Genomic DNA, 56,266 nt, shown 5'->3' on the forward strand with positions numbered 1-56,266 from the left:
AGTTCGCGGACCACCTGCCGTTCTACCGCCAAGGCCAGATCCTGGCGCGCTCCGGCATCCAAGTCGACCGCAGCACCCTGGCGGACTGGGCAGGCACCGCCGCCTTCCACCTCGGCCCCGTGGTCGACCGGCTGGCGGAACACATCAAGTCCTCCGGAAAGCTGTTCATGGATGAGACCACGGCTCCGGTCCTCGACCCCGGACGCGGCCGAACCAAGACCGGCTACCTCTGGGCCCTGGCCCGCGATGATCGCGGATGGGGCGGAGAAGACCCGCCCGGTGTCGTCTTCACCTACCAGCCCAGCCGCGCCGGCGCCCACGCGGAACAGATCCTTCAGGGCTTCGACGGTATCCTGCAGCTCGACGGCTACACCGGTTATGACCGGCTGACGCGCCCGTCCCGCAAGGGCGGCGCGCCGATCACGGTGGCCCACTGCTGGGCGCATGCGCGGCGCAAGCTGAAGGAGGTCTTCGACCGCGACGGCTCGGAAATCGCCGCCGAGGGCCTGCGCCGGATCGCTGAGCTCTACCGCATCGAGGCCGAGATCCGGGGCATGGGCCCGGGCCAACGTCTGTCGGCCCGTCAGGCCCGCAGCGCGCCCCTCGTGGCCGAGTTCGGTGATTGGCTGCAGGCACAGCGTCTGCGTATCTCGGCCAAGTCGCGCCTCGGCGAGAAGCTGACCTACATCCACCGCCAGTGGGGCGGCCTGCAGACCTTCCTCCACGACGGCCGCGTCGAGATGGACTCCAACGCCGTCGAAAACCTGATCCGCCCGATCGCCCTGACAAGAAAGAACGCACTCTTCGCCGGCCACGACGAGGGCGGCCGCACCTGGGCCCGCATCGCCTCCCTGATAGCCACCGCGAAGATCAACGGCGTCGCGCCCTTTGCCTATTTGAAGGCGACCCTGGAAGCCATCGCCGCCGGTCACCCGGCCAGCAGGATCGACGAGCTGCTACCTTGGAACTTCACCCCGTAAAGCTGAACAGGCGTGGGGTGGCGACAGCGCTTACTCAGCAATGGAAAACGCAGGATAACGTCGGGATGACGCTTACGTGCTTGCCAGTTCCCAAGCACCCAAAGAACAAACATAGAGAAGACGTTCCTTAAAGAGCCGCTGTCGCACCATGTCGGCGGAGCAGCGAGGAAGGGACCTGAAGGTGAGGTAGTCTTCGGCCAGAGACGGGTGGGTCCGCCGGATTTCATTAAGGCCTTGAAAGTTCTGCGATACCTACACCTCAACTCCGAGAACTGCGCGCGCAGCTAGCCGCATAACAGTCTTCAGCTGATGCGCTCTCTCATCGACGATAATGAAGCTACCGCAGTCGAGCAGTGTTGGCGCCAGAATGATCCAGCCATTGTTCGATATGCTTGCCTGAGTGGTGTTCAAACAGGATGGGCGTGGCATTGGCGGGGCGTGTGCCGACGCTGGTTTGTTGCGCGAGAAGGCGTGTTGCGCGGATCACGCCGGAATGGCAGACCAGCACCGGCAATGCGCCCTGAGACTGCGTGCAACACCAGGTTATGGCGGCGTGCACCCGCAGGATCATGTCGCGCCACCCCTCGCCTTGGGGCGGGGTGCTGTCCCGGGGCGGCAGCTCCGAGAGGGGGCGCCCTTCAAATACCCCCCAATCGCGTTCACGCAGGTTTGGAACCACCTGGGCGGTGGTGTCGGGGAATGCAAGCGATGCGGTCTTGATTGCGCGATCCATCGGGCTGCAAAATAGCGTGATGGGCTCCGGGAAAGAGATCTCTTTGAGCAGGCTCGCCTGTTGCCGCCCCAGATCCGTCAGCGCGACATCGAGCCGCCCCGCGATGATTTCATCGCGGTTTGCGGTCGTCTCACCATGTCGGATCAGACAGAAGCTGCGGGCGGGCAGGGCAGGAAATGAGGCCATTAGAGCTCCACGGTTTCGTGTAAAAAGACCTGCGCATCAAAACCTTCTTCGACCAGATAGTCCTCGGGCATGGTGCAGAAGGCGGGTGCGTAGCGCTTGGCGCCGAGGCGGCGGATCATGGCGATCTGGTCCGAAAGCGGGGGATGAACGTTCCAGCGGCGAAAGTACCCGCCCTGGACAGCCTCGATGCCGCGGGCATGGGCGGTCATATGACCTGTGAAGATCACATGAGCATCCCGCCCCAAACGGCCACTTTCGCGCCACGCGCGCACATAGGCCCAGGCGGCGCCGCCGTCGGCGTTTGGGGTGTCGCAGATCAGAAACCGGGCCTCATCGAGCGGGCCACGCTCCAGCAGAGGCGCAATTTCTTGCGCGCGCGGCGCGACACCGCCAGACCTGAGGGCGGCGCGCAGGCTGTCGCAGCATTCGGGGTCGAGCAGAACCGCTTCGGGGCCAAAGCGGTGCATCAGGTGCAACGCCAGCTCGCCCGCGCGGCCAGAGGGCGGCACCGGAAAGAGGATCTGGCCACCAAGGTCGTCAATCAGCGCGTCGAGGTCCTGAAGTCGCTGGCTTTGGGGGACGTTGCTCAGGTGATAGGAGCAGTCGATAATCGCAGTGGCCGCTTCTGGTGGCTCGTCAAAAGCAAACCATTGGCTCTCTTCAGACCAATCGCCGGAGTAGAACAATCCCGCGCCGAGATCAAAATGCATCCACACGCCACCAAGAGCATGGCCATTGCGACCGGTGGTAAGGCAAATTCCGTCAAGGTGCGTCTCTCCCTGTTCAGGGAGCGCGATCACCTGTGCCGAGGGTGGCAGTGCTTGCGCGGTGCGACGGGTGGCATAGATCGGCAAGCCCGCCTCCACGGCGTAGGCCGCGCCGCCGATGTGGTCGATATGGTCGTGGGTCACAAAGACCGCGTCGACCCCGATCAGCCAGTCGGGATCAAAGGTGGCGTTGGCCTCCGGGCCAAAGCCGCAATCTAGAAGCCAGCGGTGGCGTCCGGTATCAAGGCGCATGGCGGCGGGGCCTTTATCGCCGATACCAGAGAGAACGGTGATGGTGCTCATGAGATCCTCCTAGGCGGCAAAGGCCCATGGGGCGGATAGGGTCAGGCCGATTTGTTCGCCGGGGGCAAAGCGGGTTGCGGATTGGGTCACCAGGCTGTCGCCACTCGCGGCGGTCAGTTCGAGCCGGTAGCGTCCCCCGAGATACGTCACCCGATCCACCCGCGCGCGAATGTTGCCGGCGTCCGAAATGTGCAGGTTTTCAGGTCTGAGGCAGGCAAGCGCCGGGGTTTGAGTGTCGGTTTCAATGGGGTAGCGCGCCCCGAGCAAGGTCGCCTCTGCGCCTCTGTCGTGATGGGTCGCGCCGATCAGGGGCACCACAGCGCCTTCGCCCACGAATTCGGCGACAAAGCGGCTGCGGGGGCGGGCATAAAGGGCCTCGGGCGTGTCGAGCTGTACGATCTCACCCTGGTTCATGACCGCGATGCGATCCGCCATGGCCATCGCCTCGGCCTGGTCGTGAGTGACATAGACCATGGTGGCCTGAGTGCGTTGGTGAAAGTCGCTAAAGACCTGTTGCATCGACGCGCGCAAGGCCACGTCCAGATTTGCGAGCGGCTCATCCAGCAAAACCGCCGTAGGATCAGAGACCAGACAGCGCGCAAGCGCCACCCGCTGCCGTTGCCCACCCGAAAGCTCCGCGGGCATCCGCGCGCCATAGGGTTCAAGGGCGGTCGCCTGCAGCGCCGCATCAATCCGGGCGTCTTGCTCTGCCCGGGGCAGGCGGCGGATTTCCAGCGGATAGCCCACATTGCGCCGCACGTTCATATGCGGCCAGAGCGCATAGGACTGGAACACAAAGCCGATGTTGCGTTCTTCGGGCGGCAGGTTCAGGCGTCTTTCTGCATTGGCGACCTCGCGCGTTCCAATGGAAATGCGCCCCTCGCTGGGGGTCTCGAATCCGGCCAGCAGTCGCAGAAGCGTGGACTTCCCGCAGCCCGAAGGACCCAGAAGGGCGAGGAACTCTCCATCGCGCACAGTGGTCGAGATGGAGCGCAAAGCAGGCGCGTCGCCAAAGTGTTTGGTGATGTCGGACAGGGTCAGCTCTGCCATGGCACAACTCCTTTGGGCAGGTGGCGGGATGTGGCTTGGATCACCGCCATCAGGATCATGACGACAAAGACGATGGTCATGGCGACGGCGGAGGCCATCACCGTCTCGCCGCTGTCGTCGAGGTTAAAGATCACTACGCCAAGCGTCTCTGTTCCCGAGGACCACAAAAGCGCGGATACGGTGAGCTCGTTGAATGCGGTCAGGAACACAAGGATCGCGCCAGCCGCGGCCGAAGGGGCAGAGAGCGGCAGGATGATGTCACGCAGTCGACGCCACAGCGGTGCGCCCACCGCTTGTGCGGCCTCGTCCATCGCGGGGTCCAGCTGACGCAGGCTTGATTGCACCGGGCGAAACATCACTGCAAAGAACCGCGCGAGATACGCGAGAAAGATGATCCAGATGGTGCCGTAGAGCGTGACGTCGGTGAAGGGCAGGTTGATCAGCAGCAGGATCATCGCAATCGCGAGTACAACGCCGGGCAGCGCATAGGGCAGGTCCAGAAGGCTGTCAAAGACGCGACCAAGCCGGGTTTTGTGACGCTCCATCAGCCAGGCAAGCGGCAGGCAAAGCGCCATCAAGAGCGCAGCTGCCCCAAGCGAGAGTCCGAACGAGTTCACAAAGGCGCGCTGGGTGACCGGTTGGCGAAACAGCGCCTCATGCCAGCCCTCGAAAGAGAGCGTATCCAGCCGCAACGGCACACCGTAGGCGGGCACAAGGGATGTGGCCAAAAGCCCGGCCATGGGAAGGACGAGGATGGTGGCGATGACGCTCCAGAGGGCGATCTCGATCGGCAGACGAGCTTTGCCCAAAGGAATTGAGAGCGCGCGCCCGGAGCCGCCGACCAGATGCACGCGCTGTCGGCTCTGGCAGAAGCGCTGCAACAGGATGCCTGCAATCGCAACCACGCCGATGAGGGTGGCGAGAACCGCAACCTCGGCCAAAACCGTGGTGCCCATGCCGGCAAGTCGTTGATAAATCAACGTAGGTAGGGTGGCATAGCCTGCGGGAATACCGAGCATCGCGGGAATGCCAAAATTCCCAAGTGCGGTCACAAAGGTGATCGCGACCCCGGCCAGAAGGCTTGGCAAGGTGAGGGGCAACACAACTTGCGCCCAGATGCGAAAGCCCTTCGCACCCGAAACCCGCGCTGCCTCGACCACATCCTGGGGGATCGCTCGAAGGCCGGCGCGCAGGGTCAAAAAGATGATCGATGTATGCTGAATGCCCAACAGCAGAATAATCCCTGCAGGCGAATAAAGAGGCTGAGGCGCGCCGAGCGGCGGTGCGAGACCAAGAGTTTTGAGAAATACCGATGATGGCCCCATGATCTGCGTCCACGACAGGGCGGTGATCTGAGGTGGGATCATCATCGGGATCATCAGGCAAAACACCAGCGCGCCCTTGCGGCGCAGATCGGTGAGCGCGACCAGAAAGGCAAAACACCCCCCGATCAGCAATGAAAGGGCAGTGCCCAGTCCAGCCGTCACCAGAGAATGTTTGAGCGCCGAGAGCGTGGCGGGTTTTTGCAAGACTTCGGCAAAGAATCCGAAATTCAACTGATCGCCAGCGGTGAGACCCTCAACAAACAGGCGCACGACCGGTGCAAGGGTGAGTACAACCGCCAGCACCAGAATGAGCGACAGCAGCCGGCCCTCCGACCGGCTGCTGCTGGAATATGCGGCGAGCGAACTCATTCCGCGGCAAAGAGCTCTGCGAACTTGGCTTTGTTGGCATCGGCATCCGTGAGTGCCTGCGCCGGATCAAAGGACATCAGCTTGATCTCTTCGCGTGCGGGGAACCCGGCAGGTACCCCCATGTCGTTGCGGGCAGGGATGTAGCCCATGTCAAGCACCAGGTCCTGACCCTGCTGTGACAGCACGAAGTCGACAAACTTCTGCGCCGCGTCGACGTTCTTGGCGCTCTCGAGGATCGCCACCGGCTCGGTCACATAAGAGACGCCTTCCTCAGGGAAGACGAATTCAACCGGCGAGCCATCGGCCTTGTTGCGGATCGCGAGAAAGTCGACCACGACGCCATAGGGTTTTTCACCCGACGCAACCGCCTTGAACGTGCCGCCGTTGCCGCCCTGTGCGCGGGCGTCATTGCTGGCGAGGTCGCCGTAGTAGTCCCAGCCGAGATCCTTGTCGCCGGTAAGCGTGGCAAGGTGAATGAGCGCCGCACCCGAGTAGAGTGGCGAGGGCATTGCGATTTGACCCTTGAGGGCAGGATCTGCGAGATCGGCCCAGGAGGTCGGCAGTGTCGCCGCGCCGGTGTTGTAGACGATGCCCGTCGTGATCAGCTTGGTGGAGTGGTAATAACCCTCCGCCGAATAAAGAGCGGGGTCATAGGCCGCGGCTTCCGGGGACTGGTACGCCTTGAGCTGGCCGTTTTGCGCCATGCCTTCGAGGGTTACGGTATCCGCGATCAGCAGCACGTCGGGCTGGGGGTTGCCGGCCTCGATTTCTGCCATCAGGCGGGCCATCAGTTTCGTAGTGCCATCGCGAACCCACTCGACTTCGATTTCGGGGTTGGCTTTCATAAAGGCATCGACGGTCATCTGCGCATCCGCGTTGGGCTGCGACGTGTAGAGCGTCAGGGTCTCGGCCATCGAGGCTGAGGCGGTAAAGGCAAGAAGGGCGGCAGACAGAAGGGGCTTCATCCGAGATCTCCGTGTGGCTTTCGTTCGAAAGTTAAGATGCCGCCCGTATCCCCTGAGTCTGAAACGATCATGTGACAGTTTCGCAAATCTATTATTATCTTGCCCGGAGGGCGCTGCTCTTGTTAGGACGCCCGCACGGATTTTCACTTTCAAAGGAAAGCGAATGCGACGGGGGGAACTCAACGAGCGCCGGGATGCGATTATTCGGTTGTTGTGCGCACAAGACGAGTTGTCCGCGCAGGATTTGGCCGCGCGGCTGAATGTGTCTGTCCAGACCATTCGCACCGATTTGCGAGAACTCGATGAGGCGGCCCTGGTGCAACGTCGCCACGGCAGGGTCCGGCTTCGGCAGCCCTCGGAGAACATCGGCTACGCCCCGCGGATGAGTGTCGCGCGCAACGAAAAGCAACAGATCGCGATGGCGGTAAAACCGATGATAGAAGATGGTAGCCGTGTTGCTTTGGGCACGGGGACCACGGTCGAGGCCTGCGCGCGTCAGCTGGCCGCCAGCCATAGGGACCTCTTTGTTGCCACCAACAACATTCACGCGGTGATTGCGCTGCAAGGGGCAAGCGGGGTCTCGGTATCGCTTGCCGGGGGGGCGGTGCGGCTGCGCGATCTGGATTTTATCGGTGCTGCGAGTCGCGCCTTTTTTGCCGACTACATGGTCGACATCGCGATTTTCAGTTGCGGCGGTCTTTCCCTTTTCGGGGATGTTTTGGACTACAACACGGATGAGATCGCCGCGCGTGAGGCGATTTCAACCTGCGCCGCGCGCCGGGTTCTGGTCGTGGATCGAGAAAAATTCGGGCGTGCTCTGCCGTGCCGGAAACACATGATCTGGGACTATGACGTGGTGGTCACGGGGGCTGATTTTCCTCGGGAAATCATGCGCAAATGCCAAGACGCCGGTTGCGAGGTTGTGCGTGTCGCCACAGATGAATCCCCGCTGCGCGCCTGATGCGGCCGGCAGGTTGAGGCGGTTAATCGTTCAAATTTGAATCGATGTTTTTGAAAATAATATAATCTTTTCAGAATGTTGTGGGGGTTTTTGTTAGGGGTTCGTAAAGGGGTTTGACCCACGGTTTAGAGGAGCTTCGGGCGGCGATGTCGTGGCAGTCGAGGCGTTTCTGTTCAGTAGGATGGTCCCATGATACCTGTATCACTCAAGGCTGCCACAGCAGCCGCGTTTGCGATTTTCCTTTCGGCCTGCGGTGGCAATCCGCGAACCGACTTCAACGAATTCAGCAGCGTGAGCACGCGGTTTAATATCGACAGTGATCTCTCTGGTCTGACCCGAGTCGCAATCGCCCCAGAACAAGAACAAAGCATGAACGTATTCCTCACGGGATATAGTTGGTGGGACAATACCCCGCGTGGCTCCGCCATCATCGCGCGCCCGGTGATCCATCGCAGCGCAGGTGGTATTGGCACCTACGACGACCCTATCACCTTGGCGGTTGGTCACAAGAAAACCGGCGGGCGCAGCATCATGGATTACAAGCCCGGCACCCGGTTCTACATTGAGCGGCTCCAGAAATACGCCATTGTCGAGGACATGTGCGGCGATGGACCGCGGCCGCAGGATGGGCCCTGCCACACGGGCCACAAAGGTCACGACTGGATCGACATCTATGTTGGTGGGCGTCGCATGGATGAAGCCTCGGTGGATGCCTGCATGCGCCACATCACGGGCATTCAATCGGTGATCCTGAACCCGCGCCCCGGCTACCCCGTGACCCCTGGCGAGATTGCCTCCACTGGCTGCCGCACCTTTTGAGCCGACAATGGGACATGCGCGTCAGCCGGAGGTTGTCAGCTGATGCGCAATGGCCTGAAGTATCACGCTGTTGGTGTTGAGGTCGGTGTAATTGCGCGTGGCGCGACCCGATCTAACAAAGATGCTTGAGGAGTAGCCGTTATCCGTCTTTGCGTTCTCGCGCACATATGCGCGCAGCCGATCCGAATAGGAATGGGGCTGCAACGCCGACCAGAGATAGGCGGCCTTGCTGCTGACGGCGAGATACTCATCACGAAATTCCGGCGTGCGATATTCGGGCTCTTGCCCGACCGTGTCCATCGCCCACGTGCGCGTCTCGGCATCAAGTTGCAGACCCTGATAGAGAAACCAGGGGCTGGTGTCGATTGGGCCTTCAGAGACGCAGATCAGACGGCCGGTCTCGCGGAAATCTTCAAGCTGCGTTGAAAACAGAACATCCGCGAGATAGGCGCTCTCTTGCGACATGCCGAGCTCCAGCGCTTCGAGCAAGAGCGGCTCTGCCCCGATCGGGCCAATGGTTGCAACGGCCTCCAGAAGTGCCATCTGCCCATCTGGCTCCGAGCGCCCCTCGAACACCTCGTAGGGCGAGCGGACATCGTGCCCCCAGCGTCGAAACGCGCGTGCCACGTAATGCGCACTGTGCGAAACATAGGCGCTGTGCAGCTTGCCGTCGGTCACGGAATGGACTTCACCATCGATAATGACCTGGTTGAGATCATAAGACGCGACAAGCTTCAGAAGCTGGTCGCCAAAGTCGCTGTGCCTGTGCAGGTTGTCCAGAGAGGCGAGCAAACGCCCGGCGTCACTGGCGTCAAAGTTGCGGTTGCCCCAGCGGGTGCGGTCGGTGCGGATCCACCCCTGCGGCAGGCGGCGATCATCCGAGACGCGCCCCGCGATATTGGGCAGGATCTTTCGGATCGCAGTCTCAAAGCGCTGCTTGTCAATGAGGCCAATCTGTTTGGCGGCCACCAACCCGTTGATATGACTGCCAACATCCCACATTGTCACTGCTTCGTGCAGGCGCCCACCGGGAGATGAGTCAACCGTCGAAGGGCAAAGCCCCGTTTCGGGATGGGTAAATCGCTCCAGATAGCGCCATGCGACCTGCGCATCCTCCAACAGCTCTGCGCGCCGCTCTTCAGAGAGTTGAAGCTTCCGCAAAGTCAGCTCCGGCTGCGTCGCGGCCACACGTCGATAGCGCAATGGCAGTGGCCCATTTGGGATCATGCCCTGTGTCATCTTCTCCAGTGAGGTGAATTCTGTCACCGACGTGCGCTTGGCGCGGGTGAGCGCGTGTTCGAGCGCGGTCAGGGTGCTGTCGTCCGAGAAGTCATCGCTGCGCAGCACCACAACCACATCGTTGAGACCCGTGAATGCGGCCTGAAGGCTCTCGGGGGTGATCGGTGCATCCACATCGCGGCGCGGCAGCGTAAGCACGCCATCCGCACCGATACCGAGGTGGGACGCAGGGTCCGCATCAAGTCGCACCGCAATCCCTGCCGAAAGCGGGCGCGTTGTGGTCAGGAGGGGGGCACCAGTTGCAGAGACGCCGGTGAGGGTTACCGGATGCGGCTGGGGCGGGGGCTCGCCTCCGTGCGTTGGTGTTTCAGTCGGCACCCAGATTGCCAACTGACTGGCGGAAGGTCCCGCCAACGCCGGGCTTTGCAAATACGGCAGTTTCATCCGATCAAGGAGCCGAGTCAGCGCTGATGGGGCGTCGGGGGCAGGAGCGTTGAGGCTGCTCTGCACATAAACGCAGATGGAGCGTTTGAAATCATAGGCATCCCGCAGTTGCAGATCTGAGACAGGCAAAAGCGACGCCGTGCCATCGACTTCCTGTTGGGCAAGGCGCTGGGCGTACCGGTCGGTCAGGGCCTTGAGATCATCGACTTCCACCTGTGCAAAGGAGGTTGCGGACAGGTAATCGACGTTCTGCGTCGCAGCCGGTAACTCGGGTGCAGCCTCGCCCGTTTGAAACAGATCCACAAGCCGCCCCCCAAAGAGACGTGCCACGCCATTCTCCCAGGTTTGCGAGACAATAGGGGCGCTTGCCCTTGGCAGGCTCAGAATATTGAAGACCCCGGCCGAACGCACCGCCATGGGGGAGGCGGGGCGCGCCACATCGTGGCAGGCCAGGGTCGGGACTCGGATGGGGAGTCCGAGCGTTCGTTCCACCGGGCTCAGCATTTCGCGCAGCGCTGCGAGTGCGCCTTGCGCCCTGCGGGCCTGAAAATGCTGAGACAGGGTGGCTAGATCGGCTGTGAGGGGGGCAAGTTCGATACCGCTGCCGCCCAGAAGATACCCGGACAGGACGCGTGCCAGCGGATGCTGTGGCGACAGTGGCGCCCCTTCTCCATCAAAGGGCGACACCACACAGGTCACGGGAATGTTGCGCTCCCAAAAGCTGTCGAGCGCCGCGATCAGATGCGGCACCGAAGTGGTCGCATCAATGCCCGTGATTACCGGGTAGGTCTGGGGTGTCACTGCACCGATGAAATCCGTGGCGAAAGATTTCATCGGGATCAGGGCCGCGCCCGCGCCGAGCGATTTGAGGAAGCATCTGCGTTTCATGTGCCGCTCGTCGCAAGGCTGTAGTCACGCCCCAGCCGTTTCTGCGCACCCCAGCTGAACAGGCGGCCCGTGATGGCCCGCAGGATCGCACGGATCACGGAGTAATAGAGGATCGGCCGGTAGAGAACCCGCTGGACCGGGAACAGCAACAGCGACCACATGCTCTCATCCTTGTCCCGTGCGAGGGCAAAGGCGGCAATCACGAACTCGAGCGCTGGTAGGGTGAGGTAGGCGAGGAGATACTGCATGTTCTGCGCGCCAACCGCCCCGCTGTCCCAACCGCCGCTGACCATCTGGTAAAGCAGGATGGCGACAAAGAGGTCCGCAATCGGCGCCAGCAGTGGGAAGAGATAGCCAAAGATGAACATGTCAGGGATCGAAATTAGCCCCACGGAGCGCCCCTCGAGCATCGCTTTTTTGTGCTTCCATGCGCTTTGGAACATGCCAAACGACCAGCGCAGGCGCTGTTTCAAAAGCTGCCCAATGCGCTCGGGCACCTCGGTGTAGCCGCGGGCGAGCGGCTCATATGCGATCCGGTATCCTGCACGGTTGACCTCGATGGTGAGGTCGGTGTCTTCGGTCATCGTCTCGTCGCTGAAGTGCCCCGCCTTGCGCAGCGCAGCCACGCGCCATGCACCGAGGGCGCCGGGCACCACCAGCATGCCGTTGATCAGATCAAAGGCCTTGCGTTCAACGTTCTGCGCGGTGGTATATTCCAGCGCCTGCAGTCGGGTCAGAAGGTTCACCTTGTTGCCCGCGATGATCTTGCCCGCGACGGCACCGATCCTTGGGTTGTCGAAATGTCTGACCATGTGCCCAATGGCGGATTTCTCGATCTGCGTGTCTGCATCGATACAGACCACAATCTCGGCGGATGTGTTCATCAGCGCCCGGTTCAGCGCACTCCATTTGCCCTGGTTGGGCTGCGAGATCAGGCGGACCTCGCGCATGTGCGCGAAGGCAAAGATCTCGTTCAGTGTATTGTCGCTGGAGCCATCGTCGACCACGATGATTTCGAGGTTCTTGTAGTCGCTTGCCCGCACGCTCTGGATGCAGCTGCGGATGACCTTCTCCTCGTTGTGGGCCGGGATGATCACCGCCACCTTTGGGGTGGTCAGCGAGATGGTGCGATGTCCGCGCCAATTCAGGACGGCGAGCAACAAGATCGCGACAGAGCGCACTACCCCGATGCCGAGCGCCAGCCAGAACAGGATCACGATGGCGTCCTGACCCCAAGCGACCAGAGAAAAGGAAACATGGTCAAAGGTTTGATAGCCGCCCTCGGTCACGGGCATCACGGCTGCACGAGTGCTGCCGGTCAAGTCGGCCACGGTGGTGAACTCATAGCCTTTGGCAGAGAGCTCGGTGATGATCAGCCGCGTGGCCTCGACCGAAGCGGTGCGATCCTCACCGCCGTCATGCAGCAAGATGACGTTGCCTGCACCGCGTTCGACTTCCTCGATGGCAAAGTCCGCAATCTCGCGGCCGCTCCATCCGGCCCAGTCGTGGGGCACCACATCCATGCCGACCACTTGCATGCCGCGATCCCACGCAATCTCGAGCGCGGCGACGCGATCGGCCGTCACCGGGCCGCCACTGCGCTGGAAAGGTTCACGATAGAGGGTCAACTGCCGACCTGCCGCCCCGGCCACCACCTTGTCGAGCATCGCGTATTCAAGCGTCGCGCGGGTCTTGGAGACCTGATCCATCCGGGGGTGAGAGAACGTATGTGCGCCGATTTCATGTCCCTCGTCGATCATCCGGTTCAAAACCTCGGGCGCGTTCATCACGCTTTTGCCGGTCACAAAGAAGGTCGCGGGCGTCTGGGTTTCCTGCAGGATGTCGAGGATCTGCTCGGAGAACACCGGATGTGGGCCATCGTCGAAGGTCAAAACCACCTTGCGGCCGGCCGGTTTTCCATAGCGCTCCAGCGCGTAGGGGCGCGGCAGCAGGTCATAGCTCTGCGAGACTACACGCCCGGTTTCCGTATCAAACCCGATCTGGCGGATGCCGGGAGACTGCCGGCGGTGAAGGCGCAGCAACGCGCCTTCGCCGCGATAGCTCACATATGAGTCGAGCTTCACCAGAGCCAAGTCTGCACTCAGCGCGTCGTGGCTCAGGTCACGGTTTTGCAGCACGCTCCAGATACCCGGATCCTCGAGGCCAAGCGACCAGATAGCGCTATTGGGGATCTCAAGCTGCTGCAGGATGACAAGCTGGTTGATGAGGCTGGCGACGTCCTGCATCCAGATCTTGTTGAGGCGCCCTTCGGGATCGCGATAAGACGCAAGCGATCCGGAGGTCTTTTCGCTGAAGCGCAGCTCGGCGCCTGCGGCTGCAATTTTCTCCATTGCCGCCGCATAGGGCAGAACCTTGGGCAGTGGCTCACCCGAGACCCACTCCACCGCGAAGGTTCCAAGAGCGATCACCAGTTTGTCTTTGCCAATCTCCTGAAGTGCGGCCTTGGCGGTTTTCTCGAACCAGGCGTCCGTGGCCAGCGGCGAAGGCGCGGTGCCCACCCAGGGATCAAGAAAGAGCTTGAGGATCACCTTGTCAAACAGCGCTGTGGTTTCGCGCGATTGCCACGCCGTCGAGGTGCCGCTCAGGATGAGGCAGGGGCTGTGGCCTTCGCTTCTCAGGCTCGAGGTCAGGGTTTTGAAAAACGGCTGCAACACATCGAGATCAGCGGTCTCAAGCCCGGGAATGCTGATGCAGGCTCCTTGGGCATAGAGGGGGCGAAGCTGCGCAAGCACTTGAGACGTTACGCTTTGAGCGGTCTCGGGCGTGCTGAGGTTGCGCAAGAAACCTGCCTTGTCGCTTCCAGTGTCCACTTCGAGCACCGGCATCAGATCTGGGGCATGGCCCGATGTGCTGCGGTAATCCACCAGAGGCGCGCGGCTTTCTTCGGATTCGATCTTCACCACGGGCCCTTCGGGAGTGGCTTCGAGCCGGAGCCAGTCCGGCACCAAAACCCCCAGTTGGTTGCAGCTCTCATTCAGGGACAACTGTCCCCAATCCGTATCCGAAGGCACATGTCCAAAAATGGTCGCTGCAGAAGGGCTGGCCATTGCCGCAAAGAAGGGCTGGCTTGGTGCTTCGCAGGTGGGGCGGGTAGGGCGCACCGGCAGGAGGGAGGCAAGGCGCAGGTCTTCGGGGTGTTGAAGCGGGTCGTCCGAGAGGCGCAATACGTCCTCTTGTTGCGTCCATCTGCCCCGCACCTCTTGCCAAGCCGTTTGCCACGATAATGCGCCATCCAGAAACAGGTAGGCCCATGTCCCGGCCATCAGGAGCGCAATCACCAAGGCAGTGCGCAGACGGCGCAGGCGCAGTCGGCGCGGGTCGTCAAACACCTTGCGCCCACCCGCCTTCACCGCGAGCTTTTCATAGTGGAACGCAAAACGGCTCACGCAGCTGGCCTTTCACGGTCCGATCGCACCACGGCGACAGGCGACAAGCCACAGCTTGCCGCAATTACATTGAGCGCAATTGCTGACACGGTTCCCCACAACCCGACTGATCGTCCTGCATCGCCACTGGTCGCCCTGCGACAGGAGTCCCCACCCCCGTTCCGCAGCTGGTGCAAAACTGTTCATTTGATGAGGTGAGCTTCTCGCCGATCCTCGATCATGTCAAAATTCTGTTAATCTTGAGCCGAATTTAGCTCAAATTCGACCCAAATTACAGGAACAATCGCGTCATCGGGCGCGGATTGTCCTCGATGGGGAAGTGATCGGTTTTGGGCAAGGGCAGAGGGCCGGCGTTGATTCGACCTTTCAGCCTTGATGGAGCCATTGTTTTCGCGGGCGTGGTCGGGCAGTCTCAACCTCAAGAGGGCGGGGCTTCACCAGTGAACGCCGGGATGGGCCAGCGGGATGGGCTATGCACTACATCAATATTTCCGACCTCACCGACCGGAGTTGGCGTTTTCTGGAGCCATATGACACCGAGGCGCGGATGGGCTGGGAGATGCACCATGGTCTCGCGCGCAACGCCTTGGAGCGTGCGATCACGCGCCCTGCCTTGGCGCGGTACCGCGCCTGTCTTGAGGCGGTGCGCGCGGCGCGCCGCAGAGCGGATGCGGTTCTCGTGTCCCATCTGCCGAATGTCACGGTGGCCACGGCGGCGATGGCGCGCGGGCTTCGTGTCACCCGTCCGCATGTCGCTTTTGCATTTAATTACACGCAGGTGCCGACCGGGCGCCGTCTTGCGCTCTCGCGGCGTGTGCTGAGGGACATCGAAGAGTTCACGGTTTTTTCGCGTTATGAGATCGGCCTTTATGCGGAGCTCTTTGATCTACCGTCGGAGCGGTTCACTTATCTGCCATGGGCGATGGAGCCCCCCGAGGTGGCGGAAGGTATGGAGCACCCATTTGATCGCCCGTATCTCAGCGCCATCGGCGGGGAAGGGCGCGACTACCGCGTTCTTGCAGAGGCGATGGCGCAAGCGCCGGAACTCAGGCTTGCGATCGTGGCGCGTCCCGCCAGCATTGCGGGTATCGAGTTCCCCGACAATGTGAGCGTGTTCACCAATCTGCCTGCACCGGTGACCTGGGCCATCGCGCAGCAGTCTTGCGGGATGGCGATTGCGCTCAAATCCAACCACACGCCCAATGGGCATGTGACGATGGTGGGCGCGCAGAGACTGGGTATCCCGCTGGTCGTGACCGATTCCCTTGGGGTGGCTGACTATGTTGATGCCGAGACGGCGCTCATGGTCGCGCCACAAGAGGTCACGGATATGACGCGTGCCTTGCGTGCTGTGGTGGAAGACCCTGAGGCGGCCACCCAGCGCGCCGAGCGCGCAAAAGAGCGCGCCGCAACTTGCAGCGATCCGCGCGTCTGGCTTAGATATTTCGCGGGGCTCGATCTGCGTCTGAGTGGCGCGCGCTGATCACGTCTCGCGTCAGCTCGGGCGATCCGCGCTCTTGATGTCGCCCGTCGTGAGAACGGGCGCTGCGTCCATATCGTCTGCATCAAGCATTGCGGCCACGCGCTCCAGAGAGGCCAGAAGCTGCGCCTGTTCCCAGTCTCTCAGCTTCTCGAAGGCGCGCACATAGCGCTGTTGAAGGGCGTCCGGTGCCGCCTTGACCGCCTCGCGTCCGGACGGCTCCAGTACCACATTGGTTTGCCGGCGATCCGCTTCGGAGCGCATCCGTGTCGCCATCCCACGCGAAACGATCTTGTCCACCAGCGCTGTCACCGTTGCCTGCGCCACGCCCATGGTCTGCGCGAGCTCTTTTGGTGTGGCGCTGCCACCGTTGGTCGCAAGCAATTGCAACACACGCAGCTGTGCGGGGGTCAGGCCGGAGGCCTGCGCAAGATTGCGCGAGTAAAGCTCGGTCGCGCGCAGAATACGTCTGAGCGCGATCAGGCTTTCATCGGTTCGGTTTCGTGGGTGGTCACTCATAGCGCTCTAAGGTGTCACGGATGACAAAATCCTTCAATACACGAAGTATTCGAGTGATATTTCTTCAAGTTGAAGCAAGTCGCAAAGTGTATCATTCGTTGTGCGAAGAAATATAAGTAAATAAAAACAACATATTAAATGTGTGGGGAATAATATTGCTGAGGTTCTTGAAGTTTTTACATCTCTACTATATTTAGGGAGGCGAACGAAAATGGAGACGGTGAGCGATGCCCAAAGACATCCTGCAGACTGAGACTGATAGCCCCCGAACTTGCCAGCCCCGCCTGCGCAAGCCAAATGCGACGGACGGGGCCGATATCTGGGAGCTGGTCAGGGCCTGCGAGCCGCTCGATCGAAACTCCATGTATGCCAATTTGATCCAAGCGGATCACTTCCGCGACACCTGCGTGGTGGCGGAGCTTGATGGCGACATCGTCGGCTGGATTTCCGGCCACATGATCCCGGGCGAGGATGCATTCTTCGTCTGGCAGGTCGCGGTTGGTGAAGCCGCGCGCGGCATGGGATTGGGCAAGAAGATGTTGAAGGCGCTGATCGCGCGTGACGACATCCGGGATGCCTCCGTGCTGAAAACAACGATCACCAAAGACAATGCGGCTTCTTGGGGCCTCTTCCGCAGCTTCGCCCGCGACATCGGCGGCGAGCTCAGCGATGCGCCGCATTTTGAGAGAGAGGCCCATTTCGACGGCGCGCATGACACCGAGCACATGGTGACCATTACGCTCGACAATGAGGCAAAGATCCTCAAGCGCGCGGCCTAAACTCCTCCCCTCATCCAGAATTTACCTTATCCGAAAAGGATTTACCCATGCCCAAAGACATGGCAACCGACACGTCTATCTATACGCGCCGCGAAAGTAACGCGCGCTCCTACTGCCGCTCCTTCACAGCGTCGTTTGACACCGCACGCGGCTCCGAGCTGTTTACCGAAGACGGCACCCGCTACATCGACTTTCTGGCGGGCTGCTCCTCGCTCAACTACGGCCATAATGACCCCGACATGAAGGATGCGCTGGTGGCGCATATCCTGAAGGACGGCATCACCCATGGCCTCGACTTTCATACCGAAGCCAAGGAAGCCTTCCTGCACAGCTTCACCGATTTGATCCTGGCGCCCCGTGGCATGGATCATAAGGTCATGTTTACCGGCCCGACGGGCGCGAACGCTGTTGAGGCAGCGATGAAGATCGCCCGCAAGGTGACCGGCCGGACCAATGTGATTTCCTTCACCAACGGGTTTCATGGCGTGACCATGGGGGCGCTGGCCGCGACTGGTAACGGCTATCACCGCGGTGGGGCAGGCATGGACAAGGCGGGTGTGACCCGCATGCCGTATGATGCCTATGTCGATGGTGTCGACAGTGCAGCGCTTCTGGACAAGATGCTGTCTGATCCGTCGGGCGGGATCGACGCGCCTGCTGCAATCATGCTGGAACCGGTGCAGGGCGAAGGCGGCCTGAACGCCGCTTCGGCTGGTTTTGTGAAGAAAGTTCAAGAGATTGCCCATAAACACGGCGCGCTGTTGATCATCGACGACATTCAGTCCGGGTGTGGTCGCACAGGCACGTTCTTCTCTTTTGAAGACATGGGCGTTCAGCCTGATGTCGTGACCATGGCGAAATCGGTCTCGGGTTTTGGCCTGCCGATGGCGATGGTTCTGGTGCGTCCGCAGCATGACGTCTTTGGCCCTGCCGAGCACAACGGGACCTTCCGTGGCAACACCCATGCCTTTGTGACCGCCCGTGTCGCGATCGAGAAATTCTGGGCCGATGATGCGTTCCAGACTGAGCTTGCCCGCAAGTCGGAGCTGGTGACGAGCGCGCTGCAGGAAGTGGCAAGCCACATTCCAGGAGCCTACCTCAAGGGTCGTGGCCTCATGCAAGGTGTCGACGTGGGCTCTGGCGAGCTGGCCGGGGACATCTGTGCCCGTGCCTACGAGCTGGGTCTCGTGGTCGAGACCTCTGGCCCCAACGATGAGGTGGTCAAGATCCTCGCACCGCTCACCACATCCGAGCAGCTGCTTTGCGAAGGCTTCGCCATCCTGAGCACTGCGGCCCGCGAAGTGGCTGCAAAAACCAAAATTGCCGCGCAATAATCTGAAGACCGGAGACCAAGACTAATGATCGTACGCGATTTCAACGAACTGAAAAACACTGACCGCTCCGTCTCTGATGCGCGCTGGACATCCACCCGCATGTTGCTCGCTGATGATGGTATGGGCTTTTCCTTCCACATCACTGTGCTGGAAGCGGGTTCTGAACATCAGTTCCACTACAAACACCACTTCGAGAGCGTTTATTGCATGAAAGGTAAGGGCTCGATCACGGATATCGCCACCGGCGAGACACATGAGATCAAGCCTGGTGTCATGTATGCGCTGAACCTGCACGACAAACACATCCTGCGGGCAGAAGAAGAGCTGCATATGGCGTGCTGTTTCAACCCGCCAGTGACCGGCACAGAGGTCCATCGCGAAGATGGCTCCTATGCTCCGGCGGAGGAGCTGGCCTGATTCAGGCTCGAGAAACAGGTGACGTATGACACATACTGTTGAAAAAATTGGCGGGACATCCATGTCCCGCGTGAACGAGCTGGTCGGCACGCTCTTTACCGGGGGTCGCAAACCGGATGATCTCTATGGCCGTGTGTTTGTGGTCTCGGCGTTTGGTGGCATCACCAACCTGCTGCTTGAACACAAGAAAACAGGTGAGCCGGGCGTCTATGCCCGGTTCGCGGACGCCGAATCCGATCATGGCTGGCACGAGGCGCTGAGTCGCGTGGGCGACGAGATGCGCAAGGCTCATGAGGCGGTTCTGGAGAACGCGGGCGATGTGGCGCAGGCTGACGCCTTTGTCTCCGAGCGCATCGAAGGCGCGCGCAACTGTCTGATCGATCTTCAGCGCCTGTGCAGCTACGGGCACTTCCGCCTGGCAGAGCACATGCTGCAAATCCGGGAGCTGCTGTCGGGGCTGGGCGAGGCGCATTCCGCCTATGTGACCGCACTTTTGTTGCAGCGCGCGGGCGTGAATGCACGTTTTGTGGACCTCTCGGGCTGGCGCGACGAAGGTGACGTGACGCTAGAGGAACGCATCTCGAGCGCTCTAAATGACGTCGATCCGGCAACGGAAATGCCGATTGTCACAGGCTATGCACAATGCGCCGAAGGCCTGATGCGCGAGTTTGATCGCGGTTATTCCGAGGTGACGTTTTCCTGTCTGGCAGCCCTGACCGGGGCCAGCGAGGCGATCATCCACAAGGAATTCCACCTCTCCTCGGCCGATCCGAAGCTGGTGGGTGAGGGCGTGGCGCAGAAGCTCGGCCACACCAACTATGATGTTGCAGATCAGATGTCGAACATGGGCATGGAGGCCATCCACCCCAAGGCGGCCAAGACTCTACGTCAGGCCGATGTGCCGCTGCGGGTTACCAATGCGTTTGAACCCGAAGATCCAGGCACGCTCATCGACGACAAGCCGGCCGATCAGCCTGCAGTGGAGATGATTACGGGTCTCGACATCATCGCGCTTGAGCTCTTTGAGCAGGATATGGTCGGGGTGAAAGGCTATGATGCTGCCATTCTTGAGGTGCTGACACGCCACGATGTGCGCATCGTCTCCAAGACCTCGAATGCGAATACCATCACCCATTATCTCGACACTTCCTTGACGGTTTTGAAACGGGTGGAGAAAGATCTGGCAAAGATCTACCCCAACGCGGATATTTCCGCGCGGCTCCTGTCGATGGCGTCCGCAATTGGGCGCGATCTCAAGGGGTTGTCGGTTCTCACCCGTGGCTTGCAGGCCATTGCGGACGTGGGTCTCGCAAGTCTTGGCGCCTCTCAGGGGCCTCGCAACGTGGACGTTCAGTTCATCGTGGAACGCGAAGATCTGAAACCTGTGATCAGTGCTTTGCACAAGGTTCTGGTCGAGGGCAGGCCCGCAAAACAGGAAAAGCCGATCAAAGCGGCAGCCTGATATAAACATAGCCGTCGTCTGACAGGGATGATGCATCACCAAAGAAGGGGCGCCTGCGGGTGCCCCTTTGTGCGTTGCGGCTACATGTGGCTGGGAAGGCTTGTCATATCGTTTTATATTCAATGGGTTGGGGGCATAGGGAGAGGATCTCCCTATGCCCCCGGGTAACATCCCCGGCACTTAAAGAACGGTTGCAGGGGCACTCTTAACGAACGTGCAGCCATAAGGGGAATATTCATAGGAATTGCAACCTCAGATTTAGGTCTCTCCCAGATGCCTGCCTGTGTAAACAGCAGTGCCGCAGCCATATGTTGAGTGAATTGGGTACGGCAGGGGCAGGCCAAGAGCAGAGGTGCGTGGAACACATTCTGAGCACTACGCGGGCAGCGTCACCTAGAAGCGCCGCGCCTTGTGGGCAAGACTGGGGTGCTGGTTTTCGAGCGTGAAGATCGGCTCTGTGCGAGAAATGAAGACGAACCGCGCGAAGGTCAACGCGCGGTGGGAGGCTCGCCGATGCGCGTGATTGCCTGCACCTGCCGGGTTGCGAGGCGGAGTGCGGCTCCGGTGCAGGTCATCATTGCCGGCAGAACCATCCACTCAAGCGTCCACATGGCGCCCGAGCGCTCCTGTTCATGCACGGAGGCCTGATGCATCAGGGCAACCTGTCCGGCGTTGTAGCGTGAGAGCGTCACCAGCATCTCTGCGATAACCGGGTTTTGCTTGTGCGCCATGGCAGAACTGCTGCCGCCTCCGGCCTGCGCGAGCGCATCCACACCCTGTTGCACCATCAAACACACGTCTTGGCCGAATTTGCCCAGACTGCCGGTCAGCGCAGAAAGCCATCCGGCATATGTGACCAATGAGTCGCGTTCCGTGTGCCAGCAGCGTTCAGGCGCGCGGAGCCCCAGTGCCTTTCCCATGTGGTCGGCCATGGCGGCGGCATGGGGCTGGCTGCGCTGCCCGTCGCCAACCGGGCCACCAAATTGCAGGGCTTCTACCTCGGGGCGCAGTATCTCCAGCCGGGAGGTATGACGCACGAGCGGTGAGATCCAGCTTGAGATCCGATGTCCGGCGGAGATCGGCAGCGCCGCCTGCATCCGGGTGCGCCCCATCAGGCGATTGTCGCCATGGGTCTCTTCCAGATTGCGCAGCGCTTCGATCAGCGTGGTGAGGCGCGAGATATAAATTTCGTTTGCGGCGCGAAGAGCCAAGGCCTGTGCAGTGTCTATCAAGTCCTGACTGGTAGCCCCAGGATGCACGGCGGCGGCACATTCGGCGCCGACATGGGCCTTGAGTTGACGCACATATCCGGGCACCGCCATGCCGTCGGCTGAGAGATCACTCTGAAGCCCCGCAACATCGGGGGTGAAATCTAACATGGCCGCCAGCGCACGCTGCGCCAGACCGGTGTCGATCTGCCCAACCTCGGCGGCGGCATGGGTCAGGGCCATCTCATACGCCAAGAACGCGTCTGCCGTGGCCGCCCCTTCAAACAATGCCGTGATCTCTGGATCGGCAAAAAGGCCTGCAAAATAGGGGTTCGATGAGGTCAGCGGATTCACAGGTGGCACGGTCCTTCGAAGCGGAGTCAGAACAGCAGATCAGGCCCGCAATGGCACGTCAAGGATCTCTCTGGCCTGTTGCCAGGTGGCGACGGGGCGCTCATATTTTTCGCAGAGTTCGGCAGCGCGCCGGATCAGTGCCGCGTTAGAAGGGGCCAGCGTATTGCGGTCGAGGCGCACGTTGTCTTCAAGCCCGGCGCGCGTATGGCCCCCGGCGGCGATGGCCCATTCGTTGACGACCAATTGGTTTGCGCCAATCCCTGCGGCACACCAGTTTGCATCGGGCGCGCGGCGTTTGACCAGATCAACATAGAAGTCGAAGACCTCCTTGTCGGCGGGCATGGCGTTTTTCACGCCCATAACAAACTGCACATAGAGTTTGCCGTAAAGCGCACCGCTCTTGTGTAGCGCAATCGCATTCAGGATATGGCTGAGGTCAAAGGCCTCCACTTCGGGTGTTACCTGATGCGTGCGCATCTCGCCCGCCAGCCAGTCCACGAGGTCAGGTGGATTCTCATAGACGCGGGTCGGGAAATTATTCGACCCAACCGAGAGCGAAGCCATGTCGGGCGCAAGCGGCAACATGCCCCCACGCGCCTTGCCTGCACCCGACCGCCCCCCCGTGGAGAACTGGATGATCATGCCGGGGCAGTGTTTTTCCAGCCCTTCCTTGAGACGTTCGAATTTCTCCGGGTCCGAAGAGGGCGTTTGATCGTCATTCCTGACATGCGCGTGGCAGATCGTTGCGCCGGCCTCAAAGGCTTCATGGGTGCTCTCGATCTGCTCGGAGATGGTGATCGGCACCGCTGGATTGTTGTCCTTGGTCGGCAAGGACCCGGTGATGGCGACGCAGAGGATGCAGGGGGTGCTCATGATCGGGCCTCAGATGTCGAAAAAGACGGTTTCGTTGTGCCCCTGGAGGCGGATGTCAAAGTTATACTGCCCGTCGCCCTGTGCCTCGGCAATGAGGGTTTTGACACGGGTCTGATGTTCGATGCGCGTGAGGATCGGGTCGGCGACGTTTGCGTCTGCTTCGTCGGGGAAATACATCCGCGTGTGCAGGCCGAGGTTGATGCCGCGCGCGACGATCCAGAAGGTCACATGCGGGGCCTGCATGCGCCCGTCCACAAAGGGCACCGCGCCGGGCTTTACTGTGTCAAAGGCGAAGGCGCCGGTGGTCATGTCAGACGGGCAGCGCCCAAAACCGGTGAAATTCGGATCTGCCGCGCCGCGTGTCTCGCTTGGGGCATTGAACAGACCTGCCGCATCCGGCTGCCAGATCTCGACAAGCGCGTCGCGCAGGGGCGTGCCGGTGCCATCGATGACATGGCCGGTGATGCGGATGCGCTGACCTTTGACATCGCCGAGGATCATCTTTTGACCGAGGTCCTCGGGATAGACCCCGGCGATGTCAGCAAAATTCGGTGTACAGCCAATATGGACATAGGGGCCAGCCGTCTGAGACGGGGATTCCTTGAGGTGCGTCAGAGGTTGTACCATGATCAAAGCCCCTCCATGCGATTTTCAAACAGGGTCTGGCGGCGACCGCGCAGGGTGATGTCGAATTTATAGGCACGCGCGTCCATCGGCACGGTGCGCGCCATATCAAGGGGCGCCACGAGGCTTTCAATCGCTTCGCGCGTGGGGATCGTATCCACGATGGGGCAGCGCCAAATGAGCGGATCTCCCTCGAAATACATCTGGGTGATGAGACGCTGGGCAAAGCTCGCGCCAAAGATCGAGAAATGGATATGCGCGGGGCGCCAGTCGTTCATGGTATTGGGCCAGGGGTAGGGGCCTGGCATGATGGTGCGGAACTCGTAAAACCCCTCTGCGTCCGTGATGCAGCGCCCGCAGCCACCAAAATTGGGATCGAGCGGCGCAAGATAGCTTTCCTTCTTGTGGCGGTAGCGACCGCCTGCATTGGCCTGCCAGACCTCGATCAGCGCGCCGGGAACGCCACGGCCAAATTCATCGCGCAGCTGCCCGTGCACAATGATACGCGGGCCGATCGCCATGCCGCCGTCCTTGGCAAAATTGAGGATCAGGTCGTTGTCGCGCGGGCCCAGGATCTCGTGGCCAAAGACAGGCCCGGTTTCCTCGACAAAAGTGGTGGGAAAGGACAAGGGCGCATGGCGCGGCCCGCGCGCGACGGAGGTTTTATAATCGGGCGTGATGCTGGGGGGGTGCCAGCGTCGGTCGCGATTTACATATCCGTTGCTCATGACTGTTGGGCCTCCCGGTCCATTTCGGCATAGGTTTCCTTGGCCAGCTTCAGCGCATGATTTGCGCGTGGCACCCCTGCATAGACCGCGACATGCTGAAATGCCTCAAGCACGTCGGTCTTGCTGGCGCCTGTTCGGGCCGTGGCGCGGATATGCATCGGGATCTCGTCAAAGTTCCCAAGCGCCGCCAGTAGCGCCAGTGTCAGCATGGAGCGTTCACGGTCCGAAACTCCATCGCTGGCCCAGACGTTGCCCCAGGCGGCTTCAGTGATCAGTGTTTGAAATGGCTCGTCAAATGCGGTTTTGGCAGCTTCGGCACGGTCCACATGGGCGTCGCCCAAAATCTTGCGACGGACCGCCATTCCGGCGCCGTAGCGGTCATTCGAAGGGCAATCAGACATGGCCCAGCTCCTTTATGAAATCCGTCAGCATGCCTGCATAAGCGCCCGGGGCTTCGACACAGGGCAGATGGCCGCTGTCCTCGATCACATTGAAACGCGCGTTCTCGATAAGGTCGATGGTTGCTTCAACGAGGGCAGGTGGGCTCGCCCCATCGTAACGGCCAGCGATGCCGAGGGTTGGCTGGAGCAGCGTCTTTGTCTGCGCGTGCAGGTCGGCGTTTGCGATCGCATGACAACTGGCGATGTAGCCTGCTTCAGGGGTGCGCTCCAGCATGTGCCGCCAGGGAATATGGGCGTCCGTCTCGAGGAATGCGGGGGCAAACCAGCGCGCCATGACCGCATCCGAGAGCGAGGCAATCCCGCCCGTCTCGATGGCCTGGATGCGGTCCAGCCACATCTGCGTCTCACCCATCTTGGCAGCAGTGTTGGACAGAACCAACGCCGAGATCCGATCCGGAGCGCGGGCTGCGAGGGTCTGACCAATCATGCCGCCAATCGACAGCCCGACAAAGACGCAACTCGAAACGCCTGCGTAATCCAGGAGTTCGAGCGCATCCTCTGCCAGATCGTCGATGGAATAAGGCCCCTCAGGACAGGAGCTCAGGCCGTGCCCCCGCTTGTCGTAGCGGATCAGGCGCAGGTTTTGTGGTAAGCGCGCGATCACGGCATCCCATAGCCGCAGATCGGTCCCAAGCGAGTTGGCAAAGATCACTGCCGGGCCATCCGGGCTGCCGTCCTCTCGCCAATGCAGCATGGCGTTTTGCAGGCGTGCCAGCCGCATCAGTAAGGCAGCCCGACATAGTTGGTGGCAAGCACGCGTTGCGCGTCCTCGTTGTCGCGCAGGAACGCCAGTTCTGCCGCCTGCATCTTTACGTCAAACGGGCCTTGGTCGGGGAACCGATGCAGCAAGGACGTCATCCACCAGCTGAACCGCTCAGCCTTCCAAACACGGGCGAGGGCTTTTTCGGAGTAGCGATCAATCCCTTCGTTGTCTTTGTCCTGATAATACTGGATCAATCCCGTGTAGAGGTAATGCACGTCCGAGGCGGCGGTATTCAGACCCTTCGCCCCGGTTGGCGGCACGATATGGGCCGCGTCGCCGCACAGGAACAACCGCCCCCAGCGCATTGGCTCGCTCACAAACGAGCGTAGCGGTGCGATGGACTTCTCGATCGAAGGGCCTGTGACCAGGGCCTCTGCGACCTCGCTCGGCAGGCGGCGGCGCAGGGTGTCCCAGAACCGGGTATCTGTCCAATCGCCCACGTCATCGCCCAGAGAGCATTGAACGTAATAACGGCTGAGATTGGCGTTGCGCATCGAACACAGCGCAAACCCGTCCTCTGAATTGGCGTAGATCAACTCCTCATTGACGGGCGGGGTTTCGGACAGGATGCCGAGCCAGCCAAAGGGATAGACTTTTTCGTACTCCGTGCGGACCGAGGCCGGGATCGTGCGCCGGCTGACACCATGAAACCCGTCGCAGCCCGCGATAAAATCGCAATCGATGCGGGTCTCTTTGCCGTCCGTTTGAAAGGTGACATAGGGGCTCTCGGTGTCGGCATCGTGGATTGTGGCATCTTCGACGTCAAAAAACGTGGTCGCGCCAACGCTTTCGCGTGCTTCGTAGAGATCGCGGGTCACCTCGGTTTGGCCATACAGCGTCACCGATTTACCAATCAGGCGCTCAAAATTGATGCCGAACATCTCGTCATTGTGTGAAATCAAGGTCCCGTGATGGCGAAAGCTCTCGCGCTCGAGCCGCGCACCGACGCCCGCACTATGCATCAGCTCAACCAAGCCCTGCTCGAGGATGCCGGCGCGAATGCGGCTGAGCACATGCTCCTTGGTCCGTCGTTCCAGGACGATGGTGTCGATGCCATTGAGGTGCAAAAGCTGTCCCAGCAGCATTCCTGATGGGCCGCCACCAACAATTACAACCTGTGTGCGCATGATCGTCTCCTCCAATGGAGCAAAGGCTACCATGCAATTTCATTATTCAAAAATGAGTTATTGGCAGGTATGAATACCAATATGGTAAACTATCAGCACGCGCGTCAGGTCAAAATCCGACATATGCAGTGCCTGCTTGAGGTGGTGTCCTGTGGCAGCCTGAAGGGTGCAGCAGAGCGGCTCTATCTCACGCAGCCCGCCATCTCCCGCACGCTTAAGGAACTCGAAGACATTCTGGGCAGCACCTTGTTGTTGCGCAGTCGGGCTGGTGTCGAGCTGACGGAGGCTGGCGAAGTCTTTGCGCATTTTGCCCGGATGAGCCTTGCCGCGTTGGATCATGGGCTCGAAAGCCTCGAGCGCACCCGTGGCGGGGCGCTGCAGCAGACAGTGACGATCGGGGCCCTTCCCAGCGTTGCGGCGGGGCTGCTGCCGAGGGTGGCCGAGGGATTTCAGCGCCTTGCGCCGGGTGCTGTTTTGCATCTCTCGGATGGGCCGCATGGGGCACTGATTGACCTTCTGCGCGGGGGCGCGGTCAGCATGGTCATCGGGCGGCTTGGAGATCCGGCCAGTATGCAGGGCGTGTCTTTCACGCAGCTTTATACCGAAGAAGTCGTCTGCGTCGTGCGCCCCGGCCACCCGTGCCTCGCGGCGCCAGAGCTTGACGATCTGTCGCGTTGGCCTGTGATTTTCCCGCCAGTGAGCGCAGCAATCCGACCGCAGGTGGAGCGCTGGTTGATCAGCCATGGCCTTTCGGAGCCGCCCAATCGGATCGAGACCGTTTCAGGCGCATTTGCCCGGGTGCATGCCCGCGACACCAACGCGATCTGGATGATCTCTCATGGGGTTGTGCGCAATGAACTCTCGGACGGGCGGTTGATACGCCTGCCTTTTGATACCTCGCTTACCAAAGGTCCGGTTGGATTAATGCAGCGGCAGGATGCGGACCCGAGCCCCCTCGAGAGCTTGTTTGTCAAAGCGCTCCATGGGGCGATTGAAGTCTTGGGATATGATGCGAGTTGAACGCTCGCCGGGGTAGGGCTGGGCGTTGCCCCTCGCCGCGGGGTGTTTGCAAAGAAGATGACGAAGCCCTGTTGTTTTGATGCGTCTCCGGCCGGAAATCGATGCTCGCGCAGCCGTGACGATCTGTGAATGCAGGTTGGTTTCGACAAACAGGGATATGCTTATTCATATATTTCAATCGGTTACTGAGTTTTTTTGGTTTTTCATGATCTTTTGTGACGCAATTCACAGAGGACAGGCCAGAGTGTTTGTATAACACTGGGCAAGGCGCGCTTGAAAACTGCGCTCACGACACGCACATGGGCTGAGATTGAGGTCCTTCTGTATTCGAAAGGGACAGTTCCGATGGCAAATTATGCAAACCTTCCCGCCCCGTCTCCCGAAGGCGGACTCAATCGGTATCTGCAGGAAATTCGCAAGTTCCCGCTTCTGGAGCCGGAAGAGGAATACATGCTGGCCAAGCGATGGGTCGAAGAGCAGGACACCGAAGCCGCGCACAAGATGGTAACATCGCATCTGCGACTGGCAGCAAAAATTGCCATGGGATACCGGGGTTACGGGTTGCCTCAGGCAGAAGTCATTTCTGAAGCTAATGTTGGTCTGATGCAGGCGGTAAAGCGGTTCGATCCGGAAAAAGGCTTCCGTCTGGCAACCTATGCGATGTGGTGGATCCGCGCCTCCATTCAGGAGTATATCCTGCGGTCCTGGTCGCTGGTGAAGCTTGGGACCACATCTGCGCAGAAGAAGCTGTTTTTCAATCTGCGCAAAGCCAAGGCCCGGATTGGTGCACTTGAGGATGGAGATCTGCGGCCCGAAGTGGTGAAGAAGATCGCCACAGATCTTGGCGTGACCGAGGATGAGGTGATCTCCATGAACCGACGTATGTCGGGCGGCGATGCGTCGCTCAATGCCATGGTGGGCAGCGACGGTGACAGCACCATGCAGTGGCAGGATTGGCTCGAGGATGAGGACGCCGATCAGGCGGGAGATTACGAGGCCCGTGACGAGCTGCAAGCGCGCCGGGAGCTTCTCGCCGAGGCCATGAGCGTCCTCAACGATCGCGAGAAAGACATTTTGAGCCAGCGTCGTCTGGCCGAGCAGGCCAAGACACTTGAAGAGCTGAGTGTCCAATATGATGTGAGCCGGGAGCGCATTCGCCAAATCGAAGTGCGCGCCTTTGAAAAGCTACAGAAGAAAATGCGTGAGCTCGCGGCTGGCAAGGGGATGCTGCAGTCGAAGCTCTGATCTTCTGTCTCAGAGATGTCCATTGATGCGCCAATCTCCCTCGGCGCGGACATTCGAAGGGGTCGCCCATCTCGGCGGCCCCTTTTTTGTTTGTGCGGACCATTGATGAAGGCGCGGTGCAAACCTTTGTCGAGGCTCCAGTGTCGAGCCTGCTGGCAGATAGTTGGGGCGGCGCCAGGGGGGGGGCGGCTGCATGGCTGGCGCAAAAGCATGGCTAGCAGAGCGGACTGCGTTTGGCTGGCTGGATGATCTGGAGGCTGGCGTGGCTAGCGATCTGGCTGGGGACCGAGGGGAAATCCCATGGGTGCCTTGCTGGATGGCGGGCTGCTTGCTGCCGGATCGTCTGGCGTGCTGCAGTTGATATTTAGATAGCCGCTGCTTTTGATGAGGTCAATAAAAAACTCAACCAAATCAAATAGTTGACTATTGTTGTCGGGTTTCTGGTTGCGCCAGTGCCAAGGCGCTCTGCCAAAGACATGCTTTGCACTCAGTCGAGGCGTGCGCGCAGGACGCGCAACATGTTCTCCCCGGCGACTTTGCGGATTTGGGTCTCGCTCAGCCCTTCATCGAGCATGGCCTGGGTTAGCGCAGCAAGTTCGGAGCTGTCGAAAGTCGTCGCAACAGAGCCGTCAAAGTCTGAACCAAGGGCAACGTGGTTTTCTCCAACCACCTCGATGGCGCTGTGAATGGCACGGGCGATCCCACTGGGGGAGGCATCACACACGGCATCTGCCCAGTAGCCAATTCCGATCACCCCGCCCGTAGCGGCGATGTCGCGCATCAGGGCGTCCGGTAGGTTTCGCTTTACGGGGCAGGCCTTGTGGATGCCGGTGTGCGACAGAACCAACGGGACATCGGTCATCGCAATGACATCCCGCACCACCTGCGGGCTGGAATGTGCAAGATCCAGGATCAAGCCGCGATCAACCGACTCCGAAACCACGTCGCGCCCAAACGCCGAGAGACCCAGATCGCCTGCGCCATGCAACGAACCCCCAAGCGCATTGTCAAAGAAATGCTGCAGCGCGATCAGGCGGTATCCGGCCTCCTCTAGGCCTTGCAGTTTACTGATGTCGCCCTCCAGCGGGTGTGCGCCCTCGATGCCCAAAAGCCCACCGACGACTTCGTGACCTGCGCGTTTGCGCTCCAGCAGAATGTCGAGATCGGCCTCAGTACGAATGATACGCAGCCGCCCTTCGGAGCGTTCCTGGAACCGGTGCAACTTCTTGGCTTGATGCAGGGCGCGTTCATAGAGCGACGTCCAGGTGGGAAGGGGCCAAAGCTGACCGATCGCAAGCAGCGTGATGTTGTCCCGCGCATCCGCATCATTATGGTCATAGTTCTGCCCGGCGGGGGATTTGGTCACAGCGGTGAAGACCTGCAAGGTGACATTGCCTTCGATCAGCCGGGGGATGTCCACATGGCCGCGCGCGTTGCGCTTCGTCAGGTCACGTTTCCACAGCAGCGGGTCTGCGTGCAGATCGCCGATGATGAGGCTTTGGTGCAGGTCACGTGCTGCGTCGCTGATCGGATAGGGGGCATGCTCTGCAACGGGGTTGCGCTGGCGGTCGAGAGCCGCCGGAGCGAAGATAAAAAACGCCATAATCGCACATATGGCGAGACCCACGAGGCGTTTGATCCATTTTGCAAAGGCTGACATGGAGGAGATCCTGAAATTTGGTTTGTAGGCAGGCTACGGTGCGACAGCACAAACGCAACCCTCTTGTCTCGCGCCTCGCGCCACGGCATCGAGATGTTTGCGGTGGTGACATTCTCTGGCTAGTGTGAGCGCAAACATTCGCGCCGAGGTCAGGGGAGATTGGCACATGACACAACCTATTCGTTGGGGCATTCTGGGAGCCGCGAAATTCGCGCGCGAGCATATGGGGCCAGCCATTCACGCTGCAAACGGTGCTGAGCTTGCCGCTCTGGCCACCTCAAGCGCGGACAAAGCTGCGCTATTTCAATCCTTTGCACCCGGAATAGCAGTGCATGAAAGCTACGAGGCGTTGCTCGCCGACCCGTTGATCGATGCGGTTTACATCCCGCTTCCAAACCATCTCCATGTGGAGTGGGCGCTGAAGGCGATGCAGGCGGGCAAACATGTGCTGGTCGAAAAACCCGCGACGCTACGCGAGGAGGAGTTCGACCAGTTGATTGCGGCGCGGGATGCGGCGGGTGTTCTTGCAGCCGAAGCCTATATGATCGTGCACCACCCGCAATGGCAGCGCGCGCGCGAACTTGTGCATACCGGTGCGCTGGGGCAGGTGAAGCATGTCTCGGGGAAGTTCTCTTTTGACAATCGCAGTGACGTCGACAACATCCGCAATCGTCCGGAAACAGGGGGCGGCGCCCTGCGCGACATTGGAGTCTATGTCTTGGGATCGGCACGCTTTGTCACCGGTGAGGAGCCGCAGGACATCAGTGCGCAGATTGAATGGGAAAACGGGGTGGATGTGCTCTCAAATGTGCAGGCGCGGTTCCCGAGCTTTCTTTATACGGCCTATGTCAGCACCCGTTTGCAGCCCTTTCAGGAGATGCTGTTTCACGGCGACAAAGGCGTGTTGCGCCTCACGGCGCCCTTTAATCCGCGGGTCTTTGGGGAGGCGCGGCTGGAGTTGCACCAGGCCTCTCATGCGGCGGGATCAGGACGCGTCATCGAGGAACGCTTCCCCATTGCCGACCACTATAAGCTGCAGGTTGAGGCCTTCGGCAAGAGTGTGCGCGATGGCGCGCCCTATGCCTGCCCGCTAGAGTTCTCGCGCGGGACGCAACGCGCGCTGGATCAGATTTTTGCGACCGCCACCACGCTCTGAAGGTTGATCGCAGGGGGGCAGTTGGATCAGGCTATGCGCCTTGACGGCATGGGGTCGCAAGCGCGCGCCCTTGCAACCCTGCCCATGGCGGGCGTAGCATCTTCCTTCGAGCTGAGTGTGACAGGAGCTATACATGGCTGGGGGATGGGCAAAAGACGGCGCGGTAAGCGAACAGATCGAGGCTTCGATCTCGGACGAACTGGCACGTATGAATGCACGCCGTGCGCCAGCGGGTGAAAGCCTGACCCATTGTGCTGATTGCGAAGAGGAAATCCCCGAGGCACGGCGCTTGGCCATCCCCGGTGTGAAACTCTGTATCGACTGCCAAGAGGAGCGCGACGGTGTGCAGCGTCAGCGCGGCGGCATCAATCGTCGCGGCAGCAAAGACAGTCAGCTCAAGTGAGCCTCAGTCAAAGAGCGGCAAGCGCATCACATGTTGCGGCCCAGCGATCCCGCCGTCTTGGATGTCGCCGGTGTCCTTGAAGCCGCAGTTCAGGTAGGTGCGCAGCGCTGCGTGGTTGCGCATGTTCACCGTCAAGACCAGCGCCTGAGCCTTTGGGTAGGTTCGGCGCAACAGTGATGGCAGCGCGCGCAAGGCTCCGCTGCCGATGCCACTGCCTTGCACGCGATGATCGATCATAAAGGCCCTGAGACCGAGATCGCCCTGGCGCGCGAAATTGTAGGTTCGGGGGTATTTCACGTCGATCTTGAAAAAGCCGACACATCGTCCTGCCTGCTGGATGGCATAGAAATCCACGCCAGCCTCATCAGAGGCGAAGGCCATGGCGATTGTGCCACAATAGACCACTTGTTCGGGCGCGACGGCAATATCTCGGACCAGATCATGGTCCGAACGCGAAAGCGGCAGGAGCGATGGTGAAGCCGTGTTTTGCGGACGGGGAGAGGTCATTCAGCCAAATGTCAGGACGTCCCACAGCGCGTCGAGGCTGAGGTCATGTCTCGCGTCATCATTCAGCACGACCCGAAGCGTCTCGACATTCGAGTCTGAGTCGATTGTGTTTATCCGAAAGCCAGAGCGCGTCAGTTTCAGACTATCGGTGTCAAAGGCGTAACTCCCGTCTGTGTCGAGTCGGATGTGATCTCCCTCAGAGATGTCAAAGTCGCGGATCTTGCTTCCAGAGCCGCTGAGATTGAACACGAAGAGGTCCGAACCCGCTCCGCCGATGAGGCGGTCCCGCCCGTCATCTGCGATGAGCGTGTCCTGCCCGGCGCGGCCGACGAGGCGATCCCGCCCTGCGCCACCAACAAGAAGATCTGCGCCCGCGTCCCCGCGCAGAAAGTCGTTGCCTTCGTCGCCATGAAGTCTGTCTTTGCCTCGGCCACCCGTGATCCTGTCATCCCCCCATCCTCCAGAGAGGGTGTCGCGCCCCCCGAACCCGTTGATCTGATCGGCGCGACCAGCTGCTCTGATGTGATCACCGCTGTTGGAACCAATATAGCGATCGACGAAGGGGTTGCCGTCAATGATCTCAAAGCCAGTGATATTCACCGAAGTTGAGTCGGTGATGATCTGGCCTGTCTTTAAGTTCACGACAAACGAGTCGGGCACGCCGAAGTCATCAAGATGGAGCGTGTCCTGACCCGCGCCGCCGTCAATTGTGCGTGTCCCGTCAGTTTTGGGGCGCGCGAGATGGAATTCGTCGTTTCCTCCCTGCAGGTCGATGAAGCTCAAATACTGCAACATGCCTCTGTCAGAGATGTCTTGGTTGCGATTGCCAAATTCAAGAACGTCCAAAGCCTCTGCCAGCAGGGTCTCGAATTGTGTGCTTGACGTATTGTCTGTAAGCGCTGTCGCCACCCCACGCCTGTTCAGCTTTACGGGGTGAAGTTCCAAGGTAGCAGCTCGTCGATCCTGCTGGCCGGGTGACCGGCGGCGATGGCTTCCAGGGTCGCCTTCAAATAGGCAAAGGGCGCGACGCCGTTGATCTTCGCGGTGGCTATCAGGGAGGCGATGCGGGCCCAGGTGCGGCCGCCCTCGTCGTGGCCGGCGAAGAGTGCGTTCTTTCTTGTCAGGGCGATCGGGCGGATCAGGTTTTCGACGGCGTTGGAGTCCATCTCGACGCGGCCGTCGTGGAGGAAGGTCTGCAGGCCGCCCCACTGGCGGTGGATGTAGGTCAGCTTCTCGCCGAGGCGCGACTTGGCCGAGATACGCAGACGCTGTGCCTGCAGCCAATCACCGAACTCGGCCACGAGGGGCGCGCTGCGGGCCTGACGGGCCGACAGACGTTGGCCCGGGCCCATGCCCCGGATCTCGGCCTCGATGCGGTAGAGCTCAGCGATCCGGCGCAGGCCCTCGGCGGCGATTTCCGAGCCGTCGCGGTCGAAGACCTCCTTCAGCTTGCGCCGCGCATGCGCCCAGCAGTGGGCCACCGTGATCGGCGCGCCGCCCTTGCGGGACGGGCGCGTCAGCCGGTCATAACCGGTGTAGCCGTCGAGCTGCAGGATACCGTCGAAGCCCTGAAGGATCTGTTCCGCGTGGGCGCCGGCGCGGCTGGGCTGGTAGGTGAAGACGACACCGGGCGGGTCTTCTCCGCCCCATCCGCGATCATCGCGGGCCAGGGCCCAGAGGTAGCCGGTCTTGGTTCGGCCGCGTCCGGGGTCGAGGACCGGAGCCGTGGTCTCATCCATGAACAGCTTTCCGGAGGACTTGATGTGTTCCGCCAGCCGGTCGACCACGGGGCCGAGGTGGAAGGCGGCGGTGCCTGCCCAGTCCGCCAGGGTGCTGCGGTCGACTTGGATGCCGGAGCGCGCCAGGATCTGGCCTTGGCGGTAGAACGGCAGGTGGTCCGCGAACTTCGAGACCAGCACATGAGCGATGGCGCCCTCGGTCGGCAGACCGCCCTCGATCAGCCGCGGCGCGGCGGGCGCCTGGGTGACCCCGTCCGAGCAAATGCGGCAGGCATACTTCGGCCGGATGTCGACCAGCACACGAAGCTGCGCAGGCACGATGTCCAGACGTTCGGTCCGATCCTCGCCGATCTGGTGCATGCGGCCGCAGCCGCAAGGACACTCAAGGCTCGCCGGTTCGATGACACGCTCGATGCGCGGCAGGTCCGCGGGCAGATGGCCGAGATTGCGCTGCCGTGTCGCGCGCGGGGTCTGGGTGGAGGGGGCGGCCTGCTCCCTGCGGGTCTCGACCTCGGCGACGGCGGTTTCCAGGTCTTCGAAGGCAAGCTGCCGGTCGTCATCACTCAGCTTCTCGGACCGTTTGCCATGCACGACATGGTTCAACTCGGCCACGAGATGCTCGAGCCGCCGGTTGGCTTCCTTCAGGGCGCCGTTTTCCTGCAGCACCGCCAGAACGGCGGCGCGCTGGCTCTCAGGGATCGCGGACAGGTCGATGGGCGGGGCGTCGGGCATGGCTGGATTATACCGGGCCCGGGGCGCCAATGCCCGGTTATTCAATAGGCTGAGTCACTCTGCCACAGCCGGTCGGCGCACCTCCAGAGATCGAACCCTGCGCCAGTCCAAACCGGCAAACAGGGCCTCGAACTGCGCCCGGTTCAGGGTCATTGCCCCATCGCGGATCGCGGGCCAAGTGAAGGTGTTTTCTTCCAGCCGTTTGTAGGCCATCACGAGTCCGCTGCCGTCCCAGAACAGGATCTTCAACCGGTCGGCGCGCTTCGACCGGAACACGAAGACCGTGCCCGTGAACGGATCCTCGGCAAGCGTCGACTGCACGAGCGCTGCCAGGCCGTCATGGCCTTTGCGGAAGTCCACCGGTTTTGTCGCAACCAAAATCCGGAGGCCCTGTGAGGGCATCAGCATGGCGAGGTCCCGAGCGCATGCGCGATCTCGGCGATCCGGGTCGCGGGCGTGCCGGGCGCCAGCTCGATCCTGACTTCGCCTGAGACGATCCGGATCACCTCTTTCGGTGCCGCCATGTCCGGTTCCGGCAGCACCTCCGGCACATCGCAGACTACCAGCGGGGCGAAGACCGGTTCGTCCAGCTCCGCTGCTGGCAACACCAGCTTCCCCTGCTTCGCCAACCGGCGCCAGGCCGACAGCTGGTTTGGCAAGACTCCATACCGCGCCGCCACGCCATTCACTGTCGCGCCCGGTTCGAGCGTATCCGCCACTGCCCGGGCCTTGGCTTCATCCGGCCACCGCCGGTGACCCGACGCGTAGATCTCCACGCCCAACGATTTGAGAAACGAATTTGTAGTGCACATTGCGAAACGCACTCCCCACTGTGAGATGTGCAAGATCTCGCAGTACGGGATAGGCGCTACAACGTGGGGCCGGGACAGCGCTTACTATTGTCTCCGGAGATCCGTGCGAAAATGATGTCCGTGAAATCGGATGCATTGATGCTGATCTGCTCAATGCGTGCGATCTCGCCCCGATTAGAAGAGCGAAACTCCATCGCGGTGATCGTGCCTGACGCACGCCCAGACGAGTCGACACTGAGATTGTCCCCGAATATCCGAACAGTCGGGTTTATGTTGTAATAGCCGGTCGAGCCGCGCGTTTGGTCAAGCGTGTAGGAAATGTAGCTGTCAGTCACATCATATCTGTAGACAGGCGTTGGGAAAATGTATCCACCGGAAATGAAGGTGCTTGGAAATAAGATCGCGTCAATTGAGTCGCTTGAAGTTAAAATCGCCATGAGAAAATCGTTCCTGATGTAAAAATGGCTCCCAAATGGGAGCCATTTCAAATTACCGAGAAGCCTGACTCCGGATCAAGCTTCCATTGCCTCAAGCTCGTCAATCAGGCCAGAGATCATCGACAGGCCTTTGTCCCAGAACTTGGGGTCAGAGGCATCAAGACCAAATGGTGCCAAAAGCTCTTTGTGGTGTTTGGACCCGCCAGCCTTGAGCATGTCGAAATACTTGTCCTCAAATCCCTCGGCCCCTTCGGCATAGACCGAGTAAAGCGCGTTCACGAGGCCATCGCCAAATGCATAGGCATAGACGTAGAAGGGCGAGTGGACGAAGTGCGGAATATAGGCCCAGAAGGTCTCATACCCTTCCATGAAGTCAAAGGACTCGCCCAGGGACTCCGCTTGCACACTCATCCAGAGGGCGTTGATGTCTTCGGGCGTAAGCTCACCTTCGGCGCGTGCGGCGTGTAGTTTGCACTCAAAGTCATAAAAGGCGATCTGGCGCACGACCGTGTTGATCATGTCCTCGACCTTGCCTGCCAAGAGCACCTTGCGCTCTTCTTTGGTCTGGGCCTTTTCGAGCATCTTGCGGAAAGTGAGCATCTCGCCAAAGACCGATGCGGTTTCCGCAAGGGTCAGGGGGGTCGACGAGAGCATCTCGCCCTGATCCGCGGCAAGAACCTGGTGCACGCCATGGCCAAGTTCATGCGCCAGCGTCATCACGTCACGCGGTTTGCCCAGGTAGTTCAGCATCACATACGGATGGACATTGGTCACCGTTGGGTGAGCAAAAGCACCGGGGGCTTTGCCGGGTTTGACACCTGCGTCGATCCAGCCCTTGTCGAAAAACGGCTGCGCCAGCTCGCCCATGCGCGGATCAAAGGCCTCATAGGCCTCCATCACGGTTGCGCGGGCCTCCTCCCAGTCCACCACGCGGGTGGTTTCCATCGGCAGAGGCGCGTTACGATCCCAGACCTGCATGCGTTCGAGACCGAGCCATTTGCGTTTGAGCTCATAGTAGCGGTGCGAAAGCTTGGGGTAGGCGGCGACCACGGCCTCGCGCAGAGCTTCGACCACTTCGGGCTCGACATCGTTCGAGAGGTGCCGGCCCATCTGCGGGCTCGGCATGCCGCGCCAGCGGTCAATGATCTCTTTCTCTTTGGCCTGCGTGTTGTGAACGCGGGCAAAGATCTTGATGTTGTCGGCAAAGACGCGGGCAAGTTCGCGCGCGGCGGCTTCGCGCTTGCTGCGGTCCTGCTCGGTCAGGAAGTTGAGCGTCGCCTCGATGCCGAGCTCTTCGCCCTCGATCTCAAAGGTCAGCCCTGCGATGGTCTCGTCAAAGAGCTTTTCCCAGGCATCGCCCACAATCCCGAGGTCGTGCATAAAACGCTCCAGCTCATCCGAGAGCTGATAGGGCTTCATCGCGCGGATCCGGTCAAAAACGGGTTTGTAGCGCGCCAGATCGGCGTTTGCCTCAAAGAGCGCGTCGAGTTTGGCATCCTCGATGCGGTTGATTTCCAGCGTGAAGAACACCAGCGGCGTGGTGAAGACCGTGACTTTTTCCTGCACGTCAGAGAGGAATTTGGCGCGGTCCGCGTCGGTTGTCAGCTGGTAATAGCGCAGGCCCGCATAGGACATGATGCGCCCGGCGATATTGTTGATTTTTTCGTTGCGATGGACGCAGGTCAGAAGCCCCTCGGCGTCGAGCTCTGCAAGCTTGCCCTCGTAGTCGGCGGCAAAGGCAGCGCATTCGCCCTGCAGCCAGTCCAGATCGCGGGAAAGTTCCGCAGCGTCTTCGCCTGCGTAGAGATCGCTCAGATCCCACTCCGGCAATTTGCCAAGATCACCGGCTCCGGAAGAGGCATTGGCATCGCGCACAGGGAAAGGGAGTTGGAACATGTGACCTCCGTCTGATGTCTGAATTTGGGCGCAGGCGCGCAGCAAAAAATGCGGCGCGCGCTCCCGTGGATCGGTTCTTCAAACACTTAGGTCGGGCAAGCGCGAGGCACAAGCACAGAGCCAGCGACGAGCGGAGAAACATCGTGCGACCAAGCTGCGGTCAGCCCGCGCGGATGTCTGTGATTGTACCGGGCCTAGACGTGTTTTTTGAAATGCTCCGTCAGGCTGTCGCAGGTCTGCCTGCGTGTCTGAGGGATTTCCATCAGGATTTCGTGCTGGGCGTCCGGGATCATCTCGAGCTTGCCTGATGGCCAGCGTGCCATGCGATCATGAATGGCCTCTGTGGCGACGATCTGTTCGTTTTCCCCCAGAAAGGTCACGCAAGGCACATCAGGTGAGGGGCGCGGGCGCAGATCTGCGCACTCCAGCATGGCCTGAGACAACCATTGTACCGTCGGCCCCCCGAGGGCCAATTCGGGGTGCTGGGTCATCTGCATCTGCAAGAAAGCGTACATTTCCGGGTCATTTGTCAGCGTGTTGCCCTCAAAGGGTGTGACCTGGACGTATTGTTCGATGGTGGTTGTGGGCACCAGCTTCTCGCTCACACCCAGCGCCGTCCCAAACCGCGCCAAAAGCCGGGCAGCCGGTCGCAGCGCAAAGGGAATGCGGATCGCCCACATCGGGGCAGTGAAGGCGCAGGCCGCAACCGGCAGACCCTCGTGGAGAGCCCGAAGGCCGATGGCGCCGCCCATGGAATGTCCCAACAGATACCACGGGCGTGGCAAGTCGAGGGCCTCAGCATGCGCCACCAGCGCCGCCACGTCGAGCTGGAACGCGCCAAATTCTGCAACATGCCCGAGGCGGCCATCGCTCAGGCTGCGATCCGCAAGCCCCTGTCCGCGCCAGTCCACGGTCAGGACGTCAAAACCCCGAACTGTCAGGTCGATGGCCAGGGGACCATATTTCTCGATGTATTCTGTGCGACCGGGAAACAGCAGGATTGTGCCCGCAGAAGGACCGTCGCTACGCCAGAGGCCTGCGCGGATACGCTGACCATCCTGAGTGGTCAGCCAATGGGCCTCGACCTGATCCGGGCCGCGCGCAATCTCGCTGAAATAGGGCGCGGGGGCGGTTTCTGCCATTGGCTGATCCTTCATTGTCGTCAGGCCAGTGCCTGCGCCAGCTGCATCGCAACGCCCATATCGCCGTCGATGGTGAGTTTGCCGCCCATGAAAGCTGCGGTCGGGTTCAACTCGCCCGACAGGATTTCTTCAAAGGTTTCGGCGTCGGCGGTCATGGTCACATCTGCGTCCTCGTCGCCCACGCGTGCGCCATTGGCATCCAGAATGATGGCGCCCATACCAGTGATCTCGAACTTGGCGGAGCTATCAAAGCCACCATCCATTTTTTCGTTCAGCTTGGCGGCTGCCTGTTCCAGTGTGTCGCTCATTGTCGTCTTTCCTTGGTGGTGTTTCGTGCCTTCGCACAAAACTGTGAAGCCGTTTGTTCTGGCACTGGTAATTCCGCCCCGTGCCGCTACCCTTTGGACTATGGGCAAAACGCGGACGAATCTCAAAGCTATCGTGGCGGCAATCTCTCTTGGCGTCATCCCTTGTTTGCCTTCAATTTCGATGGCGCAGGAAGACGCGCATCGCATACCACAAACCGAGGCCGACCTGTTGGAGCGTTTGCGTGCCGCGGACCCGGCAGACGCCGCACGGATAGCCCGCGAGTTGCAGGCCGAGTGGAGCAAGAGCGGCTCGGCGGCGATGGACCTTCTGTTGCGCCGGGGGCGCGAGGCCATGGCGCGGCAGGATTGGCAAGCCGCCATCGAGCATTTCACAGCCCTCACCGACCATGCGCCGGAGTTTGCCGAGGGCTGGTCAGAGCGGGCGCGCGCCTTCTTTGACGCGGAACTCTTTGGTCCCGCTGTTGCTGATCTCGAGCGGGCCTTGGCCTTGAACCCCAATGACTTCAACGCCATCTTCGGCCTCGGGCAGGTGTTTGAGTTCTTTGGCGATCCGGAGCGCGCCTATGCCGCCTATGAGCGAGCCGAGGCTATACATCCGCATCACGAGGAAGTAACCAAGGCTCTGGATCGGCTTTCCACTGAGGTGGAGGGGCAGGCTCTCTAAGACAGCCCGCCATGACAACGATCCCTGAATTTATGTCCGGATCGGTCCTATGGTGGACGGATCAATGCGCGTGGAGACTGATGCAATGACGACTGCATCCCGGGTTGTGGCCGTCCTCGGCCCAACCAACACAGGCAAGACCCACTACGCGACTGATCGTATGCTTGGCTATCGAACCGGGGTCATGGGGTTTCCGCTGCGGCTGCTTGCGCGTGAGGTCTATGACAAGATCGTCAAGCTGCGCGGCCCGTCGGTGGTCGCGCTGGTCACCGGCGAAGAGCGTATTGTCCCGCCCCGGGCGCAGTATTGGATCTGCACCGTAGAAGCCATGCCAGAAGGTATGGGCTGCGATTTCCTTGCGATCGACGAAATCCAGCTCTGTGCCGACCCGGAACGCGGTCATGTGTTTACGGACCGTCTGTTGCGGTCGCGTGGGATGAAAGAGACGCTGTTTCTGGGTGCTGATACCATGCGCGGGCCAATCGCCGCGCTGGTGCCGGGCGTTGAATTTGTCCGTCGCGAGCGAATGTCGGAACTGGTCTATGCCGGTTCCAAGAAGATCTCCCGCATGCCGCCACGCACCGCCATAGTGGGCTTCAGCGTCGACAGCGTCTATGCCATTGCAGAGCTGATCCGCCGTCAAAAAGGCGGTGCTGCGGTGGTAATGGGAGCCCTGTCGCCAAGAACTCGCAACGCGCAGGTCGCGCTCTACCAAAATGGCGAGGTGGATTATCTCGTGGCCACGGACGCGATTGGCATGGGGCTCAATCTCGACGTCGATCACGTCGCCTTCTCGGCGACCTCCAAATTCGACGGCCGCCGGATGCGCCCGCTGGCCCCCAATGAGCTGGCACAGATCGCCGGACGCGCGGGGCGCGGGATGAGCCATGGCAGCTTTGGTGTAACCGGCGATGCACGCCCGCTCGAGGAGGGCGTGGCGCAGGCGATCATGGACCACCGCTTTACGCCGCTGCAAAAGCTGAACTGGCGCTCTGCCGATCTACGTTTTGGCTCGATCGACGCCCTGATCCATTCGCTTGAGGCCAGCCCGAGCCATGAGGTTCTGCTGAAAGCGCGCGAGGCCGATGATCTGATGGTGCTGAAATCGCTGGCCCAGGACGGCGCCATTCGGGATCGCGCCACGGATGCGGCGTCTGTGCGCCTATTGTGGGATGTCTGCCGAATTCCGGACTTTCGGGGCATCAGCCATGCCGAACACGCTTCGCTCCTGAGTGGCATATACGGCTACCTGCACCAAGGTGGCGTGGTCCCGGATGATTGGTTTGCGCGGCAAATTCGTCGTATTGATCGAACCGAAGGCGATATTGACACATTGTCGAAACGCTTGGCGTTTATTCGCACATGGACCTATGTTGCGCAGCGAAACGGCTGGTTGCGTGACGAAAGTCATTGGCGGGAAGAGACCCGCACTGTAGAAGACAGGTTGTCCGACGCTTTGCACGCGCGTCTGACGCAACGATTTGTGGACCGGCGCACATCCGTTTTGTTGCGGCGGCTCAAACAGAAGGAGGCCCTTTTGGCCGAAGTAAATGACAAGGGTGAAGTGACCGTCGAAGGCGAATTCGTCGGTAAGCTTGAAGGCTTCCGGTTCTCACCGGACAAAACCGCGCAAGGCGCTGAAGCAAAGGCACTGAAGTCTGCGTCCTTGCAAGCGCTGGCGCCGCAGTATCACCTGCGCGCGGACCGGTTCTACAACGCCCCCGATACTGAAATTGATTTCACCGATCAGGGTGGCCTGATGTGGGGTGAGCATGCGGTTGGCAAACTGGTTGCCGGTGCCGATGCGCTGTCCCCGCAGATCGAGGTTTTTGTCGATGAGACCGCAGGCCCGGATGTGGCCCAGAAGGTCGAGCGCCGCCTGCAGCATTTCATCTCGCGCAAAGTTCAGGCCCTTTTTGAGCCCCTTATCGCCCTGCAAAAGGACGAAGCTCTCACCGGGCTTGCCCGTGGGTTTGCGTTCCGCATGGTCGAAGCGCTGGGCATTCTGCCGCGCGCGGGCGTGGCGCAGGAAGTCAAGGACCTGGATCAGGATGCGCGTGGCGCGCTGCGCAAACATGGCATCCGCTTTGGCCAGTTCACGATCTTTATGCCCGCCCTGCTGAAGCCCGCTCCGACGCGTCTGCGTTTGTTGTTGTGGTCGCTGGCGAACGGCCTGCAGGAATTCCCCGAGGCACCGCCTCCGGGGCTGGTGACTGTGCCGTCCATGCCCGAAGCGCCTGAGGGCTATGACACGATGGCCGGCTATCGTGCGGCGGGTCAACGGATGATTCGCATCGATATGCTGGAACGCCTGGCCGATCTGCTGCGAAATGAGGACAGCCGCGGAGGCTTTGAAGCCAAACCCGACATGCTGTCGATCACCGGCATGACGCTTGAGCAGTTCGCCGACCTGATGCAGGGTCTCGGCTATCGTGCAGAGAAAGGCGAACGCGCCAAGGTCAAGGCGGTCGACGCAGTTGTGACCGAAGGCGGAACGCCTGCAGCGGATCAGCCTGTGATGGATGCAGCTGCCGAGGCTGAGAACACCCCGGCCGCAGCACCTGCTGAGACCACGCCCGATGAGGCAGCCGCGGATGTGCCCGCAGGCACCTCGGAGATCGTGGACGAGGGTGTCGCGCCAGTGGCAGCCGAGCCCGCCGAGAGCTCTGCGGACGAGCCGATTGCAGAGACTGCTGAGGCGGAGACCGCTGTCGGTGCTGCAGCGGACGCAACCGTTGAAGAGCCCGAGATCGAGGTGTTCTACACTTTCACTTGGGGCCGCAACACGCGTCAGGGCAACGCAGGCCGTGGCCAGCGTCGCGGCGAAGGCCGGGGGCCCAAGGCCGATGGTGCCGGACGTGGCAAGCCGCGCGGTGGCAAGCCTCAGGGTAAGCCCGGTGGCAAAAAGGGCGGTCGCCCGGATCGCGGCGGCGACAAGGGGAGCAAGACCTACTCTGCGCGTCCTCCGAAGAAAGAAAAGCAGATCGACCCCGACAATCCCTTTGCCGCAGCTCTCATGGGGCTGAAGCAGGGCGATTGAACCTGACATGAGCGATCACGCGGACAAGATGCGGGTCGACAAATGGCTGTGGCACGCGCGGTTTTTCAAAACCCGCTCTCTCGCGGCCAAGCAAGTCGGCGCAGGTCATGTCCGCGTGAATGGCTCCAAGGCTGCAAAGCCCTCTCAGAACGTCTCCATTGGGGACGTTTTGACCTTTCCGCAGGGGCATCAGGTGCGCGTTGTGCGCATCACCTCCCTTTCGGAGCGGCGTGGACCAGCAACCGAGGCTCAAACGCTGTACTTTGATATGACGGAGAAGCAGGACAAACCGCCTGCCAATCCCAAATACGAAGGAAAAGGTCGCCCGGATAAGAAAGAGCGCAGGGCGCTTGGTCTTACTCGCGTCTGGGACGGGCATTGACGGCTTGAAGCCGCTGCCCATGTAGATTAGCTACTCCCCAGACACTTGAAACGGGATCCAAGCCAAGATGACCTACGTCGTTACGGACAATTGTATTGCCTGCAAGTACACCGATTGCGTCGAGGTGTGCCCGGTTGACTGTTTCTACGAGGGTGAGAACACCTTGGTGATCCATCCCGATGAATGCATCGATTGCGGCGTATGTGAGCCGGAATGCCCTGCCGACGCGATTCGTCCGGACACAGAGCCGGATATGGACCAGTGGGTGGAATTCAACCGTAAGTACGCCGAGCTGTGGCCGGTTATCGTCTCCAAGAAAGACCCGATGCCGGGTCATGAGGAGCGCGATGGCGAAGAGGGCAAGCTCGAGAAATACTTCTCCGAAGCACCCGGAGAAGGTGGTTAAGACGCCGCTGTGAGCGCGAAATTCGCGTGAAACGCGGCCTGTGACGTCAGATTGACGTGCGCTCCGTCTTTCGGAGGGCACGTTTTTGTGCTATATTCTTAGGATGTAATGCAACACGTAGAATACCGCCTGCCGTGATGATCCTGAAAAAACGGGTCTCTTGGTGGGTTTTCTGCGCCAAACCGACAGCCGGCGCGCATACTCCGTATGCCGCATGGGCCCTCTTTGGCGTGGCCTAAACGGCATGATTGCCGTGTCATCGCGAGGAAAGACCTGTATGACCAAATCGAAGAAGCTCGAATTCCGCCCCAATGATTTCATTGTATACCCAGCCCATGGCGTTGGGCAGATCATTTCGATCGAGGAGCAGGAAGTGGCCGGCTACAAGCTGGAGCTATTCGTAATCACCTTTGAAAAAGACAAGATGACCCTGCGCGTGCCGACGCATAAGGCCATCGACATCGGCATGCGTTCGCTGTCTTCCCCTGATGTGATCAATCAGGCGATGAAGACGCTGAAAGGCAAGGCCAAGGTCAAGCGCGCCATGTGGTCGCGTCGGGCACAGGAATACGAACAGAAGATCAATTCCGGCGATCTGATCTCCATTGCCGAAGTGGTGCGCGACCTGCACCGTACCGATGATCAGCGCGAGCAGAGCTATTCCGAGCGTCAGTTGTATGAAGCCGCGCTCGAACGTCTGACCCGCGAAGTTGCGGCCGTGTCCGGTGGCGACGAAATCGCGGCGGCCAAGCAGGTTGATGAGGTCCTGACCTCCCGCGCTGCCTGATCTTTCCGGATCCCAATATCAAAGGCCGCCCGATTGGGCGGCCTTTTTTGATGGGTGAGGGGCCTTTCAGAGAAGCGCGAGCAATGTGAGACCAAGTGCGATTTCGCTGAGTTGCTGCGTGGCGCCCAGAACGTCTCCGGTCTGCCCGCCGATTTTTGTCATTGCAAGCTGACGCAAGCCGAGCAGCAAGGGCCCCAGAACCAGTGCCGCCCAGATCACGCTGCCGCCGGTACTGAGGAACCCCACACCCAGCGCGATCAGGAGCCCCACAAGGGTCGCTGGCCAGGCAGGACGGCCAACTGACTGCGACAGGCCTCGCCCGCGCGCGTTGGGCATGCTGGCCATCATCACGGGCATCGCTGCGCGGCTCAGTGATGCAAGCGCCATCAGGCACCAGATGTCCCCCGCCTCAAAGAGTGCGGCCAGAATGCTCCAGCGCAGTCCCAATCCAAAGAGCAGTGCCAACACACCATAGGTGCCAATATGGCTGTCCTTCATGATCTCCAGACGCCGCTTGGGGTCAAAGCCGCCCCAGAACCCATCCGCCGTATCCGCGAGACCGTCTTCATGCATGGCGCCGCTCACAAGAACCTGTGTCGCAAGCGCAATTCCGGCGGCCACGAAGGGCGGACACCAGATCAACGCCACGGCGCCTGCAAAAATTGACACCACCCCCACGACGGCCCCAACCAGGGGGAAGGCCCAGACTGCAGCCGCTTGGCGTGCAAAAACCTCTTTGGAGAGGTGAGGCAGCGGCAGGCGGGTCAACAAGACCAGCGCGAGCAGCAAATCAATGGGCTTGAAGTCGTTTTTTCGCATGTCGATGCCTCTGGTGGGGCTTCTCGGCAGGGGGCGAGAGCGGTAAACAGTCCTAACACCGCTTTACCTTTGCGGTGCAGTAGGACGCAACGAGGCTTTTTATGCTGCCAGACCTGACGACGCTTTCTGATTTCCGTAATGCTCTGGCGCAAGCGCCCGGCGCCGATGCTGACGCGCGCGCGGCCTGCGAGGACCGGAACGGGCAATTGACCAAACCGCCTGGGGCGCTGGGGCAGCTTGAAGAGATCGCGATCTGGTACGGCAGTTGGCGTGGAACGGCGCGTCCCGAAGTGCGCGCGCCGCAAGTCATTGTCTTTGCTGGAAACCATGGCGTCACCGCGCGTGGGGTCTCGGCCTTTCCGGCCGAGGTCACGGTGCAGATGGTTGCCAATTTCAAGGCAGGCGGCGCGGCGATCAACCAGTTGGCCCAGCTCGCTGATGCGCGCATGGATGTCCATGCGCTGGAGCTGGATCGCCCGACGGCTGATTTCACGCAGGGCCCCGCGATGAGCGAGGAAGACCTGCTGGCCGCGCTGCGCACTGGCTGGAATGCGGTCGATCCGGCGAGCGATGTGCTCGTGGTGGGCGAAATGGGGATCGGGAACACGACCTCTGCGGCTGCGATCTGCCATGCGCTTTATGGCGGTGAGCCGGGTGATTGGACGGGCAGGGGCACCGGCGTTGACGACGAGGGCCTTGCCCTGAAGACGGCTGTTGTCGCCGAGGCGGTCGCGCTGCAAGGCAGCCGCGACGGATTGGAGGTTCTGCGTTGCCTTGGCGGGCGTGAGATCGCAGCAATGGCCGGGGCGATCGCTGCGGCGAGAGTGCTGCGCATTCCGGTTATTCTGGATGGGTTCATCTGCTGTGCCGCTGCGGCCTCTCTGGCGCGCCTGCACGATCAGGCGTTGGATCACGCTGTCGCAGGCCATCAAAGCGCTGAGGGCGGTCATCAGGCATTGCTGGCGAGACTGGGCAAGGCACCGCTGCTGTCGCTGGGGCTGCGGCTTGGAGAGGGCTCTGGGGCGGCACTTGCAATCCAAGTGCTCAAAGGTGCGCTGGCCTGTCATAGTGGCATGGCCACCTTTGCCGAAGCCGGAGTATCGGACGGCTGACCCCGCAGAGGGGATCAGCCTCGCGCTCAGGCGCGGTGTTTGATGTGGTCTTCAGCAAGTGACAGCAGCGCCGTTTCCAGGTCTTTTTCCAGCTCTCTCGCGCGTTTGATATAGGCCGGGTTCTCGCTTGCGGGAGTGCCCGGAATCCAATGCCCTGCGAGCTCTCGGATGGTGTGGCGATCATGCGCGTAAAAGGTCTGTTCGGCCTGCGCCGCCTCATACTCGCTTAGTCCGATATTCTCGAGCACATAACGACCGGCCCGCAGCGAGCTGTCGAACATTTCGCGCACGATATCATTGGCCCCCGCTTTATAAAGCTCAAACACATGGTTGCGATCATAGGCGCGGGCGACAATATGGATGTCTGGATAGTTCCGCCGGGCGTAAGTCACGAGTTTTGTGGCGCTTTCCTGGTCGTCGAGCGCGACAACCAGCACTTTTGCCTTGCTGATGCCAGCCGCTTTCAGCAGCTCTGGACGGGTTGGATCCCCGAGGAAACTCTTGACCCCAAAGCGGCGCATCAGCTGTACCGCCTTCATGTCGCTGTCCAAAAGAACGGTCTTGAAGCCACTCGCATTCACAAGGCGATGCACGATCTGACCAAAACGCCCGATCCCGGCGATGATCACTGTGCCTTCTTCGTCAATCTCGTCGGGCGTATGTTCGACTTGGGCGTCCTTCATCCGCTTGGATAGGATTTCGTAGAGGATGAACAAAAGCGGCGTGATCAACATCGTCAGCGCGATGACCAGCAGCAGTTTCTCCGACAGATCGGCCGTAACCACATTCAGCTGAAGCGAGAACGCCAGCAGCACAAAGCCAAATTCACCGGCCTGCGCCAGCCCGAGGGTGAATAGCCAGTGATTGCGCCCTCTCAGTCCGAAGGCCCTGCCGACGAAATACAAAACCGCGCCCTTTGCGAAAATCACGAGCAAGGCGAGACCGATCACATCCCCGGGCTCGGCCAGGAACAAGCGATAGTTGATACCTGCTCCGACGGTGATGAAGAATAGCCCCAACAGGAGCCCTTTGAAGGGTTCGAGGTCGCTCTCCAGCTCGTGGCGGAACTCGCTGTTCGCGAGCACAACACCGGCGAGAAAGGCGCCCAACGCCGGGGACAGCCCGACCAAGGTCATCAGGAAGGAAATCCCAACAACAATCAGAAGGGCCAGTGCCGTATACATCTCGCGCAGGTTGGAGGCGTGAATGAAACGAAACACCGGACGGGTCAGATAGACGCCCGCTAGAATCACGAAGGCGATGGCGCCAATTGTCGTCAAGGTGACGGCCCAGCCAGGCAGCCCTTCTACGAGCGAGAGCGAGTGGTGTCCCGCGCCATGCGCTTCTTCTGCGCGCACGATGGAGCCATCCTCTGAAAGGGATAGTGCATGTTGTGTCGCCAACAGCGGCAGCAGAGCCAGGATCGGAATGACTGCAATGTCCTGGGTGAGCAAGACAGAGAAGGTCGCTCTGCCCCCTCCAGTGCGCGTCAGCCCTTTTTCCGAAAGCGTTTGCAGCACGATGGCTGTTGATGACAGCGAGAGCGCCAGCCCGACGGCAAGGCCCACTTGCCAGCGGTGGCCAAAAAAGATCGCAGCCCCCGCAAGGAGTGCGGTTGAAGCGGTGATTTGTAACCCACCGAGTCCGATCAAGTGGTGTCGCATCGCCCAGAGCGCGCGCGGGTCGAGCTCGAGGCCGATCAGAAACAGCATCATCACGACGCCAAACTCGGCAAAATGCTGGAGTTCCTCGGCTTCCGCCCCGACAAGACCCAAGATCGGACCGATGATGATGCCCGCGGCGAGGTATCCGAGCACCGACCCCAAACCCAACCGGGCGGCGATGGGTACGGCGATCACGGCGGCGGCGAGGTAGATTGAGGCCTGAGAGAGAAAACTATCCATAAGAGAATATTGCCAACTTTTTACGAGATGGCAAAGAGATAGGCTGACTCGGGCCTCTCTGTCACGATCAGGTTAAAAAAAGCGGCAGCTCGAGAGAGCCGCCGCAATTGCGGTATCTGTGGGCCTGCGGGGAGCGCAGACCGATTTTGGGCATGAGTTACTCGCCCTCGAGCGAGCGAATTTCCTCTCCGAGTTTTGCGATATGTTCCAACCGTTCCGAAATGCGTTCCTGAAAGGCACCAAGCTGATCGATAATGTCAGAAAGGGTTTCGCCAGAGGAGGGCAGGCGCGCGCTCTCGATTTTACAGAGGACACGTGTGGAGCTCAGGCCCAGAAAGTGACGATGCATGACCTGGCACGCATTGATGATCCGCACGGCTTCGATGTCTACCTCCGCCATGCCTTTCTGGGCGTGTCCGGCCTGTTGTTTGACCAGATCCGCAAGGCGGCGGCGCTCTTCTTCCATGTCGACATCGCCCAGATCACGCCGTTCCTTTTGCAGCTGGGTGTCGCATTCCATCAGGATTCGGGTCATGCCCGCGATGAAGAGGCTGGAGTTCACGGAGTGCTTTACGGTGGCAAAGTTGGTGTTTTCGCCCATCACGTTGCGCTCAAACCAGTCCGACATTTCCCGCGACATGGCGCCGTAGTTCTGGGACAGCACCGTCACCGGACCGCCCGAAGGCTCAATCCGGGAGGCGATGACACGCAGGTTATGCGGAATCGTGTGCATGGCTTCGAAGTCTTTCACAAGACCATGGGTTTCATCGAGAAGCTTTTCCGCATTGCGCAGCATTTCACGCAGTTCCGAAATCTGCGGATCCACCTTGCGACCCAGGCCCAAATCGCGCGAAATGAGTTCCTCGGCGAGGGCATGCGATGCAAAATGCTGATAGTCGTCAAAGCCCTTTTCGTGAACCCAGTCGAGCATGATCTGAGCGCTTTCCTCGGCGGATAGATCACCCTCTTGTTCGGCTTTGACAATCTTGGCGTAGAGCGTCTGGATCTCGGCAAAAAGCTTGCTGCTTGGCTTTATACGTGCGGACAGATAGCCGTCGCCACAGGGAACAACAGTTGCAAAAACCCAGTAGTGCAGCCCATCCTTGGACTTGTTCTTTACATATGCACCAACGGTTTTTCCGGATTTCAGCATTTCCCAGAAGAGGTAGAATAACCCTTTGGGCGTGTCGGCATGGCGCACCAGTTTGTGGGGCGCTCCGATGATCTCTTCCCATTCGTAATGTGCAACCCGTTGGAAGACGTAGTTGCAGGACAGAATGACTCCACGCTCATCGGTACGCGAGAAAAAGACCTCGTTTAGTTCGAAAGGGGCTGCGCCGCTGCTCGGGCGGGTTTCAATGCGGCGATCGACAAAGGACACGAAAGCGATTCCATCTGATGATTTGTTTCAAGCCAATCTACCTGTCCAGTGGTTCACACATCCTTAAACGGGTAGGGGACTATCACCTTTTAACTGTGCCATTACGATCTGACTGTGGACCCGTCCAACTGCCGGATGCGGAAGAATAATCTCGTGAAGCAGCGTATTTAATTCTTGTAGATCATGACAGTAAACGCGCAGCAGGTAGTCGGCCTCTCCGGTCATCGTCCAGGCGGAAGTGATTTCCGGACGATTTGAAACCAATCGCGCAAAGCTTGCAGCATTATCGGGGCCGTGACTGTGCAGATGCACCTGAACAAAACACTGCACAGCAAGCCCGAGCTTTGAAGGATCAAGGCGCGCGACGTAGTTTTGGATGAAGCCATCTTCTTCCAGGCGTTGGCGCCTGCGTCCGGCCTGGCTGGCAGAGAGATTGAGCACATCTCCGAGCTCCTGTGCGGTGGCCTGAGCGTTCTTCTGAAGTTGTGCGAGCAGTTTGATGTCTGTTGCGTCAAGCATGCGTGAATCCCCCGTCATTTGGGGAAACTATGCGTCAAATATGTATGATTGGAAAGAATGGACGGTGATGTTGCGCAGAATAAGCACATTATGTGCGGTACACTCGGTCAAACGCAGCAAGCAACGCAGGAGTTACGCATGGGACCTTTCCCTCATGATGCCCCCAAATCGGTGATCAGCGCTGAGAACCCGGCCGGAACCGATGGATTTGAATTTGTAGAGTTTGCCAGCCCGAACCCCGAAGAATTGCGCGAGCTCTTTGCCAAGATGGGGTACGAGTTGGTCGGACGTCACAAGACCAAGCCGGGTATCGAGCTTTGGCAACAGGGGGACATCACCTACATCCTCAATGCCGAGAAAGGCTCTTTTGCGGAAAAGTTTGTTGAACTTCACGGCCCCTGTGCCCCCTCGATGGGCTGGCGTGTGGTCGATGCGCAAAAGGCGTTTGAGCACGCGGTGGCCAAGGGGGCGGAGCCCTATGAAGGCGATGACAAAACAATGGATGTGCCTGCAATCAAAGGGATTGGCGGCTCGCTCATCTACTTCATCGACCAGTATTACGACACCTCGCCCTATAACGAGGAATTCGAGTGGCTGAAGCAGTCCAAACCGCGCGGCGTCGGTTTTTATTACCTCGATCACCTCACGCACAATGTCTTCAAAGGCAACATGGACAAGTGGTTCCACTTTTATGGCGACCTGTTCAACTTCAAGGAAATCCGGTTCTTTGACATTCAGGGCAAGTATACCGGCCTCTTCAGCCGTGCCTTGACCTCGCCTTGCGGCCGCATTCGCATTCCGATCAACGAGGACCGTGGCGAGACCGGGCAGATCGTTGCCTATCTCAAGAAGTACAATGGCGAAGGCATCCAGCACATCGCTGTGGGCGCGCGTGACATCTATGATGCCACTGACGAGATCTCCGAACGTGGCATCCAGTTCATGCCGGCCCCGCCTGCAACCTATTACGACATGAGCCACGACCGTGTCCAAGGCCACGAAGAGCCGCTGGATCGTATGAAAAAGCACGGCATCCTCATCGACGGCGAAGGCGTGGTGGACGGGGGCGAGACACGCATCCTGCTGCAGATCTTCTCAAAAACGGTGATCGGGCCGATCTTCTTTGAGTTCATCCAGCGCAAAGGCGATGACGGCTTTGGCGAGGGCAACTTCAAGGCGCTCTTTGAATCGATCGAACAGGAGCAAATCAACAACGGTGAAATCTCCGCAGCCGAGTGATGAGACCTGAGGCGGTGTCGCATGGCGGCGCTGCCCCTTGAATACAAAAGAGAAAGCCGGGCAATTTGCCCGGCTTTTGCGTTCCCTTCAGGAACGTTGCGCCCTCAAGTGGTGCGCCGGAATATCAGCCGTTTGGCAGGTTGAGTACCGTGTTCCGACTACCTTTTTGATACTGCAACTGGCTGTCACCGATCGCGACGATTCGACCGCCGTCGATGCGGTCGCCCACTTTGACTTTCACATAGCGGCCTGACGGCAGGCGTACCAAGGCGCGCCGGTCGGAAGGCTTGCCATAGACGCCAATGAGATTGAGACGCCGCAGGTTGAGCGCCCGCTGGGTGGTCGCCTGGCGGGCAACCGACGCCGAAGACGGGATGGCCGGTGTCACCGCTGCAGAGGCTACGGTTGCGCTGGAGCTTTGATCGGGCGCCTGTTGCTGGCGACGCTGGGCGCGGTCCACGATATTTGCAAAATTGGTGGGGCGTGCCCGTGGCTGCGGGGCGCTCGCAACGGCCAAAGCCGTAGCAGGCTGGCTTTCCTGTGCTTCTGTCTTGAGGCTGACAGGCCGCAGCTTTGGGCGCTTTGACAGAAGTTCAGAACGCACCACGCCACCCAATTGCGCGCGCTCAGCCTGTTCTACCAGGTCGTTGGGGCGCGTACGGGGGCGGACTTGTTGCAACAACGCGAGGCGCTCTGCTTCTTCTGCAGCGGCCAACACGCGTTCCGTGGGCCTATCTGGCGTGGGTGGCGGCACTTTGACCGGGCGACCGGCATAGATCATGATCCCGTCGGGATTGAGGGTGCCATCCGGGCTCGCCACGACCAATCCCCGGTCATCAAAGTCGAACTGGCGTCCGGCTTCTGTGGGGCTTGAGACCGCACCAAAGGGCGTGTCTGTCTCGAATGCGTCGGGCGCAGGCAGGGCAATTGCATCCTGGGACAATTCGGTATTATCGATGGAGGCCACATAGACGTTGTCGAGGCTGATCAGCGCGGGCACGTCTGCAATGTCGGGAACCTGTTGCCAGATCCCGGTGGCGGCATACTGTGCAGCCTGTTCAAGCTCCGACGGGGCCTCCTGGAGCAAATCTGTTGGTTGATCCTCTGGCACAACCCCATCCGCGAGCGCCTCCGGGTCGATCTCGGCGCTGTCGTCAAAGACCGCTGCCTCATCGTCGATGGGGGCGAGGGCCGTTTCAGAAGTCCCAGACGTGATGTCTTGCGGCGCGGGCAGGGAGGCAATGATCAGATCCTGCCCGTCCAACGGGGCGGCTTCATCGACCACGGGGGCGCCGAGCGCTTCGAGGACAGCAGCGTCGGTCTCGGTCAGCGTGTCAGCAGCCAGCTCGCCGGGCGCTGGACCCGTCTCTGCCCCTGTCGCGACTGTGCGCGCTGGCGCGGAGGGCAGGTTGAGACCCAGACCGCCTTGTGCGGTTGTGGTCAGCTCCTTGGTGGCATCCAGAGCCGCATCAGGGGCGGCCAGAACCGGTGTGGCGACCGGGTCCTCGGTCTCAATCAGGTCGGCGCGCTTGAGGTCTGACCAGAGATTTGGCAATTCCTGAACGACGGCCCAGGCCCCAATGGCCGAAACCGCAGCAAGACCTGCGGCCAAAAGGCCGATCCGACCAGAGCGCGCCCGCATGGGCCGCGCTTGCGGTGTTTGCAGCTGCTCCGGCGCAGGCCCCGAGACCGGTTGCGCGATTGCGCTCGGGCTCGGCTTTGGCGGCGCCGAGGTCGTGTGGGCCAGAACAGGCGTCGGCAAGGCGAGGCTCGGGGCGGCAGGTACCGACGAGGTCGCAAGGGCCACGCCGGTTTTTGCGGTCGTGGCACTTGGCGCTTTGGGTGCAGCGGGTTCTGAAGTGCCTGCTGACTTGGGAGTCACAGAAGGCGCTTTGGGCGCAGTGGTCTTTGTGCTGGTTACTTCAAGCTTCGCACGGCTGCGGCGGGAACTGAAACCAACCGCCGGACCGATGTCCTCGGGCTCTTCCGCGGAAGTGCTCTCGGCGCTCTGCGCAGCGGTCTCGTCCTCGGTGTCAGCGAGTTTGGTGTCGGTGCTATCGTCGGTAGACGGCGCAGCCTCTTCTGGTGAAGCATCAAGGACTGGTGGCGCAGCGGGCAAGATGATCGGGGCATCGCTGCGCGGTGCGAGATCATCATCTGCCGCACTCTCGGGATAGAGATCGGGCTCCTCTGCGGTATCGCCCTTCGCAACTGCGGGATCAGCCGGCGGCGGCACTTCGACGACGGCAATGCCGTCGGGCTCGACCGTGAGATGACGCGCAGAGCGTGCAGTGCCAAAGAAAGGCTCGCCGAGATAGGCGGCATCTTCGGGTGCGGCCACGAAGCTCACCGGCGCAAATCCATGCTCGGTTGCAAAACTCTCGGCCTCGTCCAGAGTGACAAGCGCAACTGCCGCCACATGGGTGATTGCACCATCAACGCTGATGTCAAAGGCGAGTTCATCCACCTTGTAGGGGGTGGCGCCCTCAAGTGCGGCGCGTGCCGCACTGATGCGCGCATCATGGGACAACTCGCCCGTCTCAAGGCTCAGGTAGCGGATTTGGCTGTCCGGCAATACCAGCTTTGCATGGAGCGGCGCTTCGGAGAGGGCCAGCGCCTCTGCGCGCAGCTTTGCAAGCTGCTCTGGCAGATCTTTGGCGTCAGGCGAGACCGACCCCAAACGATACCATCCTCCCGCGCCACGGGTCAGCACGGTTATGCCATCAAACGAAAGAGAGAGCGCGAACTCTGGTTTCATCAGGTCATCAGGGTCTTTTGTCTGCGCGCCTCATCCTGTGGCGCCAAGATCCCTCGGTGAGGGGACATTCGCGAAAACCATTCACGACCTACCCTAAAGCACCGAGGCCTCCCGCGCCGGGACGCCGTTATCACTGTGTAAAGCATAGAGCAGGAACCCGCCGAGTGGAAGCAAAAGCGCAACATCACCCCTTGCGCGCGAGGATTTGCCGCTCCCATCTAGGCGTATAGTCAGACATAGATTGAGGACTTCTGATGTTGAAATCAAAAACCGCTGCATTGATGCTGGCAAGCGCCGTTGCCTTGACCCCTCTGTCCCTTGGCGCAGAAGAATTGCGCCAGATCCATGTCACAGGGGAAGCCACATCGGAGGTCACGCCTGATCGGGCCCATATCACCCTTGGCGTACGCGTCGAGGCCAAGGACGCCGGTGCCGCCATGGAACAGGTCTCCCAGCGTATGCAGGAGGTGACGGCGCGCCTCGGCGACAGTGGCATCGCAGCGCAGGATATGCAGACAGAGCAGGTGTCCTTGCATCCGGTTTGGAACCAGGTGACGCGAGATGGCGATCAGATGCGTGAGGTCACCGGTTTTGAGGCGTCAAACCTTTTGCGTGTTACCTTGCAGGATCTCGACGCGATGGGTGGGGTTCTTGATGATGTGCTCGCGGCGGGGGCCAATGAGTTTCGCGGTTTGACCTTCACCTACAGTGAGCGGGAAGCGGCTGAAAACCTTTTGCGCACAATGGCCTATGAGAATGCCTACCGGAAGGCGCAACAGCTTGCCGAAGCCTCCGGGATGGCCTTGGGGCCGGTGCGGGACATTCGAGATGGGGGCGCCTCGGGGGGGGCGCCTATGATGGCGATGGAGATGGCACGGTCGTCAGATATGCCGATTTCTCCGGGCGCGTTGAGCCTGCGTCACAGCGTGACCGTGACCTTTGATATCTCCGTGCCCGATGGCCCGAACTGATCCGAATTGAAGGGCTGTTGATTTATGGAAAAAGGCCGGGGAATGCCCCGGCCTTTTGCAGTTTTCTAAGTCGTGTTTGACCGCGGTGACGGCTCAGCCGCAGGCCTTGGCCAGAGCTTGATCGAGATCGCGGATCAAATCGTCTGCGTCCTCGATGCCGATGGACACACGCACCACATTGGGGCCAGCGCCCGCTGCTTCTTGCTGTTCGGGCGTAAGCTGGCGGTGAGTCGTGGACGCGGAATGGATGATGAGTGACCGGGTGTCGCCAAGATTGGCCACATGCGAGAAGATCTCGAGGCTGTCGACCAGTTTGACACAAGCGTCATAGCCGCCTTTGATGGCGACTGTGAAAAGCCCGCCGGTGCCTTTGGGATAGCAACGCTGGGCGCGCTCGGCATATGGCGAGGAGGGGAGACCCGCATAGGTCACGTAATCCACGCGCGGGTCATTTTCGAGCCAAGTCGCGACTTTCACAGCATTTTCCACATGGCGCTGCATCCGAAGCGACAGGGTCTCAATGCCCATCAGGGTGTAATGTGCGGCTTGCGGGTTCATGGTCATGCCCAGATCGCGCAGCCCGATGGCAATGCCGTGGAAGGTGAAGGCAAGATTGCCGAAGGTCTCGTGGAACTTGAGCC

Annotated in this window: 51 protein-coding genes (2 of these 51 only partly in view); 20 read left to right on the forward strand and 31 right to left on the reverse strand. The window is 60.5% G+C overall.

What is annotated here, in order from left to right:
* Positions 1-980, forward strand: partial view of an IS66 family transposase gene (tnpC, locus tag ACZ1HH_RS02825; protein ID WP_168610441.1) — the 3' portion only. 565 nt of this gene lie to the left of the window's left edge; 980 of the gene's 1,545 nt are visible here — the last part of the coding sequence; the start codon falls outside the window, past its left edge; the stop codon is at positions 978-980.
* 337 nt (positions 981-1,317) lie between these two features.
* On the opposite strand, the gene ACZ1HH_RS02830 is transcribed toward tnpC (ACZ1HH_RS02825), so the two are convergent.
* From ACZ1HH_RS02830 to ACZ1HH_RS02850, 5 genes are read right to left on the reverse strand one after another with little or no spacing between them, the layout of a single operon-like run.
* Complete coding sequence (locus ACZ1HH_RS02830; protein ID WP_487320367.1) at positions 1,318-1,899, reverse strand: histidine phosphatase family protein; 582 nt, start codon at positions 1,897-1,899, stop codon at positions 1,318-1,320.
* Positions 1,899-2,969, reverse strand: a complete 1,071-nt coding sequence (locus ACZ1HH_RS02835) for an MBL fold metallo-hydrolase (protein ID WP_472637259.1) — start codon at positions 2,967-2,969, stop codon at positions 1,899-1,901. Before ACZ1HH_RS02835 ends, ACZ1HH_RS02830 begins: the two co-directional genes overlap by 1 nt.
* A gap of 9 nt (positions 2,970-2,978) precedes the next feature.
* Complete coding sequence (locus ACZ1HH_RS02840) at positions 2,979-4,019, reverse strand: ABC transporter ATP-binding protein (RefSeq protein WP_472637260.1); 1,041 nt, start codon at positions 4,017-4,019, stop codon at positions 2,979-2,981.
* Positions 4,007-5,713, reverse strand: coding sequence for an ABC transporter permease (locus tag ACZ1HH_RS02845; RefSeq protein ID WP_472637261.1), 1,707 nt, complete (start codon positions 5,711-5,713; stop codon positions 4,007-4,009). Before ACZ1HH_RS02845 ends, ACZ1HH_RS02840 begins: the two co-directional genes overlap by 13 nt.
* Positions 5,710-6,678 (reverse strand): ABC transporter substrate-binding protein, encoded by a 969-nt coding sequence (locus tag ACZ1HH_RS02850; RefSeq protein ID WP_472637262.1) that lies wholly within the window; start codon positions 6,676-6,678, stop codon positions 5,710-5,712. The genes ACZ1HH_RS02845 and ACZ1HH_RS02850 overlap by 4 nt, the downstream gene beginning before the upstream one ends.
* 163 nt (positions 6,679-6,841) lie before the next feature.
* Here ACZ1HH_RS02850 and ACZ1HH_RS02855 point away from each other — a divergent pair, with 163 nt between their 5' ends.
* A complete protein-coding gene (locus ACZ1HH_RS02855; RefSeq protein WP_487320368.1) occupies positions 6,842-7,639 on the forward strand; it encodes a DeoR/GlpR family DNA-binding transcription regulator in 798 nt (265 codons plus the stop codon).
* 189 nt (positions 7,640-7,828) lie between these two features.
* Positions 7,829-8,458, forward strand: coding sequence for a hypothetical protein (locus ACZ1HH_RS02860; protein ID WP_472637263.1), 630 nt, complete (start codon positions 7,829-7,831; stop codon positions 8,456-8,458).
* Positions 8,459-8,479: 21 nt separating this feature from the next.
* On the opposite strand, the gene ACZ1HH_RS02865 is transcribed toward ACZ1HH_RS02860, so the two are convergent.
* Complete coding sequence (locus ACZ1HH_RS02865; protein ID WP_472637264.1) at positions 8,480-11,029, reverse strand: DUF3131 domain-containing protein; 2,550 nt, start codon at positions 11,027-11,029, stop codon at positions 8,480-8,482.
* Entirely contained in the window at positions 11,026-14,436 is a 3,411-nt protein-coding gene (locus ACZ1HH_RS02870; protein ID WP_472637265.1) for a trifunctional glycoside hydrolase family 18/polysaccharide deacetylase/glycosyltransferase family 2 protein, read from the reverse strand. The genes ACZ1HH_RS02865 and ACZ1HH_RS02870 overlap by 4 nt, the downstream gene beginning before the upstream one ends.
* A 472-nt stretch (positions 14,437-14,908) precedes the next feature.
* On the opposite strand from ACZ1HH_RS02870, the gene ACZ1HH_RS02875 reads away from it, so the two are divergent.
* Positions 14,909-15,919 (forward strand): glycosyltransferase family protein, encoded by a 1,011-nt coding sequence (locus ACZ1HH_RS02875; protein ID WP_472637266.1) that lies wholly within the window; start codon positions 14,909-14,911, stop codon positions 15,917-15,919.
* 12 nt (positions 15,920-15,931) lie between these two features.
* Here the strand turns inward: ACZ1HH_RS02875 and ACZ1HH_RS02880 are convergent, their stop codons facing one another.
* Positions 15,932-16,435 carry a MarR family winged helix-turn-helix transcriptional regulator gene (locus ACZ1HH_RS02880; RefSeq protein WP_011537898.1) on the reverse strand — a complete coding sequence of 168 codons (504 nt, stop codon included), beginning with the start codon at positions 16,433-16,435 and terminating at the stop codon, positions 15,932-15,934.
* Positions 16,436-16,662: 227 nt separating this feature from the next.
* On the opposite strand from ACZ1HH_RS02880, the gene ectA reads away from it, so the two are divergent.
* The 4 genes from ectA to ACZ1HH_RS02900 are packed head-to-tail and all read left to right on the forward strand — an operon-like array spanning position 16,663 to position 20,427.
* Positions 16,663-17,214, forward strand: a complete 552-nt coding sequence (gene ectA / locus ACZ1HH_RS02885; protein ID WP_416367986.1) for a diaminobutyrate acetyltransferase — start codon at positions 16,663-16,665, stop codon at positions 17,212-17,214.
* Positions 17,215-17,261: 47 nt separating this feature from the next.
* A complete protein-coding gene (ectB, locus tag ACZ1HH_RS02890; RefSeq protein WP_011537900.1) occupies positions 17,262-18,548 on the forward strand; it encodes a diaminobutyrate--2-oxoglutarate transaminase in 1,287 nt (428 codons plus the stop codon).
* A 24-nt stretch (positions 18,549-18,572) separates the two neighbouring features.
* Positions 18,573-18,965, forward strand: coding sequence for an ectoine synthase (locus ACZ1HH_RS02895; RefSeq protein ID WP_005620964.1), 393 nt, complete (start codon positions 18,573-18,575; stop codon positions 18,963-18,965).
* 25 nt (positions 18,966-18,990) lie between these two features.
* Positions 18,991-20,427 (forward strand): aspartate kinase, encoded by a 1,437-nt coding sequence (locus ACZ1HH_RS02900; RefSeq protein ID WP_011537901.1) that lies wholly within the window; start codon positions 18,991-18,993, stop codon positions 20,425-20,427.
* Positions 20,428-20,915: 488 nt separating this feature from the next.
* Here ACZ1HH_RS02900 and ACZ1HH_RS02905 read toward each other — a convergent pair whose 3' ends face one another.
* From ACZ1HH_RS02905 to pobA, 7 genes are read right to left on the reverse strand one after another with little or no spacing between them, the layout of a single operon-like run.
* The gene (locus tag ACZ1HH_RS02905) at positions 20,916-21,989 is read right to left on the reverse strand and encodes a 3-carboxy-cis,cis-muconate cycloisomerase (protein WP_472637267.1); all 1,074 of its coding nucleotides are present in this window, start codon (positions 21,987-21,989) and stop codon (positions 20,916-20,918) included.
* A 39-nt stretch (positions 21,990-22,028) separates the two neighbouring features.
* The gene (locus tag ACZ1HH_RS02910; RefSeq protein ID WP_011537903.1) at positions 22,029-22,862 is read right to left on the reverse strand and encodes a 3-oxoadipate:acetyl-CoA acetyltransferase; all 834 of its coding nucleotides are present in this window, start codon (positions 22,860-22,862) and stop codon (positions 22,029-22,031) included.
* Positions 22,863-22,871: 9 nt separating this feature from the next.
* Positions 22,872-23,489: a protocatechuate 3,4-dioxygenase subunit alpha gene (pcaG, locus tag ACZ1HH_RS02915; RefSeq protein WP_472637269.1), complete on the reverse strand. Its 618-nt coding sequence runs from the start codon at positions 23,487-23,489 to the stop codon at positions 22,872-22,874.
* 2 nt (positions 23,490-23,491) lie between these two features.
* Positions 23,492-24,214, reverse strand: coding sequence for a protocatechuate 3,4-dioxygenase subunit beta (gene pcaH / locus ACZ1HH_RS02920; RefSeq protein WP_487320369.1), 723 nt, complete (start codon positions 24,212-24,214; stop codon positions 23,492-23,494).
* Positions 24,211-24,615 (reverse strand): 4-carboxymuconolactone decarboxylase, encoded by a 405-nt coding sequence (pcaC, locus tag ACZ1HH_RS02925; RefSeq protein ID WP_416367990.1) that lies wholly within the window; start codon positions 24,613-24,615, stop codon positions 24,211-24,213. Before pcaC ends, pcaH begins: the two co-directional genes overlap by 4 nt.
* Positions 24,608-25,396 (reverse strand): 3-oxoadipate enol-lactonase, encoded by a 789-nt coding sequence (gene pcaD, locus ACZ1HH_RS02930; RefSeq protein WP_472637270.1) that lies wholly within the window; start codon positions 25,394-25,396, stop codon positions 24,608-24,610. The genes pcaC and pcaD overlap by 8 nt, the downstream gene beginning before the upstream one ends.
* Complete coding sequence (gene pobA / locus ACZ1HH_RS02935; protein ID WP_416367992.1) at positions 25,396-26,565, reverse strand: 4-hydroxybenzoate 3-monooxygenase; 1,170 nt, start codon at positions 26,563-26,565, stop codon at positions 25,396-25,398. Before pobA ends, pcaD begins: the two co-directional genes overlap by 1 nt.
* An 81-nt stretch (positions 26,566-26,646) precedes the next feature.
* Here pobA and pcaQ point away from each other — a divergent pair, with 81 nt between their 5' ends.
* Together pcaQ and rpoH are read left to right on the forward strand one after the other, a co-directional pair.
* Positions 26,647-27,585, forward strand: a complete 939-nt coding sequence (gene pcaQ, locus ACZ1HH_RS02940; protein WP_472637345.1) for a pca operon transcription factor PcaQ — start codon at positions 26,647-26,649, stop codon at positions 27,583-27,585.
* A 345-nt stretch (positions 27,586-27,930) separates the two neighbouring features.
* A complete protein-coding gene (gene rpoH / locus ACZ1HH_RS02945; protein WP_472637271.1) occupies positions 27,931-28,830 on the forward strand; it encodes an RNA polymerase sigma factor RpoH in 900 nt (299 codons plus the stop codon).
* A gap of 487 nt (positions 28,831-29,317) precedes the next feature.
* On the opposite strand, the gene ACZ1HH_RS02950 is transcribed toward rpoH, so the two are convergent.
* A complete protein-coding gene (locus tag ACZ1HH_RS02950; protein ID WP_472637272.1) occupies positions 29,318-30,490 on the reverse strand; it encodes a dipeptidase in 1,173 nt (390 codons plus the stop codon).
* 166 nt (positions 30,491-30,656) lie between these two features.
* Between ACZ1HH_RS02950 and ACZ1HH_RS02955 the strand changes: the two genes are divergently transcribed.
* Positions 30,657-31,646 carry a Gfo/Idh/MocA family protein gene (locus tag ACZ1HH_RS02955; protein ID WP_472637273.1) on the forward strand — a complete coding sequence of 330 codons (990 nt, stop codon included), beginning with the start codon at positions 30,657-30,659 and terminating at the stop codon, positions 31,644-31,646.
* 133 nt (positions 31,647-31,779) lie between these two features.
* Positions 31,780-32,049, forward strand: coding sequence for a DksA/TraR family C4-type zinc finger protein (locus tag ACZ1HH_RS02960; protein WP_011537913.1), 270 nt, complete (start codon positions 31,780-31,782; stop codon positions 32,047-32,049).
* A gap of 3 nt (positions 32,050-32,052) precedes the next feature.
* Here the strand turns inward: ACZ1HH_RS02960 and ACZ1HH_RS02965 are convergent, their stop codons facing one another.
* From ACZ1HH_RS02965 to ACZ1HH_RS03005, 9 genes are all read right to left on the reverse strand, one after another.
* Positions 32,053-32,556, reverse strand: a complete 504-nt coding sequence (locus ACZ1HH_RS02965) for a GNAT family N-acetyltransferase (protein WP_472637274.1) — start codon at positions 32,554-32,556, stop codon at positions 32,053-32,055.
* Complete coding sequence (locus tag ACZ1HH_RS02970) at positions 32,557-33,501, reverse strand: calcium-binding protein (RefSeq protein ID WP_487320370.1); 945 nt, start codon at positions 33,499-33,501, stop codon at positions 32,557-32,559. It lies immediately after the preceding gene.
* Complete coding sequence (gene tnpC, locus ACZ1HH_RS02975) at positions 33,483-35,027, reverse strand: IS66 family transposase (protein ID WP_168610441.1); 1,545 nt, start codon at positions 35,025-35,027, stop codon at positions 33,483-33,485. The genes ACZ1HH_RS02970 and tnpC (ACZ1HH_RS02975) overlap by 19 nt, the downstream gene beginning before the upstream one ends.
* Before the next feature lie 54 nt (positions 35,028-35,081).
* A complete protein-coding gene (gene tnpB, locus ACZ1HH_RS02980; RefSeq protein WP_168595277.1) occupies positions 35,082-35,435 on the reverse strand; it encodes an IS66 family insertion sequence element accessory protein TnpB in 354 nt (117 codons plus the stop codon).
* Positions 35,429-35,839 carry an IS66-like element accessory protein TnpA gene (tnpA, locus tag ACZ1HH_RS02985; RefSeq protein ID WP_472635111.1) on the reverse strand — a complete coding sequence of 137 codons (411 nt, stop codon included), beginning with the start codon at positions 35,837-35,839 and terminating at the stop codon, positions 35,429-35,431. Before tnpA ends, tnpB begins: the two co-directional genes overlap by 7 nt.
* A 56-nt stretch (positions 35,840-35,895) precedes the next feature.
* A complete protein-coding gene (locus tag ACZ1HH_RS02990; RefSeq protein WP_487320371.1) occupies positions 35,896-36,276 on the reverse strand; it encodes a hypothetical protein in 381 nt (126 codons plus the stop codon).
* Between the two features lie 75 nt (positions 36,277-36,351).
* Entirely contained in the window at positions 36,352-38,172 is a 1,821-nt protein-coding gene (locus ACZ1HH_RS02995) for a M3 family oligoendopeptidase (protein WP_416367998.1), read from the reverse strand.
* Positions 38,173-38,366: 194 nt separating this feature from the next.
* Positions 38,367-39,314, reverse strand: coding sequence for an alpha/beta hydrolase (locus tag ACZ1HH_RS03000; protein WP_472637277.1), 948 nt, complete (start codon positions 39,312-39,314; stop codon positions 38,367-38,369).
* A 20-nt stretch (positions 39,315-39,334) separates the two neighbouring features.
* Positions 39,335-39,622, reverse strand: a complete 288-nt coding sequence (locus ACZ1HH_RS03005; RefSeq protein ID WP_044026672.1) for an SCP2 sterol-binding domain-containing protein — start codon at positions 39,620-39,622, stop codon at positions 39,335-39,337.
* 100 nt (positions 39,623-39,722) lie between these two features.
* Here ACZ1HH_RS03005 and ACZ1HH_RS03010 point away from each other — a divergent pair, with 100 nt between their 5' ends.
* The 5 genes from ACZ1HH_RS03010 to ACZ1HH_RS03030 all read left to right on the forward strand — a co-directional run bounded on the left by ACZ1HH_RS03010 (position 39,723) and on the right by ACZ1HH_RS03030 (position 44,922).
* Positions 39,723-40,307, forward strand: coding sequence for a tetratricopeptide repeat protein (locus tag ACZ1HH_RS03010; protein WP_487320372.1), 585 nt, complete (start codon positions 39,723-39,725; stop codon positions 40,305-40,307).
* 85 nt (positions 40,308-40,392) lie between these two features.
* Complete coding sequence (locus ACZ1HH_RS03015) at positions 40,393-43,347, forward strand: helicase-related protein (protein ID WP_472637279.1); 2,955 nt, start codon at positions 40,393-40,395, stop codon at positions 43,345-43,347.
* A gap of 7 nt (positions 43,348-43,354) precedes the next feature.
* Positions 43,355-43,729: an RNA-binding S4 domain-containing protein gene (locus ACZ1HH_RS03020; protein WP_011537921.1), complete on the forward strand. Its 375-nt coding sequence runs from the start codon at positions 43,355-43,357 to the stop codon at positions 43,727-43,729.
* 67 nt (positions 43,730-43,796) lie between these two features.
* The gene (gene fdxA, locus ACZ1HH_RS03025; protein WP_011537922.1) at positions 43,797-44,135 is read left to right on the forward strand and encodes a ferredoxin FdxA; all 339 of its coding nucleotides are present in this window, start codon (positions 43,797-43,799) and stop codon (positions 44,133-44,135) included.
* Between the two features lie 277 nt (positions 44,136-44,412).
* On the forward strand, positions 44,413-44,922 hold the full coding sequence (locus ACZ1HH_RS03030) for a CarD family transcriptional regulator (RefSeq protein ID WP_011537923.1): 510 nt from the start codon (positions 44,413-44,415) through the stop codon (positions 44,920-44,922).
* A 66-nt stretch (positions 44,923-44,988) separates the two neighbouring features.
* Here the strand turns inward: ACZ1HH_RS03030 and cobS are convergent, their stop codons facing one another.
* On the reverse strand, positions 44,989-45,741 hold the full coding sequence (gene cobS, locus ACZ1HH_RS03035) for an adenosylcobinamide-GDP ribazoletransferase (RefSeq protein ID WP_472637280.1): 753 nt from the start codon (positions 45,739-45,741) through the stop codon (positions 44,989-44,991).
* 101 nt (positions 45,742-45,842) lie between these two features.
* On the opposite strand from cobS, the gene cobT reads away from it, so the two are divergent.
* Complete coding sequence (cobT, locus tag ACZ1HH_RS03040) at positions 45,843-46,853, forward strand: nicotinate-nucleotide--dimethylbenzimidazole phosphoribosyltransferase (RefSeq protein ID WP_472637281.1); 1,011 nt, start codon at positions 45,843-45,845, stop codon at positions 46,851-46,853.
* A 26-nt stretch (positions 46,854-46,879) separates the two neighbouring features.
* Here the strand turns inward: cobT and ACZ1HH_RS03045 are convergent, their stop codons facing one another.
* The 3 genes from ACZ1HH_RS03045 to ACZ1HH_RS03055 form a co-directional block, all read right to left on the reverse strand.
* A complete protein-coding gene (locus tag ACZ1HH_RS03045) occupies positions 46,880-48,757 on the reverse strand; it encodes a monovalent cation:proton antiporter-2 (CPA2) family protein (protein WP_472637282.1) in 1,878 nt (625 codons plus the stop codon).
* Between the two features lie 157 nt (positions 48,758-48,914).
* A complete protein-coding gene (locus ACZ1HH_RS03050; protein WP_011537927.1) occupies positions 48,915-50,138 on the reverse strand; it encodes a PAS domain-containing protein in 1,224 nt (407 codons plus the stop codon).
* A 63-nt stretch (positions 50,139-50,201) separates the two neighbouring features.
* Positions 50,202-50,657 carry an Lrp/AsnC family transcriptional regulator gene (locus ACZ1HH_RS03055; protein ID WP_011537928.1) on the reverse strand — a complete coding sequence of 152 codons (456 nt, stop codon included), beginning with the start codon at positions 50,655-50,657 and terminating at the stop codon, positions 50,202-50,204.
* Between the two features lie 138 nt (positions 50,658-50,795).
* On the opposite strand from ACZ1HH_RS03055, the gene hppD reads away from it, so the two are divergent.
* Entirely contained in the window at positions 50,796-51,896 is a 1,101-nt protein-coding gene (hppD, locus tag ACZ1HH_RS03060) for a 4-hydroxyphenylpyruvate dioxygenase (protein WP_011537929.1), read from the forward strand.
* A 124-nt stretch (positions 51,897-52,020) separates the two neighbouring features.
* Here hppD and ACZ1HH_RS03065 read toward each other — a convergent pair whose 3' ends face one another.
* Positions 52,021-54,654 (reverse strand): hypothetical protein, encoded by a 2,634-nt coding sequence (locus tag ACZ1HH_RS03065; protein ID WP_472637283.1) that lies wholly within the window; start codon positions 54,652-54,654, stop codon positions 52,021-52,023.
* Between the two features lie 254 nt (positions 54,655-54,908).
* Here ACZ1HH_RS03065 and ACZ1HH_RS03070 point away from each other — a divergent pair, with 254 nt between their 5' ends.
* Positions 54,909-55,625, forward strand: coding sequence for an SIMPL domain-containing protein (locus ACZ1HH_RS03070; protein WP_011537931.1), 717 nt, complete (start codon positions 54,909-54,911; stop codon positions 55,623-55,625).
* 93 nt (positions 55,626-55,718) lie between these two features.
* On the opposite strand, the gene ACZ1HH_RS03075 is transcribed toward ACZ1HH_RS03070, so the two are convergent.
* Positions 55,719-56,266, reverse strand: the 3' portion of a protein-coding gene (locus tag ACZ1HH_RS03075; protein WP_011537932.1) for an O-acetylhomoserine aminocarboxypropyltransferase/cysteine synthase family protein. 745 nt of this gene lie beyond the right edge of the window; the window shows 548 of its 1,293 coding nt (coding positions 746-1,293); the start codon falls outside the window, past its right edge; its stop codon occupies positions 55,719-55,721.

It is taken from the genome of Epibacterium sp. HA2-3 (assembly GCF_055693725.2).

What these genes read in the sequence shown, in the direction of transcription:
- ACZ1HH_RS02830 (WP_487320367.1), bottom strand. Translation starts at nt 1,899, where the DNA reads ATGGCCTCATTTCCTGCCCTGCCCGCCCGCAGCTTCTGTCTGATCCGA.
- ACZ1HH_RS02835 (WP_472637259.1), bottom strand. Translation starts at nt 2,969, where the DNA reads ATGAGCACCATCACCGTTCTCTCTGGTATCGGCGATAAAGGCCCCGCC.
- ACZ1HH_RS02840 (WP_472637260.1), bottom strand. Translation starts at nt 4,019, where the DNA reads ATGGCAGAGCTGACCCTGTCCGACATCACCAAACACTTTGGCGACGCG.
- ACZ1HH_RS02845 (WP_472637261.1), bottom strand. Translation starts at nt 5,713, where the DNA reads ATGAGTTCGCTCGCCGCATATTCCAGCAGCAGCCGGTCGGAGGGCCGG.
- ACZ1HH_RS02850 (WP_472637262.1), bottom strand. Translation starts at nt 6,678, where the DNA reads ATGAAGCCCCTTCTGTCTGCCGCCCTTCTTGCCTTTACCGCCTCAGCC.
- ACZ1HH_RS02855 (WP_487320368.1), top strand. Translation starts at nt 6,842, where the DNA reads ATGCGACGGGGGGAACTCAACGAGCGCCGGGATGCGATTATTCGGTTG.
- ACZ1HH_RS02860 (WP_472637263.1), top strand. Translation starts at nt 7,829, where the DNA reads ATGATACCTGTATCACTCAAGGCTGCCACAGCAGCCGCGTTTGCGATT.
- ACZ1HH_RS02865 (WP_472637264.1), bottom strand. Translation starts at nt 11,029, where the DNA reads ATGAAACGCAGATGCTTCCTCAAATCGCTCGGCGCGGGCGCGGCCCTG.
- ACZ1HH_RS02875 (WP_472637266.1), top strand. Translation starts at nt 14,909, where the DNA reads ATGCACTACATCAATATTTCCGACCTCACCGACCGGAGTTGGCGTTTT.
- ACZ1HH_RS02880 (WP_011537898.1), bottom strand. Translation starts at nt 16,435, where the DNA reads ATGAGTGACCACCCACGAAACCGAACCGATGAAAGCCTGATCGCGCTC.
- ectA (WP_416367986.1), top strand. Translation starts at nt 16,663, where the DNA reads ATGCCCAAAGACATCCTGCAGACTGAGACTGATAGCCCCCGAACTTGC.
- ectB (WP_011537900.1), top strand. Translation starts at nt 17,262, where the DNA reads ATGCCCAAAGACATGGCAACCGACACGTCTATCTATACGCGCCGCGAA.
- ACZ1HH_RS02895 (WP_005620964.1), top strand. Translation starts at nt 18,573, where the DNA reads ATGATCGTACGCGATTTCAACGAACTGAAAAACACTGACCGCTCCGTC.
- ACZ1HH_RS02900 (WP_011537901.1), top strand. Translation starts at nt 18,991, where the DNA reads ATGACACATACTGTTGAAAAAATTGGCGGGACATCCATGTCCCGCGTG.
- ACZ1HH_RS02910 (WP_011537903.1), bottom strand. Translation starts at nt 22,862, where the DNA reads ATGAGCACCCCCTGCATCCTCTGCGTCGCCATCACCGGGTCCTTGCCG.
- pcaG (WP_472637269.1), bottom strand. Translation starts at nt 23,489, where the DNA reads ATGGTACAACCTCTGACGCACCTCAAGGAATCCCCGTCTCAGACGGCT.
- pcaH (WP_487320369.1), bottom strand. Translation starts at nt 24,214, where the DNA reads ATGAGCAACGGATATGTAAATCGCGACCGACGCTGGCACCCCCCCAGC.
- pcaC (WP_416367990.1), bottom strand. Translation starts at nt 24,615, where the DNA reads ATGTCTGATTGCCCTTCGAATGACCGCTACGGCGCCGGAATGGCGGTC.
- pcaD (WP_472637270.1), bottom strand. Translation starts at nt 25,396, where the DNA reads ATGCGGCTGGCACGCCTGCAAAACGCCATGCTGCATTGGCGAGAGGAC.
- pobA (WP_416367992.1), bottom strand. Translation starts at nt 26,565, where the DNA reads ATGCGCACACAGGTTGTAATTGTTGGTGGCGGCCCATCAGGAATGCTG.
- pcaQ (WP_472637345.1), top strand. Translation starts at nt 26,647, where the DNA reads ATGGTAAACTATCAGCACGCGCGTCAGGTCAAAATCCGACATATGCAG.
- rpoH (WP_472637271.1), top strand. Translation starts at nt 27,931, where the DNA reads ATGGCAAATTATGCAAACCTTCCCGCCCCGTCTCCCGAAGGCGGACTC.
- ACZ1HH_RS02950 (WP_472637272.1), bottom strand. Translation starts at nt 30,490, where the DNA reads ATGTCAGCCTTTGCAAAATGGATCAAACGCCTCGTGGGTCTCGCCATA.
- ACZ1HH_RS02955 (WP_472637273.1), top strand. Translation starts at nt 30,657, where the DNA reads ATGACACAACCTATTCGTTGGGGCATTCTGGGAGCCGCGAAATTCGCG.
- ACZ1HH_RS02960 (WP_011537913.1), top strand. Translation starts at nt 31,780, where the DNA reads ATGGCTGGGGGATGGGCAAAAGACGGCGCGGTAAGCGAACAGATCGAG.
- ACZ1HH_RS02965 (WP_472637274.1), bottom strand. Translation starts at nt 32,556, where the DNA reads ATGACCTCTCCCCGTCCGCAAAACACGGCTTCACCATCGCTCCTGCCG.
- tnpC (WP_168610441.1), bottom strand. Translation starts at nt 35,027, where the DNA reads ATGCCCGACGCCCCGCCCATCGACCTGTCCGCGATCCCTGAGAGCCAG.
- tnpB (WP_168595277.1), bottom strand. Translation starts at nt 35,435, where the DNA reads ATGCTGATGCCCTCACAGGGCCTCCGGATTTTGGTTGCGACAAAACCG.
- tnpA (WP_472635111.1), bottom strand. Translation starts at nt 35,839, where the DNA reads ATGTGCACTACAAATTCGTTTCTCAAATCGTTGGGCGTGGAGATCTAC.
- ACZ1HH_RS02990 (WP_487320371.1), bottom strand. Translation starts at nt 36,276, where the DNA reads ATGGCGATTTTAACTTCAAGCGACTCAATTGACGCGATCTTATTTCCA.
- ACZ1HH_RS02995 (WP_416367998.1), bottom strand. Translation starts at nt 38,172, where the DNA reads ATGTTCCAACTCCCTTTCCCTGTGCGCGATGCCAATGCCTCTTCCGGA.
- ACZ1HH_RS03000 (WP_472637277.1), bottom strand. Translation starts at nt 39,314, where the DNA reads ATGGCAGAAACCGCCCCCGCGCCCTATTTCAGCGAGATTGCGCGCGGC.
- ACZ1HH_RS03005 (WP_044026672.1), bottom strand. Translation starts at nt 39,622, where the DNA reads ATGAGCGACACACTGGAACAGGCAGCCGCCAAGCTGAACGAAAAAATG.
- ACZ1HH_RS03010 (WP_487320372.1), top strand. Translation starts at nt 39,723, where the DNA reads ATGGGCAAAACGCGGACGAATCTCAAAGCTATCGTGGCGGCAATCTCT.
- ACZ1HH_RS03015 (WP_472637279.1), top strand. Translation starts at nt 40,393, where the DNA reads ATGACGACTGCATCCCGGGTTGTGGCCGTCCTCGGCCCAACCAACACA.
- ACZ1HH_RS03020 (WP_011537921.1), top strand. Translation starts at nt 43,355, where the DNA reads ATGAGCGATCACGCGGACAAGATGCGGGTCGACAAATGGCTGTGGCAC.
- fdxA (WP_011537922.1), top strand. Translation starts at nt 43,797, where the DNA reads ATGACCTACGTCGTTACGGACAATTGTATTGCCTGCAAGTACACCGAT.
- ACZ1HH_RS03030 (WP_011537923.1), top strand. Translation starts at nt 44,413, where the DNA reads ATGACCAAATCGAAGAAGCTCGAATTCCGCCCCAATGATTTCATTGTA.
- cobS (WP_472637280.1), bottom strand. Translation starts at nt 45,741, where the DNA reads ATGCGAAAAAACGACTTCAAGCCCATTGATTTGCTGCTCGCGCTGGTC.
- cobT (WP_472637281.1), top strand. Translation starts at nt 45,843, where the DNA reads ATGCTGCCAGACCTGACGACGCTTTCTGATTTCCGTAATGCTCTGGCG.
- ACZ1HH_RS03045 (WP_472637282.1), bottom strand. Translation starts at nt 48,757, where the DNA reads ATGGATAGTTTTCTCTCTCAGGCCTCAATCTACCTCGCCGCCGCCGTG.
- ACZ1HH_RS03055 (WP_011537928.1), bottom strand. Translation starts at nt 50,657, where the DNA reads ATGCTTGACGCAACAGACATCAAACTGCTCGCACAACTTCAGAAGAAC.
- hppD (WP_011537929.1), top strand. Translation starts at nt 50,796, where the DNA reads ATGGGACCTTTCCCTCATGATGCCCCCAAATCGGTGATCAGCGCTGAG.
- ACZ1HH_RS03065 (WP_472637283.1), bottom strand. Translation starts at nt 54,654, where the DNA reads ATGAAACCAGAGTTCGCGCTCTCTCTTTCGTTTGATGGCATAACCGTG.
- ACZ1HH_RS03070 (WP_011537931.1), top strand. Translation starts at nt 54,909, where the DNA reads ATGTTGAAATCAAAAACCGCTGCATTGATGCTGGCAAGCGCCGTTGCC.